The following is a 57671-nucleotide window of genomic DNA, read 5'->3' as shown; positions in this document are numbered from 1 at the left end:
TTGGAAGCGATTGATGCAGTGCGTGTCAGTACGCCAAAAATTGCAGAAGCATTTCAAGAGCGCTATGACTATCCGTATGTCTTTCCGATGTATGTGAACCATCAGCACGTGCAATTTCAAACGCAACCTGTCCACCAAACGCACAATTTATTAATGAAAGCCCGTTTTGAAGATGAAATTAAAGACATTTCGTATGTGTTAAAGTTGATGCGTTATTTTGTGTATACACAAGGCGAAACGCGCATTCATCTTTATTTACAAGGATATGGACCATCACTGGAACTGTACGAAAATCTTGTCGTTGCGTATCATTTAGAAGATTATGTCCATATTAACGGGTCAGAGCCGACAGATTATATTTACGTGTCCACGTCACCGTATGAAACGTTTGGTTATTCGATATTAGAAGCAATGGCACAAGGCAATCGTGTGTGTCTTTATCCAGGCGAGGATGGTGTGTTGAAAGATATTTATGCGCCGTTTCATGCAGTCACTTGGATTACAAAATCATTAGAAAGTGATGCTGCAAAAATTGTAGAGATGGTTAATGGTAAGTATACAGATACGGAACGTGAAGCGGATGTCGAGACTTTCCATACACAACTTGCGCAAGGTCACGATACAGAGGCATTGATTGCTCAAACAATGGCTATGGCAGCAGCGCATACGATTGATGTGTCACAAATTGCCAAACCAAAAATGAAAGCAAGTTACCAATATGTCCAAAACACGGCGAAACGTGTTGTAGTGAAAGTGAAAGAGACAGCAGAACAAGCACCGAAAAGTCCGTTCCGTAAAGGGTCGCGTTTGTATCAATTCACGCGTAAAGGGCTCTTTAACGTTGAAGCACAAGTGAAAAAGTTTCAAAATCAACGTCGTCACGTGTCTGGCCAGGCGGTGTTTATCGAATCGTTTCATGGTAAAAACTTTTCAGGTGATCCGAAAGCCATTGCATGTGCGATGAAGCGATTGTATCCGGAGCTTACGATTTATGTGAGCGCGGCAGATCCGTTAGTGGAAATGGAAGTTCGTAGCTATGATATGACACCTATACGCTTTGGCACACGTGCTTACATGCGTGCTTTTGAACGATGTCGTTATGCGGTCATTAACGGAAATTTGTGGGATAGACTGGTGAAACATCCTGACCAACAAGTGATTCAAACGTGGCACGGCTTTCCGCTTAAACGGATGGTGAATGATTTAGTGGATGCTGTTGAACGTCAAAAACAAGCGCAACAATTTGCACCACGTATGCAGAAATGGAATGTCTTGTTATCCACTTCAGAACGCTACGAAACTTATATTCGCTCGGCATTTCGACTTGATACTCATCCGAATTTAACGATTTTACGTCACGGTGCGCCACGGAACAGTTTGTTAATTCGCCATCAAAACGATGAAGCGAAATGGTTGGAAATTCAAGAAAAGTATTTCTTCCAACGAGATGCGACTAAAAAGTACATTTTATTCTGTCCGACTTGGCGTAAAAATGCGCGACAATCAGTGTCAGAATTAGATATTGTCGCATTGTTGGAACGTCTCCCGTCATCTTATGAAATGATTGTGAAATTGCATCCGAATGAAGGGCATTTGCGTGAACTTTATCAAAATTTGCATCCGCGTGTCCATTGCTTTTTTAATGAAATGGTAGACATCCAAGAGTTATATTTAATATCAGATGTACTGATTTCAGATTATTCGTCAGCAATGTTTGATTATGCGCATTTAAATCGTCCTATTTTAATTCTTGATGAAGATACAGTAGATTATCAACAAGATGTCGGCTTTTACTTTGATATGACGGAATTTCCAAGTATTCAAAAAGTCACACCAGATGTTGAAAAAATTCAGCAATACATTGAAACAACATCATCTGTTGATCATCAAAAAGTCATTGCACAATTAATGACATATGACCAAAGTGATTCAGATGAACAAGTTGTGCGGTCGATATTTGCGCGATAAATGATAGAAAGAAGGTAAGATCATGGCGAAACAAAAGAAAACAAATGCGATGCGTCAATTGGATAGAGCGAAAGTGAACTATGAGATTCGAACGTTTGAAGTGGGTGAGGGACATCTTGAAGGTCATGAAGTTGCGGCGCTGATTAACGCGAATAGTGCAGAAGTGTACAAAACGCTCGTTCTTGAAAATGCCAACCATGAGCATTTTGTCTTCGTTATTCCAGTGACAGCACATTTAGATATGAAAGCAGCAGCGGCGGCAGTTCATGAAAAGAAATTGCACTTGATGCCGCTCGACGATTTGAAAAAAGTGACAGGCTATATACGTGGAGGTTGCTCACCGATTGGAATGAAGACTCATTTTCCGACAGTCATTAATGGTACGATAGAGTTGCTCGACAGGGTCTTTGTGAGTGCGGGACAGCGCGGCGTACAAATGGGCTTAGCGCCGCATGATTTAATTGAGATGAGTCATGCTGAAGTGAAGCAGGTCATTCAGTAATTTGAAAAAGGCGTGATACTTTGGAACATTTGCCATATACAACAAATGTCTGACATTGATATAGGCCCCGGGACTCATGTATACAATGCGATTCATGAGCTATTATAAGGGGGTAGCGAAGTTAAAAAATGCCAAAAATGGAGTTGTATATGATGAAAGTCAGGGATTATTTTGAACGAGTTAAAGAGAATTTGTTAGATATGAAGATAGGTTCGAAAAGTTTTGTGATTATGATTGTGTCAATGGTGTTGTTGAGTACGATTTTCACACCATTTATCGGCATTCCAGCTGGTGCAGTCATTGGTTCTTACGCTTACGAACGTTACTAAATATTAATATAAAAAAGAAAGCGTGATGCGACGGGAAAAGTCGGTCACGCTTCTTTTTTGAGTTTGTATAGCACATAAATGTCAATGACAATAAAAGTCCAGAAAACGAGCAAACTACTAATACTTAATATGAGTGCAGTATTCGATTCTTTTGTCATGATATTAAAAATGTCTAGAACGACAAAAGCGATAGAAATGATTAAAGAAATGATTGCCGCCGTCAGTCGTTCTTTTCTATTTTTTAGCATCTTTCCATCCCCCTTACACCTCATATGTATTGACTACAAGTTTAACAAAAATTCGGAATCAAATCGATTGAATAACGAGGGACGATGATACTGTCCCCCAGCTAAACTATTCAATGGTGGTCACTGTTGAATCGCTTTTTAATCGTATAGAAAAGATATGCTGCACCTAGTGCACATAGTACGACAATGATGATATTGATAATCCATTGCCACCAATGTTCTAAAGGAAGATAAGAAAAGAGTGCGAAGAAAGGAACGACAAAAATCAAATCTAAAATGCTGATACCTGTCAGTGCTTCATCAAGGTGATTCTTTTTCAAATCTGTTACGCTCCTTTTTGAATCGTTCATTGACTAGATATTCTATTTAACTATATCATAGCACGACGACATAACGATTCATATTGATTTCCATGCGCTAAACGAAGACAAAAATGAAAAAAGTCAATGTGCTTTTGGTTGAATATGACTGATTTTTGTAATTATTCACGCGTATGTGACTTATTTTGAAAGATTGTGAATGAAAATGGTTGATTAATGAAAACGGATACACTATAATGTAACTGAATTGAGGTGATAAAGTTGTTAACGGAAAAAAGACATGAACTCATACTTACTGCATTAGACCAACATCAATTCTTATCATTACAACATTTAATGGAATTTACGGGCTCCAGTGCCTCCACAATTCGACGTGACTTATCGAAACTCCAAGACGATGGCAAGTTGACACGTGTGCACGGGGGTGCAAAGTTAATTAGCGAACAAAAGGAACCTGAACTTCATGAGAAACGCACTCAGCATATTGATGAAAAGGTGGAAATTGCGAAAAGAGCGGCACAACTGGTGAATGATGGTGATTGTGTGTATTTGGATGCCGGTTCTACAACTTTAGAAATGATTCCTTTTTTAACGGCGAAAGACATAACGGTGATTACAAACGGGTTACCACATGTTGAAGCGTTATTGAAAAAGGGAATTGCAACTAAAATTATCGGTGGCGATGTGAAGGCGAACACTTTGGCGGTAGTCGGTAGTCGTGCAGTCTCGTTCTTACAACATTATCGCTTTAACAAAGTATTTCTAGGTGTGAATGGTATCGACTGTGAAGCCGGGCTCACGACACCGGATGAGCGAGAGGCGATTGTGAAAGAGACAGCGATGCAACACGCACAACAAGTGTATATACTTGCGGATACGTCAAAGTTCAATCAGCAATATTTAGCCGCGATTCACGCGACAGAGCAACCGATTTTAATTACTTCAGAAAAAGCACGTCATATGCGTCATTTTGATATTTATGACAATCATTTTGAAATATTAGGAGGCAAATGATGATTTATACAGTGACATTCAATCCATCTATTGATTATGTCATGTTTGTAGATGATTTTGCTGCGGGTGCGTTGAATCGTACGACGGCCATTGCGAAATTTGCGGGGGGGAAAGGGATCAACGTTTCTCGCGTCTTACAAACATTACAAGTTCCTTCAACAGCTTTAGGATTTATCGGTGGCTTTCCAGGTCAATTTATCGAAAACACTTTAAAAGAAGAAGGAATTCATACGGCATTTACACAAGTTGATGAAGATACACGTATTAATGTGAAGTTGAAGAGTCAAACTGAGACAGAGATTAACGCGGCTGGACCGCACATTACCGAAACCCAAGTAGCGACTTTATTCGAACAACTTCATGTGACAACGGCTGAGGATATCGTTGTTGTCGCCGGAAGTGTGCCTGCAAGTCTGCCGGACACCATTTATATCGATATTGCAAAGATCGCACAACAAACAGGCGCAAAACTTGTCGTTGATGCTGAGAAATCTTTAATCGAAGGGATTTTACCGTATTATCCTTTATTTATTAAACCAAATCAGCACGAACTTGAAGCAATGTTTAACACGAAGATAGAGACAGACCAAGACGTGTTAACGTATGCCCGCCGTTTAGTTGATAAAGGGGCACAATCCGTCATCGTATCACTCGGTGGTGCTGGTGCGATTTATGCGGATCGAGAAGTGGCATACAAAATTCAAGCACCACAAGGTCAAGTTGTCAATACAGTCGGTGCTGGTGATAGTACAGTAGCCGGAATGGTGGCAGGAATTTCTCAAAACCTCGCTTTACCTGAGGCACTCAAATTAGCCGTTGCATCAGGTTCTGCGACAGCCTTTAACGATGATTTAGCACAATATGACATGATTCAAGAACTCCAAGCACATGTGACGATTCAACCACTTAATGAGGAGGGGTAACATGAGAATTACTGAGTTACTCACAAAAGAAACAATCGCAATGGATCTTTCAGCGACTACGAAAGATAGTGTCATTGACGAACTCGCACAACAATTAAATCAAGCAGGAAAATTAAATCAATTAGATGACTATATCGCAGCGATCCACAAACGAGAACAACAAAGTTCAACAGGTATTGGTGAGGGGATTGCGATTCCACATGCGAAAGTAGAAGCGGTCAAAACACCAGCGATCGCATTCGGTAAGTCTAAAGCAGGTGTTGACTATGACAGCTTAGACATGCAGCCGGCACATTTATTCTTTATGATTGCAGCACCGGCAACTGGGGCACAAACGCATTTAGATGCTTTAGCCAAATTATCGAGTGTTTTAATGGATGAAAATGTACGTCAAGCTTTATTAGAAGCAGATTCACCTGAAGCTGTGCTCGCAATTATTAATAAAGCAGATGATGAAGCGACAGATGATGACACTGAAGCAACCGCTGAACCTGCACCTGTAGATCATAATGAACCTTATATTCTTGCGGTGACAGCTTGCACAACAGGTATTGCACATACGTATATGGCACGGGATGCTTTGAAAAAACAAGCTGAAGAAATGGGTATTAACATTAAAGTCGAAACAAACGGCGCTAGTGGCATTAAAAATAGATTAACACAAGAAGATATCGAACGTGCGACAGGTGTGATTGTTGCGGCGGACGTTCACGTTGAAACCAATCGTTTTAATGGTAAAAACGTGGTTCAAGTACCTGTAGCTGATGGGATCAAACGCCCAGAATCATTAATTAACACAGCATTAGATACAACGCGTAAACCATTCGTAGCTGACAATCGTCAAAGCACAAATGACGAAGATGAAAAACTAAGTGTCGGTAAAGCGATTTACAAACACTTGATGAATGGTGTATCAAATATGTTGCCGCTTGTTATTGCGGGTGGTATTTTAATGGCGATTGTATTTATGATTGGGCCAAATGCGATGGATCCGAAAAGTTCTGAATACAATGCATTTGCTGAAACGTTATGGAACATCGGGAATAAGAGTGCATTTGCGTTAATTATTCCTATTTTAGCGGGTTACATTGCACGTAGTATTGCTGACAAACCAGGTTTTGCTGCCGGTCTTGTAGGCGGTATGCTTGCAGTCTCTGGTGACTCGGGATTTTTAGGTGGGATTATCGCTGGTTTCTTAGCAGGTTATTTAACACAAGGGATTAAGAAAGCAACGCAAAACTTCCCGCAAATGTTAGAAGGGCTTAAACCAACATTGATTTACCCGATCGTTTCTGTTACTGTCACAGGCTTATTGATGATTTACGTATTCAATACACCTGCTGCATGGTTAAATAATGCTTTAATTTCAGGATTGAATAACTTATCAGGTAGCAATGTGGTCATTCTCGGTATCATACTCGGTGCAATGATGGCGATTGACATGGGTGGTCCGTTCAATAAAGCAGCTTACGTTTTCAGTAATGCAGCGTTAACAGCAGGTAATGTAGCGCCAATTACAGCAGCAATGGTTGGTGGTATGGTGCCTCCAATTGCACTTGCGATAGCGATGATGATTTTCCGTTCTAAGTTTACTAAAGAACAACGCGGTTCAATCATTCCTAACTTTGTGATGGGCGCAAGCTTTATAACTGAAGGGGCTATTCCATTCGCGGCAGCAGACCCATTACGTGTCATTCCGTCAATGATGATTGGTTCTGGTGTTGCTGGTGGACTTGCGTTACTATTCGGTTCCAATATTAACGCGCCACACGGTGGTTTAGTCGTGATTATTGGTACAGATCCAAGTCACGCATTACTCACACTGCTTGCCATCTTAATTGGTGCGGTTGTCGGTGCAGTGATTTACGGTATGATTAAACAATCACCCAATAAAGCGTAGACATTTTTGAAGAGACACAGGCATGCTTTTAAATCATGCGTGTGTCTTTTTAAATGTTTGGGAAAAGTTTGAGAATTAAGATGTTAGAAATAGTCTATCCACTTTAAAATGCGTGCGATGTGCTATGTAGTCTCACGTGTTAAAATGTGGTGTGTACAATAAAAGAAGTCAATCAAAGTGAAATAACGGTAAATCGTAATCTGAACAAAATGGGTCTCAAGTCTCACACGTTCATAGTATAATTTCACTCAAAGATATGATATGATAAAATTAATATTTTTGTGTCTGGAGGTTGCTCAATGGGAAGGATTTAGGAAATGTGAATATGACTTGTCGCTATAGCCAAATCAATACAACGTTGCTTTCTATTGGGCGATGTCAATTAACGGAGGTGAATCCCTATCTAATAGGGAACTAATTGGATAGTACGACCATATTATACTTATTTATATTTTTTGCATTAATTGCTTTAACTACAGTCTTTGTAGGTTCTGAATTTGCATTAGTAAAGGTGAGAGCTTCACGTGTGGAACAACTCATTGCTGAGGGAAATGGGAATGCACGTGTCGTGAAAAAAATGATTTCAAATTTAGATTATTATTTATCAGCCTGTCAATTAGGAATTACAGTGACTTCACTTGGTTTAGGTTGGTTAGGTGAACCTTTATTTGAAAGGATTTTACACCCGGTCATCGAACTGCTGAATATCCCGGATGCGCTAGTGATGACGGTATCTATCGTCGTGGCGTTTACTGTCGTGACATACATTCATGTCGTGATAGGTGAGTTGGCGCCGAAAAGTTTAGCGATTCAATATACAGACCGTATCGCATTACTTTATGCAAGACCGCTGTACTATTTCGGATTGATTATGAAGCCGCTCATCTGGTTAATGAATGGTTCTGCGCGCTTTATTATTCGAATTTTTGGTGCAGATCCAAATGCAGGTAATGAAGCGATGTCAGAAGAAGAGCTCAAAATCATTATGAATAACAGCTATCATGGTGGTGAAATCAACCAAACTGAGCTCGCATATATGCAAAATATTTTTTCGTTTGACGAACGCCACGCGAAAGATATTATGGTGCCGCGTACGCAAATGATTACACTGAACGAACCTTTTAATGTTGATGAGTTGCTAGAGACGATTAAAGAACATCAATTTACACGTTATCCTATTACGGAAGACGGCGATAAAGACCACATTAAAGGTTTTATAAACGTAAAAGAATTTTTAACGGAATACGCATCAGGTGTACCGATTAAAATCAGTAACTATATTCACGAATTGCCAATGATTTCAGAAACGACACGTATTAGTGATGCGCTTGTACGTATGCAACGCGAACATGTACACATCAGTTTAATTATTGATGAATACGGTGGCACAGCTGGGATTTTAACGATGGAAGATATTTTAGAGGAAATCGTCGGTGAAATTCGAGATGAGTTTGACGATGATGAAGTGAACGATATCGTGAAGTTAGATGAGCAAACATACCAAATTAATGGACGTGTATTACTTAGTGATTTAGAAGAAATGTTCGGCATTGTCTTTGAAGATTCAGAAGACATTGATACGATTGGCGGTTGGCTTCAAGCGCAAAACACCGATCTTGAACAAGATGATTTTGTCGATACGGCACATGATCGTTGGGTGATTTCTGAAATTGAAAACCATCAAATTATCCATGTGCTATTGCGTTATGAATACAATGACTCACGCATAAAAAATGAAGATGACGAGGATGATTATTTAAAAGATGAATCCTAAATGAGGATGGGACATAAAAACTTTTAATGCGATTGATGCAATATTTTGTTAAACTTGCCCTCCCTACGATTTTCGGTTTTTGATTGCCTTCATGACTTCGCGTTCCTAGGGGCTGGCCCTTCAAATCAATTCGGCTTGATTGAAGTGTACACTAGATGGATGCCGAATTGGATTTTGAGAGCAGTACAGGAATCTCATGTGTAACAAAGATTTCGTCGTACTGCCCCCGCAAGGCTGACTAGACTTCTCAAAAGCATGTGCATTGAGAAGTCAGATAGCTACTGCGTTAAACGGTAGCCCCTTTTAAAGTTAAATGACGTTGTTTAGCCTTTAACTTATCCCTTAGGAGTCTCAGTATTCTGGGCAATCTTGCATCAAATACAGTCAATTAGGGCAAGTTTATGAAAAAAGATAATCTATAGCATTCAATTTTTACGTCTAATTTATCCTCATTTTGCGACGCTGTTATCATCAGTAATGGATATAAGTTCACCAATAGGATAGGAAATGGGAAAACTCAATGTCCGTCTCATTGCTTAAAGTGTAAAGGAAAGTTAGAGATGCATTGGAATACCATTCTAGCTATAATTAAATGAATCATCGCAAGTGTGTCAGAGCAATCGGAGACATGTGCACAAGTAACTGAACAGCATTGTATGAAATTGTTTCTATGTAGAGTGGACATACGAAATCTAATTTGAACGTTAGACTTCTATGCCGCTTTTTTATTTTGAAAGCAAAAGTTATATTTTTCCTGCAAAGGGGTAGAAACAAAGGATAGTAGATAGAAAAAAGCTAATGGAGTAGGTGCACAAAATGAAATTACGTGTGATTGTCCCGTGTTTTAATGAAACGGACGTCTTACATCAAACGATTCAAGAATTAACAGAAATTCTAGAAAAAGATAGCCTCGACCAATCTTATGATTACGACATGTTGTTTGTTGATGATGGGAGTCAAGATGATACAATGACGCTTCTCCAACAGGCAGCCGCACAGTCACCCCATGTGAAATTTATTTCATTTAGTCGAAATTTTGGGAAAGAGGCTGCGATGATTGCGGGTTTTGAACATAGTACGGATTGCGATGCGGTCGTGATGATTGACGCCGATTTACAACATCCGCCTGAGTTAATACCTGAAATGGTCCAAGCGTATCGTGAAGGTTATGATCAAATTATTGCCAAACGTAATCGCGCTGGTGAGCATGCATCGCGCAAATGGGTAACCCGTTTATATTACAAAATGATTAATTATTTCATTGAGGATATAGAGTTAGAAGATGGTGTCGGTGATTTTAGAATGTTAAGTCAGCGTGCCGTCTGTTCGCTTGTCAGCTTGAAAGAGTACAACCGTTTCTCAAAAGGACTCTTTTCATGGATCGGTTATAACAGTAAGGTCATTCATTATGAAAATGTCGAGCGTGAAGCGGGTGAGTCGAAATGGTCATTTAGAAGCTTGCTCAATTATGCGATAGACGGTTTAATTTCTTTTAATTATAAGCCACTTCGCACAATGATTTATTTAGGCTTACTCATTTTTGGCGTCAGTATGATTTATATTATTTATCTCTTTATTGATACACTCATTCACGGTGTTGATGTCCCAGGTTACTTTACGATGATTGCGGCTGTGTTATTTATCGGTGGCATCCAACTCGTTTCAATTGGTGTGATTGGTGAATATATAGGACGTATTTATTATGAAGTAAAACAACGGCCGAAGTATATTGTAGAAGCATCGAATGTAGGCATGCCAAAAAGTGATAATGAAACGAAACAAGACGTGTCGATTTAAGGAGAACGTGGTGAATGTAACAACGCTTTTTATTTAATGATGTCGTCTATTTGACTTCTATGTGCAATAAAAGCGATACAAAAAAGGTGTAGATGATTGAAGTCTTTGAAAGAAGATTTCATCATCTACACCTTTATATTGTATTTATCACAGTATGTTTAGACGGATGAGTCTATTTTTTACCACGCATTTTGCCTAAAATTAATGAAGCTAATGCGATTAAAATAATTGATCCGATTAATGCTGGTAAAATGTATACGCCACCGAATTCTGGACCCCAATGACCTAATAACCAGCTACCAATCGCAGAACCAACTAAACCTGCGATAATATTTCCGATAATACCACCTGGAATATCTTTACCTAAAATTGCACCAGCAGCCCAACCAATGAGACCGCCGACAATTAACATCACTATAAAACCCATAGTAAATGCCTCCTTTATTTTCTAAACTATATTAAGGCTCAATTAATACATACCACGTTCAACTTGTTTTTAATCATCTTTTTCTAAAATAAATATTTGTTCTAACAAAAAGATGAGGATGAGGCACGCGTAAATGATGAGATATAAGTACCAAAAAGGCGTCAATAGCATCATCAGTATCATGGACGCAACAATAAAGCAGGCACCTATGAATAATGGGTTTTCCATTTTCAAACGGCGATAAAAAGTTTCAAACCGTGGTGAATGTAACACGCTAGAAAATTGTAAGATGGCACCGAATAAAAAGATAGCAGGTGCTAAGTATGGCACAGACATATAAATTGTTTGATCTGCCGTTTGTGTCATCACAACGAATAAAATGCTAATAATCATAGCAGTAATACCAGCGAAAAATTTTTGGTTGTGAATTTTAAAAGTACGCACATGGCGATCTAAATAAATTTGTAAGATGAACCAAATGAAATACATTAAAAAGCTACTCATCGTAATAAAATTCAGCTGGTTTAATAAAATAGGATTTAGTAAACTATTCACTGTTATCGCAAATAAGAAAGCACTTAAACGCACATATTGGTATTGATGTCGATACATATCAATAAGAAATACGCCAACGACGATAATGATATTTAAGATGACAAATAAGGCCATGGTGTTCTCCTAACTTTTCGCAATTCATTATACTATTATATCAATATCACTGTGTATAAGCATTTAATAACACTTTTAACGAAATAACATTTTGAGGCGACCGCGTATCAATGATTGAATTCGTGACTTTCTTAATACGAGTGACAACTAAACGCCTTTTTGATTACTCCAAATTAATGTGTGCAATTGTGGTAAGACGAACACTTCATTCATCTCCGCATCCGCTGTAACACGGTCGATTAACTGTTCGTAACGATCGAGTAGTTTGGCTGTATGTTGTTCGACATGCTCCTCTAAATAAGGGTTGCCCACTTGTAAGTAGAACGGAATATCTGGATAACGTTGGTGAATCATTTTTGCAAAGTCATAATCTGCATCATCAAATACGACCACTTTTAAATTGATACGTGAGATGTCTAATTGTTCAATGACTTCATCTAAACGTGGTAAATTTTGTTGCATACCGGAACTTGGTGGCTTAGGTGAAAGGGTTAAGTCATTGATTTGACGCATCCAAGGCTTGAACTGTGATCCTTGTGTTTCAAGTGCTGTACGGATGTCATTGGCTTCACATAAATCTACAAATGACTGCAACCCTTTAATTAAAGCAGGATTCCCGCCAGAAATTGTGACGTGATTAAATCGATTGCCACCGATATTTCTCAGTTGCGCTAAAATCTCTTCTGCTTCCATCATTTCAATGTCATCTTTCATACTGCCATCCCAAGTGAACTTTGAATCGCACCAACTACAGCGAAAATCACAACCAGCTGTACGGACGAACATCGTTTTACGACCAATTACACGGCCTTCACCTTGAATGGTAGGACCGAAAATCTCGAGTACAGGTATTTTAGCCATGACGTTGCTCCTTCTTTTTAGGACGATAAATGACGTAACTTGTAGGTGTTTCACGTAAAAAAACTTGTAAACATTTCGGTGCGTTTGGCAATTCTGCTAACCGTGCGCTCACAATGTCATAAATCGTTTGTGCCACAATTTCAGTGGAAGGACTTTTCCCTTGAAATGGCACGAGATCGTTCAGTAAATAGTGGTCGAATTGATCATGAATTAAACTTTTCAATTCACTAAAATTAATTAAAAAGCCCATGCTGTCTAACTCATCTCCACCAATTGTTAAATTGACAAAGTACGTATGACCGTGCACACGTGTACATTTTCCTGCACGTTCGTCAGGAATGAAATGTGCCGCTGAAAAGTTAAAGTCTTTATTCAGTTCAAACATATAATCATGGTCGACCTGTGGATACATTTGTTGCATCATTATACTTCACGTCCTCTCTCTGCAAGATATTGGTTAAGCCCGCGCTGACGTAATTGACATGCCGGACATTCGCCACAACCTTCTGCGATAATGCCGTTATAACATGTTAATGTCCGATCGCGCACGTAATCGAGTACACCTAAGTCGTCACTTAATGCCCAAGTTTCTTTTTTGTTAAGCCACATGAGCGGTGTATGTATTACAAAATCACGGTCCATCGCTAAGTTCAATGTGACATTCATCGATTTGATAAAGCTGTCGCGGCAATCAGGATACCCAGAAAAGTCTGTCTCGCATACGCCTGTAATGAGATGTTTGGCACCGATTTGGTACGCTAATGCACCGGCAAATGAGAGGAAGAGTAAGTTTCGAGCAGGGACGAACGTATTCGGGACGTCATTATGGCTGTCTATCGTCATATCGTGTGATGTGAGTGCATTCGGTGTGAGTTGGGAAAGTAATGCCATATCTAATACATGATGTTTGAGCCCTTGATCTTCAGCGATTTCTTTTGCGACTTCGATTTCTTTCGCATGACGCTGACCGTATTCAAATGTAACTAGTTCCACTTCTTTAAAATGTTTTTTAGCATAAAACAGACAAGTCGTACTATCTTGTCCACCGCTAAATACAACGAGTGCTTTTTCGTTATTGAGCACTTCTGACATGGTTGATCGCTCCTTTAATAGAGAAGCTCCTAAAATAAGACATAAAAAAAGCCGTCACTATAAAAAATAGACGGTTACAAGTGTCTAGTTTTTTATAGAGGGTTGATAGCTAGGAACCTCTGCAATTCAATTCTGTTCCATACTGTAATACATTTAGTGTCATAAATCAAGTGGTGCTCTGCTCATTATCACTTCAATTTTGTCAATTAGGTCGACATTTGTGATAATAGAAGTATTAAAGAAAGAACGAGGCAAAAACTATGATAGTGATGATAGATAATAAAGATTCTTTTACGTATAATATTGTTGATTATGTCGAATATGAGCGTCAACAACCTGTCACGGTAATCGATGTCGAAGCCGTTTCTATTGAGAAATTAAAAGAGATGCAACCGACAGCGCTCATTATTTCTCCTGGACCTGGTGCACCAGAAGATTATCCTATCCTATTTGAAGTCGTGAAAGCCTTTGAACATACGACACCGATTTTAGGTGTTTGTTTAGGGTTTCAATTATTAGTAACGTATTACGGCGGAAAAATTATACACGCACCACGACCTGTCCATGGGCATACAACGCGCATCAGTCACGACCAATCACCGTTATTTCAAGGATTACCTGAGCAGTTTGAAGTGATGCGTTATCATTCGTTAATGGCTGACCCGATGACGATTGCGAAACCACTCGTAGTGTCAGCGCAAAACGAACAAGGAATCGTGATGGCGGTGCGTCACATGTCACGACCGATAGACGGGGTCCAATATCATCCCGAATCGATTTTGTCTGAATACGGTCACGAACAAATACGAAACTTTTTGAGAAAAGCGGAGGTCAGCTATGGTTGTGAAGTTTAATTATAAATATTATAACGATCCAAATACGACCACGACGTATCAATATCATTTTGATCAACCGCTTCATCAAGGTGTTGCACGAGAACTGAAAAAAGTCGGTCAAATTATTGAAGCGGCGACACAATATCAACAGCAAGGGTATTACGTCGCGCTTTATTTACCATACGAAGCGGCACCGTATTTTCATGAAGATTTTCAAACGTACACACCGGATAATGGCATTTATGCAGCGTATTATGCGTTTGATGCGCCTGTCGATGCGATACAAGCCACCACAGCTGAACGTTCGCAACGGCGTCAAGGTGGACAGTTTCAATTTATGGATGATAAGCATACCATTACAAAGCATATCCGTACGATACATGACGAAATTACAGCAGGGTGGACGTATCAAGTGAATTATACGACACGTCTCAAAAGTTTTGATCAAATGTCGATTTCTGCATTGTATGACCAGTTGACGCAACATACGAATGGTGATTATACAGTGCTCATCGATACAACAGAGGTAAAGCTCGCTTCTATTTCACCGGAGCTCTTTTTCCAAGTAGGTGACTTTGGTAATCAAGGTCGAACAGTCGTGAGCAAACCGATGAAAGGGACGATGCCACGAGGGACGACAGTTGAAGAAGATGAACGTCACGCCCAAGCATTGCGGCAGTCCGAAAAAGATCGTGCGGAAAATGTCATGATTGTCGATTTATTGCGTAACGATATAGCACGTGTGGCCAAACGAGGCAGTGTCAAAGTGTATCACCCTTTTGCGATTGAATGTTATCAAACGGTTTTCCAAATGACGACGATGGTCACGGGTCAGATTACAGACACGGCAACGTATGAAACGTTATTGCATGCACTTTTTCCGTGCGGTTCGATTACAGGAGCACCAAAAGTGAATACAATGCGTATTATTCATCGTCTTGAAACGACACCGCGTCATATTTATTGTGGGGCAATCGGTTTGCTTCATCCGAATGGGCGCGCGATTTTTAATGTACCGATACGAACAGTCGAACAAATCAATGACACGTTGTATTACGGTGTCGGGGCCGGAATTACGATAGATTCTGATCCGGAGCAAGAATATGCAGAATTTCATGCGAAAATGAAAATATTAGAGGGATTGCAATGAATTTATTTGAAACGATGCGATTGGACAATGGCGAAATACCGCGACTAGCTTATCATGCAGAACGACTACAACGTGCAAGTACGGCGCTCGGGTTACCATTTGACGACATAAAATGGCAACAAACCATCCAACAGTTATGCGAAACGTATGCGGTGGGACAGTATCGGGTAAAAGTCACGCTTGAACCATCAGGGGAATTGCGAACAGAAGTGGGGACACTCCAAAAAAAGACGACGATGACTGCACAGTTTGTTCCTATGAAAAACGATATCCCTGAATGGCAACGGGTATACAAAACGTCTGAACGTGAACATGTCGCGCATTCGCATACGACACAACTCGCTTTGTTTTACGATGAGACCACGAATAAAGTGCTTGAATTTGATATTGGGAATGTCGTGCTTACAGTAAACGGTATACATTATACACCAATTTTCGACCACGATTTTTTACAAGGGTGTATGCGCCGCGATTTGTTAGCTGAGGCACGTATTAAGGAAAAGTATTTGACGACAGTGATGGTGAAGGAAGCGTTGCAACACGGAGGACAATTGTGGATGATTAATAGTTTGCGTGAGTGGGTGCCCATTACGCTGGAATCCAAAAAGTAGGTGATTGTATGATCGGGCTCTATATTTTAGGTTTTCTCATTGTCATGTGGATCGGTCAAATCGTGTCACAACGGTTTGTTGCACGTCAACGTCGCTTATGGGTCTACTTATGGATGGGAGGTATCCTTATCATTCAGTGCATGCTTATCTATGGCTTTGTCGGTGAACTTGCACAGCATATGCGCGAAATTTTAAGTTTGTTTTATGATGAAAAATAGAGGTGAAAAAATGAAAGTTTATAGTCAAGGAGATCAGGCGATTGTCGTATCTTTACAAGGAGACGTGACACCAGTCGCTACTGAAAAGTTGCTATTGATACGTCATTGCTTAATCAATCAAAACTATCCATTTATTACGGAAATTGTGCCGACTGAAACGGATATGTTAATTTCTTATGATGCACGCATGATGATGAAACATTTGAATATTGATTCGCCATTTTTACATATGAAAGCAGTCATTGAAAATATTAATATAGAGGATATGACCTTAGACAAGGAAATTCGTTGTGTGAAAGTCCCGATTGTCTATGGTGGCACGAATGGACCGCATTTGGATATGATTTTAAAAGAGTTGCATATGGATCGCCAAACATTTATTGATATACATACAGGTGCAGACTATTTCGTTTCGATGATGGGGTACTCACCAGGTTTTCCTTATTTATCCGGTGTCGACGCACAAATTATTGTCAATCATACCGCAACTGAACCACGATTGATTCCAGCAGGGTCGGTCATTTTAGAAAACAATAAATGTGGCATTACAACGACCGAAACGTATAGCGACTGGCTTGTAATCGGTCATACGTCATTGCCATTATTCAACCCTAAAAAAGAGGATTTTGCGTTGATTTCATTAGGGGACCACGTGAAGTTTTTTGAAGTACAAGCAGGAGGGAACGACGCATGACAATCATCATAGAAGACAGCGGGTTATTTTCAAGTTTTCAAGATTTTGGACGCGAAGGCTATGAACATATGGGGGTTATTCGTAGTGGTGCTTTAGATGTGTTGGCGCACGAAATTGCGAACCGTTTAGTCGGCAATGACCGCAATGAAGCGACACTCGAAATGAGCAATCAAATGGCGCGTATTCGTTTTACAGAACCGACTTTAATCGCATTGTCTGGTGCACAAGGTGTCGCACATACAGATGACATGCGTGTACAAATGAATAAATTGTATTTAATGAACAAAGGAGACGTGTTAGCCGTCGATCATCTACGCCGTGGTTCGCGTTTGTATTTAGCAGTTGCGGGTGGTTTTGAACTCGACCAATGGCTCGGTTCGACGTCGACAGATACGATTGCAGGCATGGGCGGATTTAAAGGACGTCGTTTACAAGCAGGTGATACGATTGAACTAAAACGCGATTATAATGCGCGTCATCATCAGTTGTTTAAAAACTTGGCACAGCGTAAGACGGTCGATTGGGGTGTGGATGGTTATGCCTTGTCTTTCAACTATTTATCAGACGTCGTACATGTCATTCCGAATAAAGGGACAGAAGATTTTGAAGCGGAAGTGCTCCGTCAATTCGCAAATGGTGAGTATGAAGTGACGAGTAAAGCGAATCGTATGGGTGTTGTCTTAGAAGGCATGCCAATTAAAGCGCATTATGATGATATGCCACCGCACCAATCTGTGAAACGTGGGACAATTCAAGTGAAAAAAGAAGGTGCCCCAGTCATTTTATTAAATGACCATTATACATTAGGCAGTTACCCACAAATTGGTACGATTGCGTCTTATCATTTGTCTAAAATTGCGCAAAAACGTCAAGGTTCGAAAATTAAGTTTCAATTTATTGACGTGTTGCAAGCAGAACAAAACTTAGTGAAATATCACAAATGGCGTAAACAATTGTTCCAAGGTATCGAATTTAGAATGCAAAAAGAAATGTTGAAGTAACTCAATTTGACAGGAAACCAAGAAATACTACTTGAGTCCGAATACAATTTCAGCGCATTACATTACAGTATAATAAAATACATTCGACTTGCTGTGCACAGCGCTTGATGAAGATAATATGAAGCACTGATAAAGTTAATATGAAGTTGCAATGAATGTGATCCATACAAACAGTTTTGACTTGAAATTTTATGTCAACTCCTATATATTGATATATTGAAATTACTGTTGAATATTACAAATTGATTACAAATAACACAAAAGTAAAGTAGAACTTTTACAAACTTAGTATAAACGATAAATAATCAACTTTGAGGATTAGAATTAAATACGGGGGAACAATTATGGAAAAAGGAAAAAAGAAAATAGGTATTTTTACGTTTTTCCTACTGATGGTTTTAACAATCGCATTAAAAACGTATTTTGCTTATTATGTGGACTTATCACTTGGCGTGAAAGGTTTAACACAAAATTTAATTTTATTAATGAACCCATATAGTTTAGTTGCACTTATTTTAAGTGTATTCTTATTCTTTAAAGGACGTAAAGCGTTTTGGTTCATGTTTGTTGGCGGGTTTTTGCTCACCTTTTTATTATATGCCAATGTCGTGTATTTCCGCTTTTTCTCAGATTTCATCACATTTAGTACATTGAACCAAGTGAGCAATGTAGACTCCATGGGCGGTGCAGTGAGTGCATCATTCCAATGGTACGACTTTGTTTACTTCCTTGATCTGATTGTGTACTTATTTGTACTCGTGTTCAAACGTAAATGGTTGAGCCGCAATGTATTTCAGAAAAAGTTTGTACCCGTCGTCATGGCTACAGCAATCGCGTTATTCTTCTTGAACTTAGCGTTTGCAGAAACAGACCGACCTGAATTATTAACGCGTACATTTGACCATAAATATCTTGTGAAATACTTAGGACCTTACAACTTTACAGTATATGATGGTGTCAAAACAGTACAGAACAATCAACAAAAGGCACTCGCCTCTGAAGATGATTTAACAGAAGTATTGAATTATACAAAACAAAAACAAGCTACACCGAATATGGAATACTATGGAAAAGCTAAAGGTAAAAATGTCATTAAAATCCATTTAGAAAGCTTCCAAACATTCCTAATTAATAAAAAAATTCATGGTGAGGAAGTGACGCCGTTTTTAAATAAATTGTCGTCAGGTAATGAGGACTTTAGATATTACCCACATTTCTATCACCAAACTGGACAAGGTAAAACGTCAGACGCTGAGTTCACAATGGACAACAGTATGTATGGTTTACCTCAAGGTTCGGCCTTTTCATTAAAAGGTGACAATACTTTTCAATCTTTACCAGCTATTATGCATCAACAACAAGGCTATACAACAAATGTCATGCACGGTGACTATAAAACATTTTGGAACCGTGACCAAGTATACAGACATTTTGGTATCGATAAGTTTTATGATGCAACATATTTTGACATGTCTCCAGAAAACTTAGAAAACCTTGGATTAAAAGATAAAGAGTTTTTCAAAGAGGCGGCGGATTACTTATCTAAAGAAAAACAACCGTTCTATTCACATTTAATTACGTTGACGAACCATTATCCTTTTACATTAAGTGATGAGGACGCAACGATTGCAAAAGGTGACACAGGTAACTCAACGGTCGATGGTTACATTCAAACAGCACGTTACTTAGATGAGTCATTAGAACAGTTCATTAATGACTTGAAAGAGCGTGGCCTGTACGATGATTCAGTCATTATGATTTACGGTGACCATTATGGTATCTCAGAAAATCATAACAAAGCGATGTCACAATTATTAGGTGAAGAGATTACACCAGCGAAGTTTAATGACTTGAATGCAACGGGTTTCTGGTTAAAAGCACCAGGGGTTGAGCCTAAAGTGGACGACACGTATGCAGGTCAAGTTGATGTGATGCCAACATTACTTCACTTGTTAGGTATTGATACGAAAAATTATCTCATGTTTGGTACTGATATGTTATCCAAGGACCATAAAGAAATTGTACCATTCCGTAATGGTGATTTCGTGACGAGAAATTATAAATATGTCAACGGTAAAGCCTACAGTAACAGAGACAATCAACCGTTAGAAACACCACCAGCAGATCTTGATAAGGACAAAAAGCAGGTACAACATGACTTAGAAATGAGTGATAAAGTCTTGAATGGAGACTTATTCCGATTCTATAAAAATCCTGATTTCAACAAATTGAACCCAGCAGATTATAAATATCCGACAGGTCCAAAGGCAAATCAAAAATAAAATGTTATGATAGGGAAGTGTACAAATTAGTGCATTTCCCTGTTTTTTATTGATGGGATATAAAAATATTACTTATGTATCGATATATGTACACATCAAAAAACCGCTCAGTGTTTCATCACATTGAACGGTTTTTTGAATTTACCCTAAAGCAACATCTAGTATCATCATGATGGTAAAGCCAACCATCAAGCTTAGTGTCGCAAGATCTGTGTTTTTACCGGCTTGTGAATCAGGAATTAATTCTTCAACGACGACAAAAATCATCGCCCCTGCAGCAAAAGCGAGTGCGTATGGTAGTATCGGAGTAACGACCAATACAGCAGCTGCGCCCACTGTAGCAAAAACAGGTTCTACAAGTGCTGAAGCTTGTCCATAGTTGAAGGCTTTCCATTTGGACTGTCCTGAAGCATGTATCGGTAATGATAATGCAGCCCCTTCAGGAATGTTTTGAATCCCAATACCAATTGCAAGTCCGAGTGCCCCTAACAAAGTTGCGTGTTCATTTCCTGTCGCAATACCACCAAAGGCAACCCCGATTGCGAGCCCTTCAGGAATGTTATGCAATGTAATCGCAAGTAATAAAAGTGTGTTTTTATTTAGACTCGTCTCAACACCTTCTTGATGTTGTGATTCATCAGTTGCGTTTCGATGCATGTGTGGAATAACATAGTCTAAAGAACGGATGAATACCCCGCCGAGTAAAAAGCCAATTGCAGCAGGGAGCCACGGTACAGTACTGCCCGAACTGCTTTCAATGGCCGGTTGGAGTAATGACCAAAAACTTGCGGCGATCATAATACCAGCAGCAAAGCCTTGCATCGAATTCAACACTTTTTCGTTGACACTTTTAAATACAAATACGGTTGCAGCCCCTAATGCGGTTAATAACCACGTGATGACACCTGCAAGTAATGCTTGTAAAAAGGGTGGCATGTTTGAAATATAATCCAACATAGAAATAGCTCCTTGTATCATTTGTTCCAAAAAAAGTGTATAATATATAGAACTGATTTAAGGTTAACAGATAAATGCGAGTAAATCTATAAGAAAAAGGGTGTATGTGTTGTGGAAGCGTATAAAATTGAACGCCTCAACAAATCTTATGCGGATAAAGTCATTTTTGATGATTTACAGTTATCCATTTCCAATCAAGAGCGAATCGGATTAGTTGGTATTAATGGAACGGGGAAAAGTTCATTGCTCAAAGTCATCGCAGGCATGGATGAAGATTTTGATGCCGTTCAATCGCATCCGAAACAATATCGTATTCGTTATGCGGCACAAAATCATAATTTGGAGCCAACGTTAACGGTTTATGAAGCGGTTTATAGTGCAGATTCCAAAGAGTTGCAAGTCATTAAACGTTATGAAGAAGCTACTGCACAATACGCAGAACAACAGACTGACAAAGCGTTTGATGCAATGATGGCAGCTCAAGCTGATATGGATGCTTACAGTGCTTGGGATTATAGTGCTGAAATTAAAACGATTTTATCGAAACTTGGCATCCATGATACGACACGCCGAATGAGTGAACTCTCAGGTGGCCAACAAAAGCGTGTAGTGCTAGCGCGTACGTTGATTGAAAAACCAGATTTATTATTATTAGACGAACCGACGAACCATTTAGATTTCGAATCGATTCATTGGTTAATTCAATTTGTAAAGTCTTATCCGAAAACAGTCGTTTTTGTCACGCATGACCGTTACTTTTTAAATGAAGTGGCGACGCGTATTGTAGAATTGCGAAATGGCAAGCTAGATACATATCCAGGTAACTATGAAGCGTATATTGCAATGCGAGCAGAGCGGGAAGAAATCGAAGTGCGTCAACAAACGAAACAACGTGCACTTTTTAAACAAGAGTTAGCGTGGATGCGTGCCGGTGTCAAAGCGCGAACTACGAAGCAACAAGCAAGGCAAGATCGTTTTCATGACTTGAAAGAACAAGTACAATCGCATCAAGTGCAAGGGAAAGGGTCATTGAATCTGGCTTATTCGCGTTTAGGCAAACAAGTCTTTGAACTTGAAAATGTGACGAAACGTATTGATGGCCGTACATTATTTGAAAACGTGTCGACATTGATTCAAAAAGGTGTTCAAATCGGTATTGTGGGCCCAAACGGTGTCGGCAAAACGACGATGCTGAACATTTTAGCAGGTGAAGATCAGCATTTTGAAGGTGTATTAAAGATAGGTCAAACGGTAAAAGTGGCATATTTTAAACAAACGGATGAACGATTGAATCGTGATGTCCGTGTCATTGATTTCTTGCGTGAAGAAAGTGAGTTGGCGCGTCAAAAAGATGGGACGACCGTTTCGATTACGCAATTGTTGGAACGCTTTTTATTCCCCAGTGTGACGCATGGTAAGAAAGTGTATAAACTCTCGGGTGGCGAACAAAAGCGTTTGTATTTATTGAAGTTGTTAGTGCATCAGCCGAACGTGTTGTTGTTAGACGAACCAACAAATGATTTGGATACAGAAACGTTAACGATTTTAGAAGACTACATTCAAACATTTGGTGGTACCGTCATTACTGTGAGCCATGACCGTTACTTTTTAGATAAAGTCGTGGATTGTTATTGGTATATTCACGACGGTCAAATTGACATGATTTTAGGGCAGTTTGAAGATTATTTAGCATACCAAAAACAATTGGAACAAGCAGCAACTCAAGTAGCGTCCGTGAAACAACAACCGACATTACAACCAAAAAAGAAAAAAGGATTATCATACAACGAAAAACGAGAATATGACATGTTATTAGTGCGCATCGAGGAAACAGAGTCGCGTCTGGCTGAAATTGACGCCGAAATGATCGAAGCGAACGCAGATTATGCCAAAATCAAAGCATTAAATGAAGAAAAAGAAACGCTCGAAGCTCAATATGATACCGACATGACGCGGTGGAGTGAACTAGAAGAAATATTAGAACAATAGAGGGATAGCATGGAGCAAACATTGTCGCATTATTTTGGATACAAATCTTTTCGTCCTGGTCAAAAAGAAATTATTGAACGCGTATTGAATCATCATCATACGTTAGGGGTGTTACCCACAGGTGGGGGTAAATCGTTATGTTATCAAGTACCGGGATTGATGTTTAAAGGAACGACCATTGTCATTAGTCCTTTAATTTCGTTAATGAAAGACCAAGTGGACCAATTGACCGCAATGGGAATATCTGCGGCTTATTTGAATAGTAGTTTAAGTACGCAAGCACAAAAAGAGATAGAAACGCAATTGGTCAATGGTGAGTTGAAATTTTTATACATCGCACCGGAACGTTTTGAGCAAACTTATTTTGAAATGTTGTTGCGACGTGTCGATATTTCACTCGTCGCATTTGACGAAGCACACTGTATTTCAAAATGGGGACATGATTTTCGGCCGAGTTATCAAGCAGTCATACAACGCGTATTGACTATGCCGCAACAGTTTTCGATTGTCGCATTGACTGCAACAGCGACGACTGAAGTGCAACAAGATATTATGGAACGGTTAATGATTTCGCGACAACACTTAGTCAAAACTAGTATTCGTCGACGTAATTTGAAGTTCCAGGTGAATGGGACGTATCAACGTCAAAAGTTTGTATTGGATTATATTCAAAAACATAGTCAGAAAGCGGGGATTGTTTATTGTTCAACGCGTAAACAAGTAGAAGCCTTGTATGAAGCTTTAGAAGACGCAGATATCCCTGTATCCTACTATCATGCAGGAATGACAGCGAAACAAAGAGATGAAGCCCAGAATGACTTTTTATATGACCGTACTCGTGTAGTCGTTGCGACCAACGCATTCGGTATGGGAATTGATAAATCGAATGTCCGTTATGTCATTCATTACAATATGCCGGGTGATTTGGAATCGTATTATCAAGAAGCAGGACGTGCAGGTCGAGACGGATTAGATAGTGATTGTATTTTATTGTACAGTGATCGAGATATTGCTTTACATCAGTATTTTATCGGTGCCTCGAAAGCGGACGATGATTACAAGGAACGTATGGGCGAAAAATTGACGAAAATGATTCAATATACGAAAACGACGAAATGTCTAGAAGCAACATTAGTCCATTATTTTGAGCCGAATGAAAAACTTGAAGAATGTCACCAATGTAGTAATTGTATTGATAAAAATAAAACGTACAATATGACGAAAGAAGCGAAAATGATCATTAGCGGTGTCGCACGTTTACGTCAACAAGAAGGATATCAAACGGTCATTCAAGTTTTGCGTGGCGAGGTTTCGGACTACATTCGTCATCAAGGCTATGAAAATCTTTCGACGTATGGTTTGATGAAAGACTATACGACTGGCGAGTTACATCATTTAATCGATGAACTCCGCTTTAAAGGCTTTCTCAACGAACATGACGAAATACTCATGTGTGATGCCTCAGTAGAAAAGTTATTGAGTGAGGATACACAAGTGTTTACAAGGCCGTTCAAGCGTAAGTCGAAAGAAACAGTGCATATTAACACTGTAGAAGGGGTCGACCGCACGTTATTTGAAAAGCTTGTCGAAGTCAGACGTGAAATGAGCGAACGATTAAACATGCCACCGACGAATATTTTTACAGACTATACGTTAGAAGCTTTTGCGAAAAGAAAGCCTGTCACAAAGCAAGAAATGATTCAGATTGATGGTGTTGGTAGTTATAAGCTGAAGCACTATTGTCCTGAATTTTTAGAAGCGATTCAAGAATATAAAATGCATAGTTCGTAAAACATCAGATGGAGCTGGGGGAATTCCTGGCTCCTTTTTTACAAATAAACGATTTCTTATTGAGTGGTAAAGAATGGAAAAGTGAGACGTGTCGATAGTAGATGATTTAAATTTTTTAGATGCAAATTGTGTTATTTTTACAATGAATTATGTTTTAATGAATATTGTGTCTAGCCATTTGGGGAAATGAATTGTATATCAGTAAAATTAATTGAAAACAGAAAGATAGAGGGATTGTATGATAAAATTTAGCAATGTTTCTAAGTACTATGATGACCGAGTCGTTGTCAATCAAGTGGATATTGAGATTAACGAAGGTGAATTTTTCGTTTTGATTGGTCCATCTGGCTCAGGTAAAACAACCACAATGAAAATGATTAACCGATTAATACCATTATCTGAAGGTTATATTTATTTTAAAGACCGTCCAATTAGTGATTATTCTGTATACGAAATGCGCTGGGATATGGGGTATGTGTTACAACAAATCGCCTTATTTCCACATATGACTATCCGTGATAACATCGCACAAGTACCGCTGATGAAAGGCTGGACAAAAGAAAAGATTGATGCACGCGTCGATGAACTATTATCGATGGTTGGGCTCGATCCAGAACAGTTTAGAGACCGAAAACCTGAAGAACTCTCAGGTGGGCAACGACAACGTGTCGGAGTTGTCCGTGCGCTCGCAGTAGATCCACCGGTAATTTTAATGGACGAACCTTTTAGTGCGTTAGATCCAATTACCCGAGAGAAACTACAAGATGACTTATTAAAGTTACAAGATCAAATTAAGAAAACAATTGTATTCGTGACACATGATATAGAAGAAGCTTTTAAATTAGGAGATCGCATTTGCTTACTGAATCATGGGCACATAGAACAAATTGGCACACCTAACGATTTTATCAAAAAACCAAAAAATAATTTCGTTTGTCAATTTTTAGGTGACTTGACGAGTGTCGTACTGAATCATTTCTCACTCGGTAAAGTTGTAGAACTTGCAGGCGAAAAAGCGACAGAGGCACAATTGCGTCAATATCCAGTCGTCCATGCAGATCAAACAGTGAGTGATGTTTATGATGAACTGGTACAGTATGAAGCGGTCATTGTGCCAGTTGAAGGTGAGCAATGGTCTTTATCGCGCCAAGACATCTTTAGCTTCTTATCAAAAAATCAGGCAGGTGTCAGTAGATGAATATATTTTTAGAAACATTGAATAGTCGAAAAGGTGAGTTATTTGCTGCCTTACTCGAACATATTCAACTTTCGTTTGTCGCATTACTGATTGCTGTGTTAATCGGTGTACCGCTTGGTATCTTACTAACAAAAACTAAAAAATTATCTGAAATAGTGATTAACATTGCAGCAGTCTTACAAACCATTCCGTCGCTTGCTTTACTTGGCCTTATGATTCCATTGTTCGGTATTGGAACGGTACCAGCGGTGATTGCGCTTGTTGTTTACGCATTATTACCCATTCTACGTAATACGTATACGGGAATTACAGGTGTTGATTATTCGTTAATAGAAGCAGCAAAAGGCATTGGCATGAAACCTATTCGTCGTTTGACTAAAGTTGAGTTACCGATAGCCATGCCAGTCATTATGGCCGGTATTCGTACAGCAATGGTATTGATTATTGGTACAGCTACACTAGCGGCATTAATTGGTGCGGGAGGATTAGGTGACCTTATCTTATTAGGAATTGATCGTAATCACACTTCATTGATTTTAATTGGAGCGATTCCTGCAGCGATACTAGCAATTTTGTTTGATGTGATTTTAAGAATGTTAAGCCATACGTCTTACCGTAAAATGTTAGCGACACTTGGTGTGATATTACTGTTCATGTTGGCAGTTACTATCGCACCCATCTTCTCTAATCAAAATGAACGTATTACGATTGCTGGGAAGCTTGGTACAGAACCGTCAATCATCACAAATATGTACAAGATTTTAATTGAAGATGAAACAGATTATACTGTGTCAGTGAAAGACGGTATGGGTAAAACAACATTTTTATTCAATGCATTAAAATCAGGTGATATTGATGGTTATTTGGAGTTTACAGGTACCGTATTAGGTGAGTTGACTAAAGAATCACCGAAATCTAAAGACGAAAAAGAAGTATATGAACAAGCAAATGCAAGTTTGGAAAACAAATTTGATATGACGTTGTTGAGACCAATGCAATACAACAATACGTACGCATTAGCAGTCAAACGCGACTTTGCCGAAGAACACAACATTAAAACGATTAATGATTTGAAAAAAGTCGAAAGCGAGATTAAGCCAGGTTTCACACTTGAATTTAATGACCGTGAAGATGGTTATCATGCGATTCAAAAAGTGTATCACTTAAACTTCCAAAATGTGAAAAAGATGGAGCCTAAATTGCGTTATCAAGCTATTGAAAGTGGTGATATTAATTTAATTGATGCATATTCGACAGATGCAGAATTAAAACAATATGATATGGTCGTGCTTGATGATGACCGTAAAGTATTCCCACCGTATCAAGGTGCACCACTGTTTAAAAAATCATTTATTGAAGCGCACCCAGATATTGAAAAAGCTTTAAACCAACTTGAAGGTAAAATATCTGATGAAGAGATGCAAGAAATGAATTATCGTGTTGCTGAAAAAGATGAAGATCCTTATGATGTCGCGAAAGCGTATCTCAAGAAACAAGGCTTGATTGACAAATAGTGCTGTTGTTTGCGTCTCATTTGTTGATAGGTTGCCGAACAATTTGTTGACTTTATTAGAAATAGTATAAAAACGACTGGACTGTTGTTGTCTTTCAAAACTTTTGGAGAGGCGTCATGGTCCAGTTGTTCTATATCAATGGTATTTCCGGTTGTCATTATGATACACGTACGACATCGTCTTTTTACTTGTGCGTGATCAAAATTTTTATTTGAACCTTTGATAGACTACGAATAAATAGACGGATACTCTAGCATTTTAAAGCGTTAATGGTTATACTAGTAACTATATTTTAAAAATTCTGATTTATAGGAGGTTTAGAAATGAAATCACAAATTTCTAAATTACGTGCGTATCAACCTGGATTGTCACCGGAGAAATTAAAAGAAAAGTATGGGATTGAGGGTGAGCTTCACAAACATGCTTCTAATGAAAACTTATTTGGTCCATCTCCTAAAGCGAAACAAGCGATTAAAGATCATGTGGATGACCTCTTTTTATACCCTGAACCGAATGCACCATTGCTACAAGAAGCCATTGCAAATCATTATGGTGTAGACAAATCACAAGTTCTTTTTGGTGCCGGCCTTGATGAAATGATTGTGATTATTTCTAGAACGTTAGTCCGTGCAGGGGACAATATTGTGACGAGTGCGGGGACGTTCGGCCAATATCTTCACAATGCGGTCGTAGAAGATGCGGAGACCATTCAAGTCCCATTGGTGGAAGGGTCATTTGATTTGGACGGTATCGCAGCAGCAGTAAATGATAAAACAGCAGCGATATGGATTTGTAATCCGAACAATCCAACTGGAACATATCACACACATGACGATATTGTAGCATTTTTAGAAAAGGTACCTTCACACATTCCAGTATTTATGGATGAGGCTTATGCGGAATATGTCTCTGCAGAAGATTATCCAAAAACGTTAGAATTAATGAAGCAATATGATAATGTCGCGTTAATGCGTACGTTCTCTAAAGCGTATGGTTTAGCAGGTTTACGTATCGGTTATCTCATTTCTACGCCAGAATTAGCTGCACAACTCAATGTCATTCGTCCGCCATTTAATACGACACGTTTATCTGAACAAGCCGCATTGAAAGCGTTAGAAGACCAGGAATATCTACAACAAGTCGTGGAGACGAACCGCGTGGAACGTGAAAAGTTTATTGAGCTTGAAACAGCTTTGAAAATTTATCCGTCTCAAACAAACTTTGTCTTTGTAGAAACAGATCGTGCAGAAGAATTGGATGAGACCTTGTTACGCCACGGCATTATTGCGCGTCTTTTCCCTAATGGTGTCCGTATTTCATTAGGTTTTCCAGAACAAAATGAAGTGATTCGCCACGTGTTAAAATCATTTTAACCTAAACAATGACATTCGAGTTTGTGTGGGAATCATCAAACGCTGAGACAAAGTATGTTATGATAAAGCGGTGAGATGAATGTATACAAGGAGCGATAACATGAGAACTTCAATAGGGATCGATATGGATGAAGTACTGGCAGATACGATGGGGGCGATTTTAGATGAGTTGAATCGCCGTACACAATTAGGTGTGACAATCGATCAAATCGCTGGGAAACGTATTTACGAAATCATGCCAGAACATACGAAAGAAATCCGTAATATTTTGGCATCAGACGGCTTTTTTGGCCGTTTAAATGTGATGAAAGATGCGCAAGCGGTCGTTAAAAAATTAGCCGAGCACTATGACATTTATATTGTCACAGCTGCAATGGATGTGCCGACATCTTTCCATGACAAATACGAATGGTTATTGGAACATTTCCCATTTTTAGATTCACAACAATTTGTGTTCTGTGGCCGTAAAGACATTGTCGCGACGGATTATTTAATTGATGACAATCCGCGTCAACTAGGGGGACATACAGGGAAGCCGTTAATGTTTTCAGCGCCACATAATGAGGGGAATACCGATTTTGAACGTGTGAATAACTGGAAAGAAGTAGAAGAATACTTTTTCGGTAAGGAAGCATAGCGTTTAATAGGTTAGCATTTTTTAATCCACAGCAGCAAAAAGCAGTGACGCCATTGTAGTGCGTCACTGCTTTTTTTGCTTTTCGCTAGTTATCTTTTGCTTGACCTGGTTCTACCGTCAATAATTCAATCGCTTGCGGAATGATTTCAATATCAACCGGTGTATCTAAAGCAATTTCACCATCGATATCGACGCGCATTGGCGGCTCAGTTTTCACATGAATGTGACGACTTGGAATATGATCGATATTGTCGCTAATTTCACTCCACGTCATACTATCACGTAAGCTAAAAATATCTTTAAGAATACTCATACTGTAATTATTAAAAATAAACGTATTAAGCTCACCGTCAGAGGGCGACATTTCCATGAGCGGAATTTTGCCGCCACCGATAAAACGACCATTCGCAAATAACAACATGGACGTTTCACCTGTATACGTTCGACCGTCAATGTCTAATGTATAGTTGAAAGGCTTTGGGTTAGAAAGTGTTTTAAGTGTTGACATAATATAACTTAGTTTGCCGAACAAGTCTTTAGATTGACCTTGTACATTTTCAGCATTTTGTACCATCAAACCGATGCCCGCAAAGTTTAATACATATTGATCTTCAACTTTCATCACATCGTATTTTTGAGGTGATGCAAGTAACAAATCTTGACTCGCTGGGCCTGCTTTAGTAGATAAATTCAATGTTTTCGCAAAGTCATTAAACGTGCCACCTGGAATAATACCGACTGGGAGGTTTAAGTTATATTTTAAGACACCATTAATTAATTCATTGACTGTTCCATCGCCACCTAAAATGAAGAGGACATCGATGCCTTCGCGATTGTTTTGGTCTTGTATACGTTGACAATATTTTTCGATGTCACCTTCATTTTCACTTAATTGAATGGTAAATCTTTTGCAGAGTTGGGTCAGCGCGACAGTCACTTCACCCAAGCCTTCATGTATTTTGTTGAGTCCTGAATGTTGGTGATAAAAAAGAACGCCGTGTTCGTATTGTGGTGCCATAAGATTGCTCCTTTCAATTCACGTACACTTCATTGTATACCGCAATTGTGTTGATGTTAATCATGATAACTTCAAAGTAAAAAAGGGTGAGTACACGAGGGGTGTCCCAAACGTATACTCACCTTATTGTGATGTTAACGAATACCTTTCATAGCTCTTAAAATAAATGGTGAACCGATGACGGCTAAAAGCGCGACAACGATAGCGATGCCCCCAATAAGACCGAAATAGTTTTGATTCCCAATAATAGGTTGAAGTTTCACAAGTTGTGCATTAATCGCTTGTGCTGTTGCATTCGTTAATAACCATAAACTCATCATTTGAGAGTTGAAGTTTTCAGGTGCAAGTTTAACAGCTGAACTATTTCCTGTTGGTGAAATACAAAGCTCACCAATCACACAAATGATATATGACAAGATAATCCATACAAACCAAATGTTGGCGTCATTGTAAGCATAAATCACACCCATCATCAGTATGAACGAGCTACCTGCTAGAAATAAACCGATTGCAAACTTAATTGGTAAACTTGGCTCAAAACGTCCTAATCTTCTCCATAGCCAAGAAATCACTGGTGCGAAAACGACAATGAAAAATGGGTTAATCGATTGGAACCATGTCACAGGGAAAACACTTTCCCAGCCGAATAAGTTGAAAGCAAGATCTGCCTTTTCATCCGCGTATACGGCAAGGACGTTAGCCCCTTGTTCTTGAATCGACCAGAAAATAACACCGACAATAAATAAAGGAATAAACGCAATAACACGTGAACGTTCAACATCTGTTGTATCTTTACTTACAATCATAATCGTAAAATAAACAAATGGTAATGCAAATCCTAAAACTAATACGATTAAACTCACTAAATTAAAAGAAAGTGTTCCAGTCATAGATGCGATCGCAACAACTAAGACAATCACAGCGGTAATCAGACCGAAAATCATCCCATACTTTTTCTTTTCTGCAGGGCTTAACGGATTTGGTGGCGCGACGCCAATACGTCCTAGATTACGCTTATGAAATAAAAGGTAAAAAAGGAGTGACAGCCCCATACCAATCGCAGCAATTAAGAAGCCACCGTGGAAGTTACCGACATTTCTAAAGTGGTCTAACACAAGTGGTGAAACAAACGCCCCCATATTTACGGCCATATAGAAAATAACGAATCCTGAATCTACACGGCTATCGTCTTTAGGATAGAGACGCCCCACAATATTTGAAATGTTAGGTTTCATCAGACCTGACCCTACAATAATAAAGAACATTGATGACAGTAGTCCTGTTAAACCAAACGGTAAGCTTAAACAAATGTGACCGATAATAATTAACACAGCACCATAAAACATGGAGCGTCTTGTCCCCAGTATTCGGTCAGCTACCCAGCCCCCTAAAATAGATGTCATGAAGATTAACGAGCCATACACAGCTATCAACGATTGAGCGAATGTTTTCTCGAGCCCTAAGCCACCTTGACTGACATTGTAGTAAATGTAGTAAATCAATAGGGCACGCATACCGTAATAACTAAATCTCTCCCAGAATTCTACGGTATATAATACACCTAGACCACGAGGATGACCGAAGAATCCTTTTTGAGGAATCTCTTGTACAGCTTTTTCGTGTGATAATTCTGACATTTCAATCAATCCTTCCTATCTGAACAAAACATATAATAGAAAGTTTACGCCTGATGAAAATAAATAGCAATTAGTTTTTTAAAAATAATAAAATTTTAAAAATTCAGATAAAAATAAAGTGATAAATGGTTGAATTATGCACTATTTGTATAGTGGTTATTTGCTGCCGATAGATGGAAGTAACGTTTAAATAAAGAGGGAGAGGATGTATGTTTAAATCAACCCTACATGTTTGACGATGGAAGTAACGAATGAGGAGATAAAGTGTCACTAGAAAGTTTTTGAAAATAATATGAGAGGTCCGGTACATTCATGCCCAAACCTCTCATATGTATGAAAAAGTATTTAATTTATTTTACGCCTTGCATTAAGTTTTTAATCAATGGTGTAATTAAAATTAAAATTATACCGATAGCCACCGCGAAGAGTCCTGAATAAAGGAAGTACTCGTTTGTACTCATATGGACATAAATCTTCACCATTTGTGCGTTTAAACCTTGCGCCATAGCATTCGATAAAAACCATATACTCATCATTTGACCTGCAAACGCATCAGGTGCAAGTTTTGTTGTTGTTGATAAGCCAATAGGAGATAAACAAAGTTCACCAAACGTTACGAGTAAGAAGCTCGCGACTAACCAGAACGGATTGATCAAACTGTTACTGTCTGGAATAATCATAATTAAATATGAAAGACCAGCTAAAATAACACCGAGCGCAAATTTAATGACAGTCGGTGGATTATAACGACCGAGTTTCATCCATAAAATTGAGAATAAAGGTGCCAAAATAATAATGAAAAATGGATTTAAAGATTGAAACCATGCTGGTGGGATATGAAAATCAATCAATCCTCCTGTAACTTTAGATAATTCAAGTTGTGTTTTTGTGTCAGAAAACTGTGCTAAAACTGTTGACCCTTGCTCTTGAATCATCCAGAAGGCAACAGACGCAATAAACAACGGAATGTATGCAAAAACACGTTTACGTTCATGTTTTGCAGTCTTGTTACTTAGAATAATTTTTGTAAACAAGAAAACAGGCAAGAATACACCTAATATCGTGATGATATTAGAAAATAGTTCAATAGTTAAGTAGCCTGTTGTATACAATGCAATCCCAATAATCACTAGTATGATCGTCAGACTTCCGATGATTTTAATTAATTTTGAGCGTTCTGTTGGAGTCAATGGGTCTGGCACTTCAACACCTGCAAGACCGAGTGATTTTTTATTTGTGAATATATATGCCAATAAACCGAAAAACATCCCTACAGCTGCAATCGCAAAGCCGACATGGAAACCGACATTGACTTGTACCCATCCGATAATGAGTGGTGAGAGTAATGCTCCTAAATTAATACTCATATAAAAGATCGTAAATGCCGAATCCATGCGTGCGTCGTTCTTATCGTATAACAATCCAACCGTTGAGGAGATGTTTGGTTTCAACAAACCTGTCCCCATAATTAAAAAGAGTAATGCGATAAGTAATAAGACAAGGCTGTTTGGGAGTGACATTAAAATGTGGCCAATCATGATCAGCACAGCACCATAAAACAGTGCGTGACGTGTGCCTGTGATACGGTCTGCAATCCAACCTCCGATCACCCCACTCATATAAACTAAAGCGCCATAAATTGAAACGATTTGAAGTGCGACACCTTGGTCTAAACCAAACCCGCCTTTAGCCACTGAATAATAGATATAGAAAGCTAGTATTCCTTTCATCCCGTAATAGCTAAAACGCTCCCAAAATTCTGTGAACACTAGCGTACTGAGTCCTTTAGGATGCCCGAAGAATCCCGTACGTGGCGTACTATTTAGGATTTCTTCCTTTGTATAATGTGAACTCATTGATAATACCCCCTATGTAAGTCAAGTTAAACTTATTCTATAACTCATCGGTATCATACACAATATTTTTATACAAAGAACATTTTATAATATATTTTTATGGTATGTGAATATATATATAGTTTGCTTCTTGATGTATCGTTTATCTGTTTTTTGTACGTATATCCCGATAAAGTCACTAAACTTTATGAGTTATTATAGCACCTTTTTCTCGCTTAGCAATAAAATATTTAAAATTTTAAATATGATTTACGAAAAACTGCACGTTTTTATTGTTAGTATTTATTTTCCTCTTAGTTAAGGTGTATCAAGTAAAGTGGAGTATTATAAACAGTCAATATTGCTTTGTTAGAGATAAGAAAAGATTAGCCTGATTACGATAAAAAATCTTAATAGAAAAACTTTTCAGAAAGTATTTACTTTTCTGAAAAATAGTGTTAATTTACTATTAAAATAATATTTGGAGATGAACATTGTGTTTCAAAACAGAGATTTTGCAATTTTGTTTATGGGCAGGCTAATTTCGAATTTTGGTGATAGTCTTTACAGTATTGGGACAATGTTGCTTGTCTATAGTTTGAGTCATTCACCAATATATACAGGTTTTGCATTGTTTTTGACCTCATCAACAGCACTGATTCAAGTTTTTTTAAGTCCTTTATTAGATAGAATCAATCCTAAAAAATATTTAATATACTCACAAATGTTACAGGGTCTCTTATTATTAGGCATTCCATTGTTACATATTATCGATCATTTAACGTTGAGTCTATTATTATTGGTTATGTTTATAGCAAGTCTACTCAATCAAATGATATACCCAATACAATTGAGCTTATTACCTAAAATTTTAAATGAAAATCAATTAATTGATGGTAATGCCTATTTTAGTATTGCATATCAAGGTAGTGATGCGTTATTCAATGCGTTAGCAGGAATAGTGATTACTGCATTTGGATTGTTTTCTATTTATGTTATTGATAGTGTTACTTTTTTGATTAATGGTGTGATGTTTATATTTTTGAGCCGACAAATTTATTTAATAAATCGGCATAAGACTGTAGAAAAGAGTGGGTATTTGGAAATGCATTTTCAAACGCTTTGTTCTGGGTTAGCTTTATGGAAAGGAAAATTATTTTTCCCCTTACTAATAGGTGTCATTGTTATTAATTTTTCAGTAACTGGTATTTTTGCAAATTTACCGTTTTATGCATTAGGAGAACTGCATTATAGCCTTTTAATGTCTAGTTCTGGAATTGGGATTTTAGCGGGATCTCTGATTGTAAAAGGAAAGTGGATGAGGAGTGTTCCTTTAGGTGTGTTTTATATCCTAGGCATTGCACTTATCGGTGTTTCTTGGATTTTATTTTCGTTACTTAAGCATGAAAGCACTTTTATAATGATTGTCTCATTTGTTTTATTTTTAACGGGTTGGGTTGTTGTGGGTATGTTTAATATTATTTCTCAGACCATTATTCAATTATCTGTTAGTGAAGAACAACTAGGAATGGCGATGGGAACAATGATTGGGGTCTCCACATCAATAGCTCCTCTCGGTGCGTTATTAGGTGGGAGTTTAGGTGTTTTATTTGGGAGTCACACGGTAATGATATTGTTTGCAAGCTTATTAGTGTTTGTGTCGGTATTTTGGATGTCCCAATCTTCAATTAGAGAATTGACTGATTTCGAACATATAGAGTGGGGGAGACAAGACTAATGGAAAACTTAAAAATAGTTTTAGCAGATGAAGCGGATGTTGATTTTTTATTAGATATATATAACGACGATTTTGTAAATTTAGTAGCTTTACAAGGAGGAGAATCAAGTATTTTAAAAAATGATATCAAGAATACTTTGAAAATATTTAAAGAAAAGGGAGACGAAATTTTTATTATTAAACAAGGCGAGGAGAATGTTGGAATGGGAATGCTATATGACATTGATTATTATAATAAAAATTCTCGTATTGGTCTTGCGCTTCATAAAAACTACAGAGATATGGGGATAGGCGGAAAGGCACTTGAAATGATTTATAAACATGCTGCCAAAGAAATGAATATGATTAAAGTATATGGAGAAGTGTATGAAATGAATTCAAGATGTAAAAAAATGTTGGATAAGTGTGGATTTGTTTGTGAAGGAGAACTAAAAAAGCATAAAAGATTAAAAGATACTTTTATTAATGTAAGTATATACAGCAAATTTTTATGATTTTATTTGAAAGGAGGTAATTAATATGAAAAAAGTTGAGCATCTAGAACAATCTAGAGAAGTGATCATCATTATTAAACAATGATGAACGAGATTTGTTTCTTTGGATTTTGGAGCTTTTAAATAAACTGTGTAGTAAAGATTTGGTATTATGTATCTTTACTACACAGTTTATTTCTGTTTTTACTCATCTTATGTGTTAACTTTATACATCTCTATCGTTTTATTATACAAGGGGGAAATGCTAAATCCTAGATGTGCAAATCAAAAATTAGGCTTTCGCTCCTTGAGAGATTTTGTTTACTCTAATTGTATTAATTTTTATCGATTATCGATTTTTTCTGGATACATGTCATGATTCATGAGGCGATGTTCTGCCATTTTTTCGTATTTCGAATTTGGACGACCGTAGTTAGTGTATGGATCGATTGAAATGCCGCCACGTGGTGTGAACTTGCCCCATACTTCAATGTAGTGCGGATCCATTAACTCAATTAAGTCATTCATAATAATATTCATACAGTCTTCATGGAAATCACCATGGTTACGGAAACTGAATAAATAAAGTTTTAATGATTTAGATTCGACCATTTTAACATTTGGAATATATGAAATGTAAATGGTTGCAAAATCAGGTTGTCCTGTAATTGGGCATAAAGATGTGAACTCAGGACAGTTAAATTTAACAAAGTAATCGCGATTTTGGTGTTTATTATCAAATGTTTCTAAAACATCTGGTCGATAATCAAAGTTGTAAGTGTTGTTTTGGTTGCCGAGAAGTGTAATATCTTGTAATTCGTCTTTTGAACGTCCTTCTGTCATGAGGAAGGCCTCCTTTATATTATTTTGATGGTTGTTGACGATGCTTAGAACTTGTCGAGCGTCGTGCTTTTTCGAACATATAATAGCTTGCACTTAAAATAATGATATAACCGATAATGGCATAAAAGTCAGGTGATTCATTAAATAAGATAAAGCCGATAATTGCTGTAAATATAATAGACGCATAAGTAAATATCGAAATATCTTTGGCTGGTGCGTAACTATATGCGACTGTAATACCGATTTGGCCTACTGCAGCGGACAAACCTGCTAAAATCAAGTAAACGATTTGGATTAAGCTCATCGGTTCAAATGTAAATGCGACGAATGGTATCAGCACAATAACCGAAAAGAATGAGAAATAAAATACAATCGTGTATGGGGCTTCTCGTGTACTTAAAGCACGTACAGCGGTATATGCTGAAGCCGCGAAAACACCGGATAACAGTCCCACAATTGCCGGAATCACATCAGATGAAAATTCAGGTTTGACAACGAAAAGCATACCGATAATTGCGATAACCATTGAAGTAATTTGATATTTTTGAATAAATTCCTTTAAAAAGATGAGGCTTAACAATATCGTCCAAAAAGGATTCAACTTCATCAAAATATCGGCATCGCTTAATACCATGTGATCAATCGCATAGATGTTTAACAGGACGCCCATTAAACCTAAAACAGAACGTGTCACTAATAAAGGTTGACTACTGAGCTTACCGAAGAAGGGCTGTTTATATTTAAGAATAAAGAATAACGGAATAAACATGGCTACGAAATTTCGAGCGAGTGATTTTTGAAATACGGGTAAATCGCCGGATAGACGAAAAAAAACTGCCATAAAACTAAAACCAATAGCAGAAATTAAAATAGCGAGGATTCCTTTCACTTTAGTATTCATGATATCGCCTCTTATTGATAAAAATTTGACTTATACATAGTAGCACAAAATGAAACAACTTGCATTATATCTTGCAATTTTACTAAAAGGAGCTACAATAAAAGGGAACATACGTTCTGTTTAAGAGGTCTGTATAAACGTTTCGGTTAAGAAAGTCAAGTGAGAGATGCACTTCAATCAGAAAATAATTTTTTCAACTCTTCTAGTAGTTGATTTCATCGCTTTTGATGACAATGGGTGACAAAAGTTCCAATTTATCTCTTTAAATTGAGAATAGAGTTCTGTATAATGAGACACATAATATAGTATGGTCGAATGAAAATAAACACAATATATTGTGTTTGATGAGCGGATAACATCACGAGAATGGACAAAATCAATGGAGGTTTACACGATTTTGAACATTCTATTTCTTTGATAATCTACATATAGTAGTTGAAAAATATAAGTCATTATTGTACGGCGATAATGGTATATCATCAACTTTTTAACTTATTTTAAGAATAGAGATAAAGCAAATGTATGTTCGCATTTTATTCAATAACATTTATATTGTGGATGAGAGAAAAGTTACAATGAACGATACGTGAATCATTTATCTCGGAAGAAAGGTGGTTATTCAGGATGAAAGTAGTATTTTATTCTTTTACAGGTAATGTCAGACGATTCATCAAACGTACAGAACTTGATAACACACTAGAGATTAATGAGACGAATACTTTAGAAAAAGTGACTGAGCCATTCATTATCGTCACAGGGACCATTGGTTTTGGTGAGGTACCTCAACCAGTCCAGCAATTTTTAGAATGCAACCATGAAAATTTAAAGGGTGTCGCAGCAAGTGGTAACCGAAACTGGGGGACTAACTTTGCGAAGGCAGGTACACGGATTGCAGAAATGTATAACGTCCCTTTACTAATGAAATTTGAACTACATGGTAATGCACACGATACAATCGAATTTAAAGAGAAGGTGGTCAATTTTTATGAAAACTATGGAACAAAAACAATACAAGCACATTGAACTTAATAATCAAGTGACAAAAAGAAATGAAAATGGCTTTTTTCAACTTGAAAAAGATCAAGAAGCACTTGCAAGTTATTTAGAAGAGATTCAAGATAAAACTGTTCATTTTGATAGCGAACTTGAACGCCTTCACTTTTTAGTTGACAATCATTTTTATTACAATGTATTTGAAGAATACAGCGAAGCGCAACTTGTTGAATTAATTGCATTTGCAACAGAGATTCCATTTCGTTTTGCTAGTTATATGTCAGCAAGCAAATTTTTTAAAGACTATGCATTAAAAACGAATGATAAGTCACAATATCTGGAAGACTATCATCAACATGTAATGATAGTGTCATTTTATCTTGCAAAAGGTAATGTTGAACTTGCTAAAAAATTGATTCAAGCAATGGTAGAGCAACGTTACCAACCAGCAACCCCTACTTTCTTGAACGCAGGTCGTGCGCGTAGAGGTGAATTAGTTTCATGTTTCTTATTAGAAGTAGATGACAGTTTAAACTCTATTAATTTTATTGATTCAACTGCTAAACAATTGAGCAAAATTGGTGGCGGGGTAGCTATTAACCTTTCCAAATTGCGTGCAAGAGGTGAAGCGATTAAAGGCATAAAAGGTGTTGCGAAAGGGGTTTTACCTATTGCTAAAGCACTTGAAGGTGGTTTTAGCTATGCTGATCAATTAGGTCAACGTCCAGGTGCTGGGGCAGTGTATCTAAATATTTTCCACTACGATGTAGAAGAATTTTTAGATACGAAGAAAATTAACGCAGATGAGGATTTGCGTCTTTCAACGATTTCAACAGGTCTGATTGTACCGTCTAAGTTTTTCGAATTGGCGAAAGAAGGTAAAGATTTCTTTATGTTTGCCCCTCATACAGTAGAACAAGAATATGGCGTGACTTTAGACGATATTAATATTGACGAGTATTATGATCGTCTTGTCGAAAATCCAAATATCATGAAGAAAAGTAAAGATGCACGTGAAATGTTAAATATGATTGCACAAACGCAATTGCAATCTGGCTACCCTTATTTAATGTTTAAAGATAATGCTAACCGTGTGCATGCAAATTCTAATATTGGCCAAATTAAAATGAGTAACTTATGTACAGAAATTTTCCAACTTCAAGAAACATCTGTGATTCATGATTATGGCGTAGATGATGAAATCAAACGTGATATTTCTTGTAATCTAGGTTCATTAAATATTGTGAATGTCATGGAATCTAATCAGTTTAGAGATTCTGTTCATACAGGAATGGATGCATTAACAGTCGTAAGTGACGAAGCTAATATTCAAAATGCACCAGGCGTCAAAAAGGCGAACAGTGAACTGCACTCAGTTGGGCTTGGTGTGATGAATTTGCATGGTTATTTAGCTAAAAATCATATCAGTTACGAATCAGAAGAAGCGAAAGATTTTGCAGATGTATTTTTCATGATGATGAATTATTATTCAATTGAACGTTCGATGCAAATTGCTAAAGAACGTGGTGAAACATTCAAAGATTTTGATAAATCGGATTATGCGAGTGGACGCTATTTTGAACGCTATACGTCTGAGGACTTTTTACCAAAGTCTGAAAAGGTAAAAGCTCTGTTTGCAAATCACACTATTCCTACACGTGACGATTGGAAAGTATTGCAAGCTGAAGTTGAAAAATATGGCTTATATCATGCATACCGTTTAGCGATTGCACCAACACAAAGTATTTCGTATGTGCAAAATGCGACAAGTTCGGTCATGCCAATTGTCGACCAAATTGAGCGACGTACATATGGGAATTCAGAAACGTTTTACCCTATGCCGTTTTTATCACCGCAAACAATGTGGTATTACAAATCAGCTTTCAATATTGATCAAATGAAGCTGATCGATTTGATTGCAACGATCCAAACGCATATTGACCAAGGGATTTCAACAATTTTATATGTTAACTCAGAAATTTCAACGCGTGAATTGTCACGTTTATACGTTTATGCGCATCATAAAGGTTTGAAATCTTTATACTATACACGTAATAAATTATTGAGTGTCGAAGAATGTACGAGCTGTGCGATTTAATTTTTTAGATTTAAAGGCGGACCTATGATATCACGTAGGTCTAGCGATTGAAGTGATACTTGTGAGGATAGCGGTGAACAAATGGTTTTATAGTGCTGTTTACTCAACTTGGGCGAAAGTGTGCGACACAAACTTTTGCCCGACTCACAATGTTAAAATTTATGGAATGGGGCATTGGTTTGTCCCATTTGTCATACAATATATAAAAGATAGGAGCAAAGAAGTCAATGATAGCTGTAAATTGGAATACACAAGAAGATATGACAAATATGTTTTGGCGTCAAAACATCGCTCAAATGTGGGTGGAAACAGAATTTAAAGTTTCTAAAGATATTGCAAGTTGGAAATCATTAACTGAAGCAGAACAAGATACATTTAAAAAAGCGCTTGCAGGTTTAACTGGATTAGATACACACCAAGCAGACGATGGTATGCCTTTAATCATGTTACATACACAAGACTTGCGTAAAAAAGCAGTCTATTCATTCATGGGGATGATGGAACAAATCCATGCCAAAAGTTATTCGCACATTTTTACTACGTTACTTCCATCTAAAGAAACAGATGAATTATTAGATGTCTGGGTATTAGAAGAACCACATTTAAAGTATAAGTCTGAAAAGATTGTCGGCACTTATCATAAATTATGGGGAAAAGAAGCATCTATTTATGATCAATATATGGCACGTGTGGCGAGTGTTTTTTTAGAGACATTCCTCTTTTTCTCAGGTTTCTACTATCCTTTGTATTTGGCAGGACAAGGCCGTATGACAACATCAGGTGAAATCATCCGTAAAATCTTACTGGACGAGTCGATTCATGGTGTATTCACTGGTTTAGATGCACAAAGTTTGAGAAATGAATTGTCGGAAAGTGAGAAACAAAAAGCGGATAAAGAAATGTACCAATTATTAGAGGATTTATACGCGAATGAGGCATCATATACAAGAAGTTTATACGATCCGATTGGTTTAACTGATGATGTGATGAACTATGTTCGTTATAATGGTAACAAAGCGCTCTCCAATCTAGGTTTTGAACCGTATTTTGAAGAACGCGAGTTTAGTCCAATCATCGAGAATGCGTTAGACACTTCTACTAAAAATCACGACTTCTTCTCAGTTAAAGGTGATGGCTATGTACTTGCATTAAATGTTGAATCTTTACAAGATGAAGATTTTATTTTTTAACGATTAAAGTGTCAATGAAAGGCTCTATGTCAAATAGGACTGATGAGCATAATACAGAGGTTAAGCAAAATAGCGTTGCTTAACCTCTTTTTTAGATGGGCTATAAAAACAGGATTTCCGTGCGTTATCTTTACTCATAGGGTGTCAAAAAGGTAAGGCTTCTAGGAGAGAAATGAAAAGTAAAAAAAGCCTGTTCATTTTGACGAAGATCGCTTTGTTGCAATAGCTACCTGTCTTCTCAATGTAAGTTTTGAGAAAGCGAGGCAGCCGTGGGAGTGAGGACTTAAAGTTCTAGCACTACGAATATAGCATCAAAAGACGATTCAGAAGATAATATTTAAGATGTTTAAAGGTTGTTATATTACATTATAATGAAAAAATTAAATTTCGAAATAATGGTGATAATGAAACTTACACCGGTTGTTAAAATGCGCTTCACATTCAGGACAAGATTCGGTCATCATATACGTTTCAATCGGCATCTCATAACCACAAACACCACATAAAATAGCGCGCTCATCAAATTCATCCGAATGCCAACGTTTCGGACGATGTTTTTCAGATTCATTATGACATTTAAAGCAAGGATAATATTTATGACAACATTTAAACTTAATTGCGATGACATCAAATGGCGTATTGTAGTGAGTACAACGTGTTTCTTGGTCGACAGTCGCACCATAAACTTTCGGCATAGCATTCGCTCCTTAAACTTTTCTTTATTTCTCTAAATCTTCTCCAATAATCCGAACTTCTCTTTCTAACTCAATCCCAAATTTTTCTTTCACAACGTTTTGGACATGATGAATTAAGTTTTCGTAGTCTGTCGCTGTTCCGTGATCGACATTTACCATAAATCCAGCATGTTTACGAGAGACTTCGACGCCACCGATACGATGCCCTTGCAAGTCGGCATTTTGAATGAGTTGACCTGCAAAATGACCAGGCGGACGACGGAAAACACTACCGCATGATGGATATTCAAGTGGTTGCTTGGATTCGCGTCGTTCAGTGAGATCATCCATTTTCTCTTGAATGTCTTCTTGCTTCCCAGGTGTGAGTGTAAATGCAGCTTCCAACACGACATAATGCTGTTGTTGGATAATACTATTACGATAATCCAATTCAAGCTCATTATGTGTTAATTTAAGCAACTCGCCACGTTCATCGATGACAAGTGCGTAATCGATCACATCTTTTACTTCGCCCCCATAAGCACCTGCATTCATATAAACAGCGCCACCGATAGAACCAGGAATCCCACAGGCAAATTCAAGACCTGTTAATGAAACGTCGCGTGCTTTTCGAGACACATCGATTATAGCCGCACCACTGCCTGCAATAATTGTCGCATCAGAAGTAACGATGTGATTTAAAGATAGTAAGCTCAATACGATTCCTCGAATACCGCCGTCTCTAATAATAATATTTGAACCATTTCCTAAATAGGTTACAGGTATGTCATGTTCATACGCATATTTCACGACTTTTTGTACGTCTTCATAACGTTCAGGTGAAATATAAAAATCCGCATTCCCTCCAGTTTCAGTGTAAGTATAGCGTTTTAATGGTTCATCTACCTTAATAATACTTGCAGAAATCAGTTTTTCTAAATCCTGTAAGATGCTAGAATGATTCACAAATAACATCCTTTCTCTTCATTATAATCCATAGTGTTTTTGCCAATTATAAATCAATTTTTCATATTTGATGGTTTTTACAAAGTGTGTTTGGTATTTTTAGACTTAACTATATTTTAACTGTTTTAATAGAACACGTCATGTATGAACTTTTTATGTTGTGTATTGTTGAAGTTGTTTAAACCATTGCTTTTTTAAGTTTTCATAATCTCGGATTGGCATGAATGGTTGTTCGAGAGAGGCTTTTTGGGCTTTAAAAAATTGAATGGCTGCTGGATGATGCGTTAATAATTCATGAAATTGTTGGTATTGTTGGAAAGTAGGCGTGTGCATTTGAATAATATGTAAGCGGACTTCTTGCTTTAATTCATTCAGGTTATTAAATTTTGCCATCACGACTTTCTTTTCGTAAGCATGGTGTAAACGATAAAATCCAGCATAGTTTAGTCGCTTTTCATCTAATGACGTAATGTCGTGCAAATTTTCAACACCGACTAAAATATCTAAAATAGGTTCAGTCGGATAATTAAAATGAAAAGTACCGCCGATATGTTGTGTGAACTTCACCGGTGAGTCTAAGAGATCAAACAAAATGTGTTGGTATTTTTCGTATTGTGTCGCATAAAATGGCTGTTGATTTTCAGTCATAAAAGGTTGGACATGACGATACATATGGAGGCCTCCTTGAGTGTCCTTTTGCGTAATTCTGCATTACTATATCATATATTATTTTCAAGTTAAATACGTTTATGTATAATACGAATTGAATAAGAGGTGCAGCGATGAAAAAATGGATAAAAATAATCATTTTAAGTTTTCTGATGATTGGCAGTCTTACCGCATGTATGGCATCATCTCAAAAGCAGATGCACGCATTCGATCAACAAATGAAGACTGTTGCAGAAAAAGAACGCATTGTGAATCGAACATTAGAAGAAATGAATTTAAACCAACTGTATGATTTGAGTCAAACAAATACGACAGATGCGAACAAAAAAGCATTTGAACAATTTAAAAAGCAAATAGACGATAAATTAAAGCCAGCGATGAAAGTGTATCATCAAGAGGCGAAAGCACTTCCTGAACCAAATAAAGATTTGAAAGCGTTGAAGTCTACATATTTAGAGGGCATAAAGGGTAAAGAAGAGATAATTGAAAAATTAGATCAGTTTATCGTACTCTGCCAAAATTCAATTCGCGCGAATGAAAACATACTGGAGTTCACACAACAATTTGAAAAGCATCGCAGTCGTGTAGAGGCACAAATAAGTAGTGCGAAACAAACGTCACAAGGCATAGAAGATAGCACAAAATTAGAAGAGCGACTCGATGAAAATAATCACCATATCAAAGAGAAAGCAGAGACCTCTATTCGTGAAAAGGATGGAAAAGCACAAATGCAGGCGATTCAAGAGGAAGTGATTCCGTTAGTTCAAACACAAATTAAAGATTTAAATGAAATGCAACTCCGAGATGAGATGACGAACCACGCCCGACAAAATGCAGTGCAAATGTATTATAGTCTTGAGCGCTATTATCAAGAACGTCTCAAAACGATTGACTATAATCAAAAATTAGCTCAGGCGAATATTCGTAAACTCATTACAAAGGCAAAAGATTTGGACAGCTATAACGCACCATACGAAAATCAGCGTGATCAGTTGAATTCAAACTAATGGACGCGCGCTGTTTCAGATGGATTGTTTCGGTAGATGGGGAGCGGATTCAAAATTAAAGGTTAACAAGCCTATATTATGTGTGTATAATGGTAAACATTGAGAAAAGTACTTAATTAATTTAGATAAAAGACAAACAGAAAATCTACTTAGAGGTGAAGAGAATGGCGATTAAGCTAACTTCGATTGACCAATTCGAACAAGTGATTGAAGAGAATCCATATATCTTTATTTTAAAACATAGCAATACTTGTCCGATTTCGGAAAACGCGTTCGATCAATTTAATAAATTTTTATATGAGCGTGATATGGATGGTTACTATGTAGTAGTTCAAGAAGCACGTGAACTATCGGATTATATTGCTGAAAAGACAGGTGTCCAACATGAATCACCTCAAGCGCTTTATTTCGTAAACGGTGAGGTCAAGTGGCACGACAGTCATAAAAATGTGAATGTCTCTGAACTTGCGAAAGCTGAGGAATAGGCTGAGATTGTTTGGTAATGGTTGAATCGATGTGATGATATGTCATGATTGGTAGACCTGAAAAGCGTAACCAAGCAATATTTGAAAATATATGAAAGCAACACATGTGATAAACTAGGATGTGTTGCTTTTTATTTTGATCAATGATATAAGCGTGATGAGTGCATCGTATCATGGGAATTAAAGCGCTACGTTTAAATGAGTTGTTTAGTTCATTTGTACACTTTTGAAGGTCAAGGCTATAATATAGAATAATGAGATTAGAAGTTATTAACGGATATTAAATCAATAAAGTATATATTCAATTAGACGAGATGTTGAACATCAATATTTCAGAGATAAGAGGGGGACTATATGAAAATATTAATAGCTATGGATGAATTTAACCATATTATTTCGAGTTATGACGCAAATCGCTATGTAGAAGAAGGTGTGGCGAGTCAAATTGAGGATGCAGATATTGTACAAGTCCCACTATTTAATGGGAGAAGAGAGTTATTAAATGCCATCTTTTTGTGGAAATCTGGGACACAATATCAAATTCCCGTACACGATGCGGCGATGCAAGCTGTAGACGCCACGTACGGTCAGACAGATGATGGCATTACCGTTATAGAAGCGGGGCAATTTTTAAAAGGGACGTTACCACTTGTAGAACAGTCAAGCTATGGTGTAGGTGAAGTGATGCGTCATGCCTTGGATAAAAATGCGCAACATATGATTATTTCAGTAGGTGCTATCGATACATTTGATGGTGGCGCAGGGATGTTACAAGCTTTAGGTGCACAGTTTTATGACGATGAAGGGCGTACCGTCGACATGACAAAAGGTGGCGGCCAAATTAAACACGTGCGTCGTATTGATCTAGAAGATTTACATGAAGGTTTGAAACAGTGTCGAATTCAGATTGTGACAGATTTTGAGAGTAAGCTATACGGCAAACAGAGTGCAGTCATGAAGACTTATCCAAATCTTCAAATCGACCGAGAAGAGGCAGTGGTGATTGATAATTTGCTTTGGTATTGGAGTGAATTGTTTAAACATCAGCATCATATCGTGTTAGGTACGGTTGAAAGAGGTGGTGCAGGTGGCGGTATCGCAGCAACGTTACACGCATTATTTAAAGCTGAAATTCAAACGAGTCATGAATTAGTTGATCAAATTACAGGATTGAATGCATTAGTGAAACAAGCGGACTTAGTTGTATTTGGTGAAGGCATAGATGAACAAGACGAAATGATTGAAACGTCTTCACTAAGAATTGCTGAACTATGCCAACAATATGATAAGCCGGCTATTGCACTATGTGGTACAGCGGACAAATTCGAACGATTCGAAGCATTAGGCGTGACAGGGATGTTCAACACGTTTATTGATATGCCGAAAACATTAACTGACTTCAAAATGGGGATACAGTTAAGAAATTATGCCGTACAAGCCATTCGATTGTTACGGACATCGTTTAATTAACGAGAGGACATGAATTAAAAAGGACAGAGACTGGGAATGTTTGAAAAAGTTCCCAGTCTCTATTTTTGTGGGATTATATCCATTTATCGTTTAACAGACATTGATGATATCACCATCAAACACTTCTATTTCTTGCTCTTTTTACAAGGTTTACTTTTCTGCTACTTTTTGGACGATGCCTAAGATGACTTGTACGGCTTGTGCCATGACATCGATAGAAGCATATTCATAAGGGCCGTGGAAGTTATCACAGCCAGTAAATAAGTTCGGTGTCGGTAAGCCCATAAATGAAAGTTGTGAACCATCTGTGCCGCCACGAATCGGCTCAGTATTCGGTGTGATATTCAGGTCAGCATAAACCGCTTTTGGAATGTCGATAATATGTTGCAATGGCTTAATTTTTTCTGCCATGTTGCGATATTGATCATTGATTACGAGATGTACAGGATCATAATAATAACGTGCATTGATGTCTTTTTGAATTTCAATAAGTTGTTGTTTTCGGTTTTCAAAAGAAGTGCTGTCATGGTCACGAATGATGTATTGTGCAGTCGCTTTTTCAACGTTACCATTCAATTCCATGAGGTGGAAGAAGCCTTCGTAACCTTCCGTATGCTCTGGAACTTCATTGACAGGTAATGCTTGATGAAACGCATTGGCTAAATTCAGTGCATTAACCATTTTATCTTTAGCAGAACCTGGATGCACATTCACACCATCAAACGTAATTTTTGCTTCTGCGGCGTTAAAACTTTCAAATTGTAATTCACCTAATTGGCTACCATCCATTGTATACGCGAAATTTGCATCAAAACGTTCAACGTCGAATTTGTGAGGACCGCGACCGATTTCTTCATCAGGGGTAAAGCCAACACGAATACGGCCATGTTTAATTTCTGGATGTGCAATCAAATATTGGAGTGCTTCCATAATTTCGACAACACCTGCTTTATCATCGGCACCAAGTAAGGAAGTACCGTCTGTTGTCATTAATGTATGCCCTTTGACTTTGAGGATATCTGGAAAGACTTCGGGGTTAATTTCACGGCCAGAAGTACCTAAAGTGATGACGCCGCCGTCATAGTTGTCTATCATTTGTGGATTTACATTTGCGGCGTTGAAATCAGGTGATGTATCTACGTGCGCTAAAAAACCGATTGTAGGTGCCTCTGTTTCAATATTCGCTTCTAATGTGGCGAATAGGTAACCATGACGATCTAAATCGGTATCAAGCCCCATCGCTTTTAATTCGCTTTCTAAAAGATGAAGCAAATCCCATTGACGTTCAGTTGAAGGGGTTGTCTCGCTACTCGGATCAGATTGTGTATTAATTTTAACGTAACGTGAGAGTCTTTCGATAATTTGTTCTTTCATACTTAACACTCCTTTTTGTCTACTTAGATACGGTTATTCATATGGTATCCTTTACGATAATGCTTTCCTTTAAGTTTACCATAGGCATGTTTAAGTCGTGTATAGATGTAGTAGAAGATTTCGGCACAAAGAATTCCGAATGCGATGGCACCTGATGTTAAAGTGACCTCTAAAAATTGATTTACTGCAGGTGTATAAGCATTTGTTACGAGTAAACGGGTTGCTTCATATGCTGCACCCCCAGGCACTAATGGAATGATACCCGGTACAATGAAAATAATGACAGGTCGCTTGTAACGACGGCTCATCGTATGACTCATCATCGCAAGGATAAAACTTCCTAAAAAAGCAGCCATGACAATCCCATAGTTCATATCAACTGTAAATTTATAAATGGACCAACCCATGGCACCTACAAAGCCTGATGCGAGTAAAAGGCGTTTCGGCGCATTGAAAATGATTGAAAATAGCATCGTCGAAACAAAGCTGATTAAAAACTGCGCAATATAATAAAAAATATAAGTCAATGTCCTCACACCTTTCTAGAAAATAAGTAATACAATCGCAACGCCGGCCCCAATCGCAAATGCAGTGAGGGCAGCTTCTACACCCCGTGACATACCTGCTAAAAGTTCACCCGCCATTAAATCACGAATGGCATTGGTAATTAAAATTCCTGGTACAAGTGGCATGACGCCGGCAATGGTAATAATATCTTGATTGGTAGCCCAACCGTTTTTAGTGAAAAAGGCGGCCACTGTAATTACAACTGTAGCACTAATGAATTCTGAGAAAAATTTAATCTGAATAAAGCGCTGGACTAAGTCGAATGTTAAAAATGCAGCGCCACCAGCAATAACGGCATAAATAAAATCATGTCCAACGCCGCCGAACATAAATAAAAAGAAACCACATGCGATAGATGCAGCTAAAAACTTAATGATAAATGAATACTGTAATGAAGCGTGCTCTAGATGAATCAGTTCCGCTTTTGCTTCGTCTAACGTTAATGTATTACGCGAAATCTTCCTTGAAATATTGTTAGCGAGTGCAATCTTTTCTAGGTCCGTCGTCCGTTCACGCACCCGAACAAGACGAGTATTCGTTCGATCGTTCAGTGAAAAAATAATCGCTGTTGATGTGACAAAGGCGTATGTATCTTCTAGACCAAAACTCGCTGCAATACGGCCCATTGTATCTTCTACACGATAGGTTTCTGCGCCACTTTCTAATAAAACTTTACCAGCAAGTAGGACGACATCAATGACTTTGTTTTCATCAATAATCGTGAGTGCTTCTGCCATGGCTGTGTCTCCTTTCATCTCAATCAATAGTCAGTCTACATGGGAATAATACCACTTGCAATAGTTAATACTTAGTTTTAATGAAAGTTTTGAAAATGTGATTTGGCAAATGGCTGAAAATAAAGTGGGAAGGAGGAAATGCTATTTTATTTTAGGACAAAGAGGTCAGAAAGCTATTCCTATGTTAAGTCAATGTTGCTGAACGATTTCTCCCTTTCCCAAGAGACTTTCCTCAACTAAATCCGGCTTGATTGAAGTATGCGTTAGATGGAAGGCGAATTGGATTTTCGGCTGTGCCTTTATCTTTCGAGGGTCTAATGGTTTTTGCAAACTTTAAAAAATGGTGCTTCAATACATGGGTGTCACACGTTATTCATACATTAATGAGTGGGTGGTAGGAACGCTATCCTAGACCTTAAAACCAAGCAAATATTGAATCAAAGCATATAAAAAAGCCACCTCTCTGTTGTGTAAGTAAGGTGGCTTTAATGCGTTATTTTGGGTTAATAATAGGGCTGAACATCACTTGGTTACGCCCCTCGTTTTTCGCGACATGTAACATATCATCAGCATCTTTAAATAATTTGCGTTGTGATTTATGACTTTCACTCGTCATGTAACCGACGCCAATAGAAACGGAGAGTTTAATGACAATTTTGTCTGGCAAATGGAAGTTTGATTTTTCCACAGCTTTACGAATACTTTCAGCAAGTTTGACACATTCATCTAAAGAGCAATCACGCAAGACAATCGAAAATTCTTCGCCGCCGTTTCGGAAAATGCGTGTTTTTTTAGGCACGTAGTTTTGTAAAAGGTGAGACATTTGTTTTAATACGGCATCACCTGCATGATGTGTATAAGCATCGTTCACATCTTTAAAGCCATCAATATCAATTAATAGTAACGCTAAACTTTGTCGTTCATTTTCTGCAACACGTGCCATCTCGTTTAAATGACGGTCAAATTCTTTTACATTGCCTAAACCGGTTAAGTAATCAACAGTATCTTCATTCTCGTAACGTTCGATGAGTGAGAAGAATCTGAGCAAGTCGACGTAAAATACGGCTGTTACTAATGTTGCAACCATTGAAATAGGGATTAAATAGAGCACTTCTACGGTATCAAATGATGGCATAATCATTGCAATAATCGTTAAAATAATAATGCTTAAAATATTTAAAATTTGGATCGAAACGACATGATTTTGCTTGAGAAATGGTCCAATTGTACTTACAATAGCTGCAATGACTAACAACGAAACAGCATAAGTTAATGTCGTCGATAATACAAAGTAACCGACCAACGCAATAATGACTGCTGCGAAGACTGTGTAAAAAGAATTTGTATATCGGCCTAAAAAGAGTAAAGGGACAAAAGAAAGTTGAATCATATAGTTTTCGATTGGAATAGGTTGAAATGCAAGTAACAACCCAACGATAGTCATCAATACGGTAATATAACTTTTTGAAAATCTAAAGTCATGAGATTCAGCGTATTGAAGACGATGAAATAAATATATTCCAGCGATTGTTACTGAAATATTATAAATAATAGCTTCAATCATAATTAAGCGACTCCTTTTCTTTACCATTAGTTATTGTATGTGAAATGTTACAATTTGTCATTATTTTTTATAACGTGTAAAGATTTATGTGATTGAAAATGTTTTTATAGGAACTTGAGTCCTAAGATGTGATAAAATAAACGTGTATTTTAACCTTATCAGCGCTTTTATTTAATGAATTATACATACATCATTCAATTTAATTGATAGGTTTAATGTGCTTTTAATTTAATGTAAAATAAATATATTGGCAACACTGACATAATAAAAAATAATTAATGTATAATTGTGTTTTGTGTGTTGTCTTGTATTTAACTAATGTGCTGAAGTCGTTTGATTGCGAATGAATGAGACAGCAAATGTTTCGAATGATTTTTGCCGTTGTTGAACGACGAATGAAGAAAAATTCCGTGTAATGTAGGTGAACTGATGTATACTTTAACACTCATTGGCGTCTCGATGATAGTCAGTTTAATAATTACACCAATAGTAATAGCCGTTTCTAAAAAGCTAGATATTGTAGATAAACCCAACTTCCGTAAAATACATACTAAACCCATTTCGATGCTTGGGGGTACGGCAATATTATTATCTTTCTTAATAGGGATTTGGCTTGGACATCCGATTGAACGAGAAATCAAGCCGCTATTACTTGGTGCAATTGTTATGTATTTTGTTGGATTAATAGATGATTTATATGACTTAAAACCTATACTTAAATTAATAGGCCAAATTGCAGCGGCATTAGTCGTTGTGTCGTACGGCGTGACTATCGATTTTATTTCCATTCCAATTGGGCCAACGATTTACTTTGGATGGTTAAGTATTCCAATTACCATTTTTTGGATTGTAGCCATTACGAATGCGATTAACTTGATTGATGGCTTAGATGGACTTGCAGCAGGCGTCTCTGTCATTGCGCTTGTGACGATTGCATTTATTGCGATTTTACAAGGCAATATTTTTATTATTATGATTTGTAGTGTTCTGATTGGTTCGCTTTTTGGATTTCTTGCTTTTAACTTTCATCCAGCCAAAATCTTTTTGGGAGATAGTGGCGCGTTATGTATCGGCTTTATTATCGGTTTCGTGTCACTACTTGGTTTTAAAAATATTACGTTTATTTCCTTGTTTTTCCCGATCGTTATTTTAGCAGTGCCATTTATTGATACACTTTTTGCGATGATTCGCCGCGTTAAAAAAGGTCAACATATTATGCAAGCCGATAAATCTCACTTACATCACAAGTTATTAGAACTCGGTTATACGCATCGACAGACGGTGATTTTAATCTATTCTATCGCGTTTATGTTCAGTGTCGTGAGTATTATTTTATACCTCTCACAACCGTGGGGCGTCTTTTTAATGATCATCCTCATTGTCATTACGATTGAATTGATTGTTGAATTCACTGGTTTAATAGACGATGATTATCGTCCATTACTTGACCTCATAGCGAGACAAAAGCGATTAAGAAGTAAAAAATAAACATTGAAACATATATTACTTATCCCTCATCGTCATGATGGGGGATAAGTTTTTACAAGGTTGAAACTAGCGCTCCATACTTTTGTCATACAGCATACTGCCTTGAATGCCACATGGAAAGTACGCGAGAGAGGATATTGTACAAGGTTATAAGATTAATCAATATCAAACGGTAAGCGCATCACTGGGTCAGCTTCTAAAGTATATTTACCTTGTGTATGTTGATTGGCGAATTGAATGAATGTCTCATATTCTTCTTCAAGGACATCAATATGGTACGTCACTTGGTCTGTATATGCGGTATCACGAAGCATAAAAGTGGTTGATTGGAGTTCGTATTCAAATTTTCCAGTTAAATCATAAGCCATTGAAATACGGATAGGAATCGCCGGACGTAATGCGACACGACCGACATCTTGAATCACATCGCGTACAGCACCACCATATGCACGTATGAGGCCACCTGTGCCAAGTTTAATACCACCGAAGTAGCGTGTCACCACTACAGCGACATCATGGACATCTAACTTTTTTAACATTTCTAACATTGGCACACCCGCCGTGCCAGTCGGTTCGCCATCGTCATGTGCTTTTTGAATGAGCATCGTATCACCAATCGTGTAAGCCGAACAGTTATGCGTTGCTTCTCGATGTTCTTTTTTCTTCGCTTCAATAAATGCTTTTGCCTCATCTTCATCATGGACCGGTTTAATATGAGCAATGAAACGAGATTTACTAATGATGTTTTCTATAATATGTTCATCTTTAATTGTAATTACTGAATCTGTCATACAGGTCACCCTTTATTGTAATAATTGCTTAACTCATTATACTATATTTAGATTTAACTTAAAGATGCGAAAGTATGCTACATGACTTTACAAAATATAGTATGATAGTAACATATGTGGATATAAAGAATGTCACGATGATAAAGAAAATTTGAAAAAATAGCATTCCATGATGAAATTTGTTATATAATAAACTGTCGAGATACATTCATACCAAAATGAGCACTGTCTATAATGAATGTTTTTGCACATATGCGTGATGAAAATCAAGTGTTTGCTTTAGAGGAGGAAGAAAACATGAAAATAGCTGTCATGACTGATTCAACAAGCTATATCCCTCAACATATATTAGAAAAGAATAATATTCGTACTGTACCGTTAAGTATTACGTTAGAAAACGGTGAAAACTATAAAGAAAATATTTCAATCTTTGCAAACGAATTTCATGAAATATTAAGAACATCAAAATCTATCCCAACAACGAGTCAACCTGCCATTGGTGAAATGATCAGTGCGTACGAAGCCTATAGAGATGAAGGTTACACGGATGTTATTGTTATACATCTTTCAAGTGGTATCAGTGGGGCATATCAAACGGCGATGCAAGCTTCAACAATGGTCGAGGGGATTCGCGTGCATCCAGTCGATTCCAAAATTGCATGTTTACCTGAAGGATCACTTGTATTGCGTGCTCTAGACTTGATTGAACAAGGATTAGATGTCGAAGCAATATTGGCAGACTTAGACGATATGGTACAACATGTAGGGGCGTTTTTAGTTGTAGATGACTTGAAGAACTTGCATAAAAGTGGCCGTATTACAGGTGCTCAAGCGTGGATTGGAAATTTATTAAAAATGAAACCTGTATTGACATTTGAAGATGGTTTGATTGTCCCTTACGAAAAAGTGCGTACGAAAAAAAGAGCGCTAAAGTTAATTGAAGATAAAGCGGTTGAATTATCGAACCAGTATGAACAGTCGACGATTATGGTCATTGGTGGCGATGATAGAACAGAGTCTCAAGGCGTTTACAACGGTCTTAAAGAAAAGTATCCGAATAAAAATATCGTCTTTTCAGAGCTTGGACCTGTCATTACATCACATTTAGGATTAGGTGGATTTGGTATCGGTGTCGTCAATCGTTATATCGATGTTCCTGATTCGGTCAATGTTGAACGTTAACAATAAAATGAGTTTAAAGCAGCTCCCAAGATAGGGGGCTGTTTTTATTTTGGAGAGGTATCGTATTAAAAGTGGACCGGATCAGAAAAATTTTTCCGATAAAAAAAGTAAAATGAGGCGTTGGAACGTGTATGCTATTGAAAGGAGCTTCAAAATGTATTTTAATGGCCAACTTATAACAGACGCGACTTTATACGATGACAATCAAATTATACAAGTAGAAAAGGGGGTGACACGTACATCAACTGGATGGCGATGTACGCGATGTGCAACTGAGGAACGACATCACTTTTATCAATATGAAAGTGATGTAATAAATGACACAATCACCTATTGCCGTCATTGCATTCAAATGGGGCGGATGGATAGTGTGACAGATGTTTTTACATTGAGGAGTGTCACTTGTCGTTCGGAAGCGGCGTATCAGTTGCCTTTTCAGCTGTCGACACAACAGCAATATGCTTCTGAGCATATTGTTCAAGCTGTGCTGCGTCATGAATCATTATTACTTCATGCGGTGACAGGTGCAGGTAAGACTGAAATGATGTTTGAAGCGATTGCTCAAGCACGCCGTCAAGGATATAATGTCGCGGTCGTTTCACCACGGCTAGATGTGGTCATTGAAGTGAGTAGGCGTATTAAGCAAACATTTTTAAATGAAGCGATTGATATTTTACATCAAGCGAGTCGGCAGCAGTATGCAGCACATTTTGTCATTGCGACAGTGCACCAATTGTATCGATTCAAGCGGCATTTTCACGTTATATTTATTGATGAAGTTGATGCTTTTCCACTCGCAATGGACCCGTCTTTAATGCAAACGATTGAAAATGCAGCAAGAATGGAAAAAGCACTCATCTATATGACAGCAACCCCGCCGCCGCATTTAAAAGCGCAATTTGATGATGCACATACAATTACTTTACCTGCAAGATTTCATCAGCATCCTCTAGTGACCCCTAGGTTTAAATATTTTAAGGTTCGAGTGAACAAAGTGCAGTTTTATTTATTAACACGTATGAAAGCACAGCAAGAACAGCAACGGACAACTTTAATTTTTTTCAGTGACATATGTGAAATGAAGCGGTTTTTTAAAACGTATGCGCCCTTAGTGGTCCGTTTAGGATTGGTTTACAGTGAAGACCCTGAGCGGTTATATAAGGTTGAATCTTTACGAAAGGGTCTATACGACATCATGTTAACGACAACCATATTGGAAAGAGGGTTCACGATGCCTTATTTAGATGTATGGGTAGTGGATAGTCATCGCTATACTTCAACAGCCTTAATACAAATCGCTGGACGTGTAGGACGTAAAGCCGTTTGTCCAGATGGTGACGTGTTGTTTTTGCATGAAGGACGCACAAGGGCGATGTATGATGCTCATCGTCAAATTGTTGAAATGAATCAACTCGCAAAGAAACGAGGATGGATTAAATGAAACACTGTCTTTTTTGTATGAACACTATGCATGAAGCGATTTTAATGGCGAACCTCTTTTCGAAAACGCATACTTTATGCCCGAAATGTCATGAATTAATCGAAAATTGTCGTTTTAATGAGACGAATCGATGTGCCTATTGTAAAGGCAATTTAGATCTCTCAGGAGGATGCCGCAATTGTCAGAACCTAACCACTATGGGTGTTCGATTTGAGCGCATTGAACCACTTTTTCATTATGATCATTTTATGAAGACATTGTTACAGCAGTATAAATTTTTAAATGACGTCGCACTTGCGAAAGTTTTTGCATATTACATTCGGGTAAAACTTGTAAAAGATGAACTGATTGTACCGATGCCATCCAGTCAAGATCACGATTTACAACGCACTTTTAATCCAGTTCAAACGATATTACATCATTTGAAATTACCTTATGTCGCATGTTTAAAAATG

General features: G+C 37.7%; 54 protein-coding genes (2 of these 54 running past the window's edge). 33 read left to right on the top strand and 21 right to left on the bottom strand.

The features are described from left to right. The 3 genes from BJK46_RS02575 to BJK46_RS02565 form a co-directional block, all read left to right on the top strand. Nucleotides 1-1968, top strand: the 3' portion of a protein-coding gene (locus BJK46_RS02575) for a CDP-glycerol glycerophosphotransferase family protein (RefSeq protein ID WP_103263536.1). It extends 357 nt beyond the left edge of the window; 1968 of the gene's 2325 nt are visible here — the last part of the coding sequence; its start codon lies off the left edge, out of view; the stop codon is at nt 1966-1968. Nucleotides 1969-1990: 22 nt separating this feature from the next. Continuing rightward, a complete protein-coding gene (gene ybaK, locus BJK46_RS02570; protein ID WP_014614561.1) occupies nt 1991-2470 on the top strand; it encodes a Cys-tRNA(Pro) deacylase in 480 nt (159 codons plus the stop codon). A gap of 152 nt (nt 2471-2622) precedes the next feature. Continuing rightward, the gene (locus BJK46_RS02565) at nt 2623-2799 is read left to right on the top strand and encodes a VraH family peptide resistance protein (RefSeq protein WP_136084069.1); all 177 of its coding nucleotides are present in this window, start codon (nt 2623-2625) and stop codon (nt 2797-2799) included. Between the two features lie 44 nt (nt 2800-2843). Here the strand turns inward: BJK46_RS02565 and BJK46_RS02560 are convergent, their stop codons facing one another. Together BJK46_RS02560 and BJK46_RS02555 are read right to left on the bottom strand one after the other, a co-directional pair. Beyond that, on the bottom strand, nt 2844-3047 hold the full coding sequence (locus BJK46_RS02560; protein ID WP_014614559.1) for a hypothetical protein: 204 nt from the start codon (nt 3045-3047) through the stop codon (nt 2844-2846). A gap of 110 nt (nt 3048-3157) precedes the next feature. Beyond that, a complete protein-coding gene (locus BJK46_RS02555) occupies nt 3158-3367 on the bottom strand; it encodes a DUF6007 family protein (RefSeq protein ID WP_014614558.1) in 210 nt (69 codons plus the stop codon). A 261-nt stretch (nt 3368-3628) separates the two neighbouring features. Between BJK46_RS02555 and BJK46_RS02550 the strand changes: the two genes are divergently transcribed. The 5 genes from BJK46_RS02550 (at nt 3629) to BJK46_RS02530 (ending at nt 10775) form a co-directional block, all read left to right on the top strand. Then, nucleotides 3629-4381 (top strand): DeoR/GlpR family DNA-binding transcription regulator, encoded by a 753-nt coding sequence (locus BJK46_RS02550; RefSeq protein ID WP_014614557.1) that lies wholly within the window; start codon nt 3629-3631, stop codon nt 4379-4381. Continuing rightward, nucleotides 4381-5304, top strand: a complete 924-nt coding sequence (pfkB, locus tag BJK46_RS02545) for a 1-phosphofructokinase (protein ID WP_014614556.1) — start codon at nt 4381-4383, stop codon at nt 5302-5304. The genes BJK46_RS02550 and pfkB overlap by 1 nt, the downstream gene beginning before the upstream one ends. A 1-nt stretch (nt 5305) precedes the next feature. After that, nucleotides 5306-7204, top strand: coding sequence for a PTS fructose transporter subunit IIABC (locus BJK46_RS02540; RefSeq protein ID WP_014614555.1), 1899 nt, complete (start codon nt 5306-5308; stop codon nt 7202-7204). A 418-nt stretch (nt 7205-7622) separates the two neighbouring features. Further along, nucleotides 7623-8978: a hemolysin family protein gene (locus BJK46_RS02535; protein WP_014614554.1), complete on the top strand. Its 1356-nt coding sequence runs from the start codon at nt 7623-7625 to the stop codon at nt 8976-8978. Between the two features lie 816 nt (nt 8979-9794). Then, nucleotides 9795-10775 carry a glycosyltransferase family 2 protein gene (locus tag BJK46_RS02530; RefSeq protein ID WP_096535838.1) on the top strand — a complete coding sequence of 327 codons (981 nt, stop codon included), beginning with the start codon at nt 9795-9797 and terminating at the stop codon, nt 10773-10775. Between the two features lie 172 nt (nt 10776-10947). Here BJK46_RS02530 and BJK46_RS02525 read toward each other — a convergent pair whose 3' ends face one another. The 5 genes from BJK46_RS02525 to queC all read right to left on the bottom strand — a co-directional run bounded on the left by BJK46_RS02525 (nt 10948) and on the right by queC (nt 13824). Then, nucleotides 10948-11202, bottom strand: a complete 255-nt coding sequence (locus BJK46_RS02525) for a GlsB/YeaQ/YmgE family stress response membrane protein (RefSeq protein ID WP_014614552.1) — start codon at nt 11200-11202, stop codon at nt 10948-10950. Between the two features lie 69 nt (nt 11203-11271). Beyond that, on the bottom strand, nt 11272-11871 hold the full coding sequence (locus tag BJK46_RS02520) for a hypothetical protein (RefSeq protein ID WP_037543793.1): 600 nt from the start codon (nt 11869-11871) through the stop codon (nt 11272-11274). A gap of 147 nt (nt 11872-12018) precedes the next feature. After that, a complete protein-coding gene (gene queE, locus BJK46_RS02515; protein WP_014614550.1) occupies nt 12019-12732 on the bottom strand; it encodes a 7-carboxy-7-deazaguanine synthase QueE in 714 nt (237 codons plus the stop codon). Next, entirely contained in the window at nt 12725-13156 is a 432-nt protein-coding gene (gene queD, locus BJK46_RS02510) for a 6-carboxytetrahydropterin synthase QueD (RefSeq protein WP_014614549.1), read from the bottom strand. The genes queE and queD overlap by 8 nt, the downstream gene beginning before the upstream one ends. Further along, nucleotides 13156-13824 (bottom strand): 7-cyano-7-deazaguanine synthase QueC, encoded by a 669-nt coding sequence (gene queC / locus BJK46_RS02505; RefSeq protein ID WP_014614548.1) that lies wholly within the window; start codon nt 13822-13824, stop codon nt 13156-13158. The genes queD and queC overlap by 1 nt, the downstream gene beginning before the upstream one ends. A 260-nt stretch (nt 13825-14084) precedes the next feature. Between queC and BJK46_RS02500 the strand changes: the two genes are divergently transcribed. From BJK46_RS02500 to ltaS, 7 genes are all read left to right on the top strand, one after another. Continuing rightward, nucleotides 14085-14678: an anthranilate synthase component II gene (locus BJK46_RS02500; protein ID WP_063279015.1), complete on the top strand. Its 594-nt coding sequence runs from the start codon at nt 14085-14087 to the stop codon at nt 14676-14678. Continuing rightward, entirely contained in the window at nt 14662-15810 is a 1149-nt protein-coding gene (locus tag BJK46_RS02495; RefSeq protein WP_014614546.1) for a chorismate-binding protein, read from the top strand. The genes BJK46_RS02500 and BJK46_RS02495 overlap by 17 nt, the downstream gene beginning before the upstream one ends. Further along, the gene (locus BJK46_RS02490) at nt 15807-16421 is read left to right on the top strand and encodes an aminotransferase class IV (protein ID WP_063279016.1); all 615 of its coding nucleotides are present in this window, start codon (nt 15807-15809) and stop codon (nt 16419-16421) included. Before BJK46_RS02495 ends, BJK46_RS02490 begins: the two co-directional genes overlap by 4 nt. Before the next feature lie 8 nt (nt 16422-16429). Then, nucleotides 16430-16639 (top strand): hypothetical protein, encoded by a 210-nt coding sequence (locus BJK46_RS02485; protein WP_014614545.1) that lies wholly within the window; start codon nt 16430-16432, stop codon nt 16637-16639. A gap of 10 nt (nt 16640-16649) precedes the next feature. Continuing rightward, complete coding sequence (locus BJK46_RS02480; protein WP_037543786.1) at nt 16650-17333, top strand: 5-oxoprolinase subunit B family protein; 684 nt, start codon at nt 16650-16652, stop codon at nt 17331-17333. Further along, the gene (locus BJK46_RS02475; protein WP_014614543.1) at nt 17330-18334 is read left to right on the top strand and encodes a 5-oxoprolinase subunit C family protein; all 1005 of its coding nucleotides are present in this window, start codon (nt 17330-17332) and stop codon (nt 18332-18334) included. The genes BJK46_RS02480 and BJK46_RS02475 overlap by 4 nt, the downstream gene beginning before the upstream one ends. A 344-nt stretch (nt 18335-18678) precedes the next feature. Next, on the top strand, nt 18679-20616 hold the full coding sequence (gene ltaS / locus BJK46_RS02470; protein WP_037543783.1) for a polyglycerol-phosphate lipoteichoic acid synthase LtaS: 1938 nt from the start codon (nt 18679-18681) through the stop codon (nt 20614-20616). A 141-nt stretch (nt 20617-20757) separates the two neighbouring features. Here the strand turns inward: ltaS and BJK46_RS02465 are convergent, their stop codons facing one another. Further along, on the bottom strand, nt 20758-21573 hold the full coding sequence (locus BJK46_RS02465; RefSeq protein ID WP_015728742.1) for a ZIP family metal transporter: 816 nt from the start codon (nt 21571-21573) through the stop codon (nt 20758-20760). A gap of 111 nt (nt 21574-21684) precedes the next feature. Between BJK46_RS02465 and BJK46_RS02460 the strand changes: the two genes are divergently transcribed. The 6 genes from BJK46_RS02460 to BJK46_RS02435 all read left to right on the top strand — a co-directional run bounded on the left by BJK46_RS02460 (nt 21685) and on the right by BJK46_RS02435 (nt 30075). Continuing rightward, on the top strand, nt 21685-23562 hold the full coding sequence (locus BJK46_RS02460) for an ABC-F family ATP-binding cassette domain-containing protein (protein ID WP_015728743.1): 1878 nt from the start codon (nt 21685-21687) through the stop codon (nt 23560-23562). 9 nt (nt 23563-23571) lie between these two features. Next, a complete protein-coding gene (recQ, locus tag BJK46_RS02455; RefSeq protein ID WP_014614539.1) occupies nt 23572-25353 on the top strand; it encodes a DNA helicase RecQ in 1782 nt (593 codons plus the stop codon). A gap of 238 nt (nt 25354-25591) precedes the next feature. Further along, nucleotides 25592-26551 (top strand): ABC transporter ATP-binding protein, encoded by a 960-nt coding sequence (locus tag BJK46_RS02450; protein WP_103263535.1) that lies wholly within the window; start codon nt 25592-25594, stop codon nt 26549-26551. Next, nucleotides 26548-28065, top strand: a complete 1518-nt coding sequence (locus tag BJK46_RS02445) for an ABC transporter permease/substrate-binding protein (RefSeq protein ID WP_103263534.1) — start codon at nt 26548-26550, stop codon at nt 28063-28065. The genes BJK46_RS02450 and BJK46_RS02445 overlap by 4 nt, the downstream gene beginning before the upstream one ends. A 323-nt stretch (nt 28066-28388) precedes the next feature. Then, complete coding sequence (gene hisC / locus BJK46_RS02440) at nt 28389-29438, top strand: histidinol-phosphate transaminase (RefSeq protein ID WP_014614536.1); 1050 nt, start codon at nt 28389-28391, stop codon at nt 29436-29438. Between the two features lie 100 nt (nt 29439-29538). Continuing rightward, on the top strand, nt 29539-30075 hold the full coding sequence (locus BJK46_RS02435) for a 5' nucleotidase, NT5C type (RefSeq protein ID WP_014614535.1): 537 nt from the start codon (nt 29539-29541) through the stop codon (nt 30073-30075). Between the two features lie 85 nt (nt 30076-30160). On the opposite strand, the gene BJK46_RS02430 is transcribed toward BJK46_RS02435, so the two are convergent. From BJK46_RS02430 to BJK46_RS02420, 3 genes are all read right to left on the bottom strand, one after another. Next, nucleotides 30161-31093 (bottom strand): diacylglycerol/lipid kinase family protein, encoded by a 933-nt coding sequence (locus tag BJK46_RS02430; protein ID WP_103263533.1) that lies wholly within the window; start codon nt 31091-31093, stop codon nt 30161-30163. A gap of 134 nt (nt 31094-31227) precedes the next feature. Next, nucleotides 31228-32730, bottom strand: coding sequence for a peptide MFS transporter (locus BJK46_RS02425; protein WP_014614533.1), 1503 nt, complete (start codon nt 32728-32730; stop codon nt 31228-31230). A 350-nt stretch (nt 32731-33080) separates the two neighbouring features. Next, complete coding sequence (locus BJK46_RS02420; RefSeq protein ID WP_014614532.1) at nt 33081-34586, bottom strand: peptide MFS transporter; 1506 nt, start codon at nt 34584-34586, stop codon at nt 33081-33083. A 475-nt stretch (nt 34587-35061) separates the two neighbouring features. Between BJK46_RS02420 and BJK46_RS02415 the strand changes: the two genes are divergently transcribed. Then, nucleotides 35062-36303: an MFS transporter gene (locus BJK46_RS02415; RefSeq protein ID WP_165487066.1), complete on the top strand. Its 1242-nt coding sequence runs from the start codon at nt 35062-35064 to the stop codon at nt 36301-36303. Next, a complete protein-coding gene (locus tag BJK46_RS02410; RefSeq protein WP_103263677.1) occupies nt 36303-36797 on the top strand; it encodes a GNAT family N-acetyltransferase in 495 nt (164 codons plus the stop codon). Before BJK46_RS02415 ends, BJK46_RS02410 begins: the two co-directional genes overlap by 1 nt. 321 nt (nt 36798-37118) lie before the next feature. Here the strand turns inward: BJK46_RS02410 and queF are convergent, their stop codons facing one another. After that, a complete protein-coding gene (queF, locus tag BJK46_RS02405; RefSeq protein WP_015728751.1) occupies nt 37119-37619 on the bottom strand; it encodes a preQ(1) synthase in 501 nt (166 codons plus the stop codon). A 19-nt stretch (nt 37620-37638) separates the two neighbouring features. Then, nucleotides 37639-38520: a DMT family transporter gene (locus BJK46_RS02400; RefSeq protein ID WP_014614525.1), complete on the bottom strand. Its 882-nt coding sequence runs from the start codon at nt 38518-38520 to the stop codon at nt 37639-37641. Nucleotides 38521-39144: 624 nt separating this feature from the next. Between BJK46_RS02400 and nrdI the strand changes: the two genes are divergently transcribed. The 3 genes from nrdI (at nt 39145) to nrdF (ending at nt 42801) form a co-directional block, all read left to right on the top strand. Continuing rightward, a complete protein-coding gene (nrdI, locus tag BJK46_RS02395) occupies nt 39145-39543 on the top strand; it encodes a class Ib ribonucleoside-diphosphate reductase assembly flavoprotein NrdI (protein ID WP_014614524.1) in 399 nt (132 codons plus the stop codon). After that, nucleotides 39506-41611, top strand: coding sequence for a class 1b ribonucleoside-diphosphate reductase subunit alpha (gene nrdE, locus BJK46_RS02390; protein ID WP_014614523.1), 2106 nt, complete (start codon nt 39506-39508; stop codon nt 41609-41611). The genes nrdI and nrdE overlap by 38 nt, the downstream gene beginning before the upstream one ends. Before the next feature lie 227 nt (nt 41612-41838). Continuing rightward, a complete protein-coding gene (nrdF, locus tag BJK46_RS02385; protein WP_014614522.1) occupies nt 41839-42801 on the top strand; it encodes a class 1b ribonucleoside-diphosphate reductase subunit beta in 963 nt (320 codons plus the stop codon). Nucleotides 42802-43181: 380 nt separating this feature from the next. On the opposite strand, the gene BJK46_RS02380 is transcribed toward nrdF, so the two are convergent. The 3 genes from BJK46_RS02380 to BJK46_RS02370 form a co-directional block, all read right to left on the bottom strand. After that, the gene (locus BJK46_RS02380) at nt 43182-43496 is read right to left on the bottom strand and encodes a CHY zinc finger protein (RefSeq protein WP_014614521.1); all 315 of its coding nucleotides are present in this window, start codon (nt 43494-43496) and stop codon (nt 43182-43184) included. 24 nt (nt 43497-43520) lie between these two features. Further along, complete coding sequence (murB, locus tag BJK46_RS02375) at nt 43521-44450, bottom strand: UDP-N-acetylmuramate dehydrogenase (RefSeq protein WP_240621165.1); 930 nt, start codon at nt 44448-44450, stop codon at nt 43521-43523. Nucleotides 44451-44594: 144 nt separating this feature from the next. Continuing rightward, complete coding sequence (locus BJK46_RS02370; protein WP_014614519.1) at nt 44595-45113, bottom strand: GrpB family protein; 519 nt, start codon at nt 45111-45113, stop codon at nt 44595-44597. Between the two features lie 110 nt (nt 45114-45223). Here BJK46_RS02370 and BJK46_RS02365 point away from each other — a divergent pair, with 110 nt between their 5' ends. The 3 genes from BJK46_RS02365 to BJK46_RS02355 all read left to right on the top strand — a co-directional run bounded on the left by BJK46_RS02365 (nt 45224) and on the right by BJK46_RS02355 (nt 48072). Beyond that, nucleotides 45224-46117: an EMYY motif lipoprotein gene (locus tag BJK46_RS02365; protein WP_014614518.1), complete on the top strand. Its 894-nt coding sequence runs from the start codon at nt 45224-45226 to the stop codon at nt 46115-46117. 164 nt (nt 46118-46281) lie between these two features. Next, a complete protein-coding gene (gene ytxJ, locus BJK46_RS02360; RefSeq protein ID WP_014614517.1) occupies nt 46282-46602 on the top strand; it encodes a bacillithiol system redox-active protein YtxJ in 321 nt (106 codons plus the stop codon). A 354-nt stretch (nt 46603-46956) separates the two neighbouring features. Further along, nucleotides 46957-48072, top strand: a complete 1116-nt coding sequence (locus BJK46_RS02355; protein ID WP_103263634.1) for a glycerate kinase — start codon at nt 46957-46959, stop codon at nt 48070-48072. A 150-nt stretch (nt 48073-48222) separates the two neighbouring features. On the opposite strand, the gene pepT is transcribed toward BJK46_RS02355, so the two are convergent. The 4 genes from pepT to gdpS all read right to left on the bottom strand — a co-directional run bounded on the left by pepT (nt 48223) and on the right by gdpS (nt 52314). Beyond that, nucleotides 48223-49446 (bottom strand): peptidase T, encoded by a 1224-nt coding sequence (gene pepT, locus BJK46_RS02350; protein WP_103263635.1) that lies wholly within the window; start codon nt 49444-49446, stop codon nt 48223-48225. A gap of 23 nt (nt 49447-49469) precedes the next feature. Further along, the gene (locus BJK46_RS02345; protein ID WP_014614514.1) at nt 49470-49973 is read right to left on the bottom strand and encodes a threonine/serine exporter family protein; all 504 of its coding nucleotides are present in this window, start codon (nt 49971-49973) and stop codon (nt 49470-49472) included. Nucleotides 49974-49988: 15 nt separating this feature from the next. Then, entirely contained in the window at nt 49989-50750 is a 762-nt protein-coding gene (locus BJK46_RS02340; RefSeq protein ID WP_014614513.1) for a threonine/serine exporter family protein, read from the bottom strand. 493 nt (nt 50751-51243) lie between these two features. Then, nucleotides 51244-52314: a GGDEF domain-containing protein GdpS gene (gene gdpS, locus BJK46_RS02335; protein WP_014614512.1), complete on the bottom strand. Its 1071-nt coding sequence runs from the start codon at nt 52312-52314 to the stop codon at nt 51244-51246. Nucleotides 52315-52743: 429 nt separating this feature from the next. On the opposite strand from gdpS, the gene BJK46_RS02330 reads away from it, so the two are divergent. Then, nucleotides 52744-53802, top strand: coding sequence for a glycosyltransferase family 4 protein (locus BJK46_RS02330; RefSeq protein ID WP_037543770.1), 1059 nt, complete (start codon nt 52744-52746; stop codon nt 53800-53802). A 155-nt stretch (nt 53803-53957) separates the two neighbouring features. Here BJK46_RS02330 and BJK46_RS02325 read toward each other — a convergent pair whose 3' ends face one another. After that, a complete protein-coding gene (locus BJK46_RS02325; RefSeq protein WP_014614510.1) occupies nt 53958-54593 on the bottom strand; it encodes a YigZ family protein in 636 nt (211 codons plus the stop codon). A 297-nt stretch (nt 54594-54890) separates the two neighbouring features. Between BJK46_RS02325 and fakB1 the strand changes: the two genes are divergently transcribed. The 3 genes from fakB1 to BJK46_RS12390 all read left to right on the top strand — a co-directional run. Beyond that, a complete protein-coding gene (fakB1, locus tag BJK46_RS02320; RefSeq protein ID WP_041614914.1) occupies nt 54891-55775 on the top strand; it encodes a fatty acid kinase binding subunit FakB1 in 885 nt (294 codons plus the stop codon). A 154-nt stretch (nt 55776-55929) separates the two neighbouring features. Beyond that, a complete protein-coding gene (locus BJK46_RS02315) occupies nt 55930-57216 on the top strand; it encodes a DEAD/DEAH box helicase family protein (RefSeq protein ID WP_015728758.1) in 1287 nt (428 codons plus the stop codon). A 248-nt stretch (nt 57217-57464) separates the two neighbouring features. After that, nucleotides 57465-57671: the beginning of a ComF family protein gene (locus BJK46_RS12390; protein WP_225549922.1), read on the top strand. It continues 210 nt past the right edge of the window; only the first 207 of its 417 coding nucleotides appear in the window; its start codon is at nt 57465-57467; the stop codon falls past the right edge of the window.

This window comes from Staphylococcus pseudintermedius, from assembly GCF_001792775.2.
GTDB classification, from domain to species: domain Bacteria; phylum Bacillota; class Bacilli; order Staphylococcales; family Staphylococcaceae; genus Staphylococcus; species Staphylococcus pseudintermedius.
The sequence above is the reverse complement of the archived record's forward strand: the minus strand, read 5'-3'. Positions and strand labels throughout refer to the sequence as shown.

Excerpts from the sequence above, each read along its gene's own strand:
- ybaK (WP_014614561.1), top strand. The coding sequence starts at position 1,991 with ATGGCGAAACAAAAGAAAACAAATGCGATGCGTCAATTGGATAGAGCG.
- BJK46_RS02565 (WP_136084069.1), top strand. The coding sequence starts at position 2,623 with ATGAAAGTCAGGGATTATTTTGAACGAGTTAAAGAGAATTTGTTAGAT.
- BJK46_RS02560 (WP_014614559.1), bottom strand. The coding sequence starts at position 3,047 with ATGCTAAAAAATAGAAAAGAACGACTGACGGCGGCAATCATTTCTTTA.
- pfkB (WP_014614556.1), top strand. The coding sequence starts at position 4,381 with ATGATTTATACAGTGACATTCAATCCATCTATTGATTATGTCATGTTT.
- BJK46_RS02540 (WP_014614555.1), top strand. The coding sequence starts at position 5,306 with ATGAGAATTACTGAGTTACTCACAAAAGAAACAATCGCAATGGATCTT.
- BJK46_RS02530 (WP_096535838.1), top strand. The coding sequence starts at position 9,795 with ATGAAATTACGTGTGATTGTCCCGTGTTTTAATGAAACGGACGTCTTA.
- BJK46_RS02525 (WP_014614552.1), bottom strand. The coding sequence starts at position 11,202 with ATGGGTTTTATAGTGATGTTAATTGTCGGCGGTCTCATTGGTTGGGCT.
- BJK46_RS02520 (WP_037543793.1), bottom strand. The coding sequence starts at position 11,871 with ATGGCCTTATTTGTCATCTTAAATATCATTATCGTCGTTGGCGTATTT.
- queE (WP_014614550.1), bottom strand. The coding sequence starts at position 12,732 with ATGGCTAAAATACCTGTACTCGAGATTTTCGGTCCTACCATTCAAGGT.
- queD (WP_014614549.1), bottom strand. The coding sequence starts at position 13,156 with ATGATGCAACAAATGTATCCACAGGTCGACCATGATTATATGTTTGAA.
- queC (WP_014614548.1), bottom strand. The coding sequence starts at position 13,824 with ATGTCAGAAGTGCTCAATAACGAAAAAGCACTCGTTGTATTTAGCGGT.
- BJK46_RS02500 (WP_063279015.1), top strand. The coding sequence starts at position 14,085 with ATGATAGTGATGATAGATAATAAAGATTCTTTTACGTATAATATTGTT.
- BJK46_RS02495 (WP_014614546.1), top strand. The coding sequence starts at position 14,662 with ATGGTTGTGAAGTTTAATTATAAATATTATAACGATCCAAATACGACC.
- BJK46_RS02490 (WP_063279016.1), top strand. The coding sequence starts at position 15,807 with ATGAATTTATTTGAAACGATGCGATTGGACAATGGCGAAATACCGCGA.
- BJK46_RS02485 (WP_014614545.1), top strand. The coding sequence starts at position 16,430 with ATGATCGGGCTCTATATTTTAGGTTTTCTCATTGTCATGTGGATCGGT.
- BJK46_RS02480 (WP_037543786.1), top strand. The coding sequence starts at position 16,650 with ATGAAAGTTTATAGTCAAGGAGATCAGGCGATTGTCGTATCTTTACAA.
- BJK46_RS02475 (WP_014614543.1), top strand. The coding sequence starts at position 17,330 with ATGACAATCATCATAGAAGACAGCGGGTTATTTTCAAGTTTTCAAGAT.
- ltaS (WP_037543783.1), top strand. The coding sequence starts at position 18,679 with ATGGAAAAAGGAAAAAAGAAAATAGGTATTTTTACGTTTTTCCTACTG.
- BJK46_RS02465 (WP_015728742.1), bottom strand. The coding sequence starts at position 21,573 with ATGTTGGATTATATTTCAAACATGCCACCCTTTTTACAAGCATTACTT.
- recQ (WP_014614539.1), top strand. The coding sequence starts at position 23,572 with ATGGAGCAAACATTGTCGCATTATTTTGGATACAAATCTTTTCGTCCT.
- BJK46_RS02450 (WP_103263535.1), top strand. The coding sequence starts at position 25,592 with ATGATAAAATTTAGCAATGTTTCTAAGTACTATGATGACCGAGTCGTT.
- BJK46_RS02445 (WP_103263534.1), top strand. The coding sequence starts at position 26,548 with ATGAATATATTTTTAGAAACATTGAATAGTCGAAAAGGTGAGTTATTT.
- hisC (WP_014614536.1), top strand. The coding sequence starts at position 28,389 with ATGAAATCACAAATTTCTAAATTACGTGCGTATCAACCTGGATTGTCA.
- BJK46_RS02435 (WP_014614535.1), top strand. The coding sequence starts at position 29,539 with ATGAGAACTTCAATAGGGATCGATATGGATGAAGTACTGGCAGATACG.
- BJK46_RS02430 (WP_103263533.1), bottom strand. The coding sequence starts at position 31,093 with ATGGCACCACAATACGAACACGGCGTTCTTTTTTATCACCAACATTCA.
- BJK46_RS02425 (WP_014614533.1), bottom strand. The coding sequence starts at position 32,730 with ATGTCAGAATTATCACACGAAAAAGCTGTACAAGAGATTCCTCAAAAA.
- BJK46_RS02420 (WP_014614532.1), bottom strand. The coding sequence starts at position 34,586 with ATGAGTTCACATTATACAAAGGAAGAAATCCTAAATAGTACGCCACGT.
- BJK46_RS02410 (WP_103263677.1), top strand. The coding sequence starts at position 36,303 with ATGGAAAACTTAAAAATAGTTTTAGCAGATGAAGCGGATGTTGATTTT.
- queF (WP_015728751.1), bottom strand. The coding sequence starts at position 37,619 with ATGACAGAAGGACGTTCAAAAGACGAATTACAAGATATTACACTTCTC.
- BJK46_RS02400 (WP_014614525.1), bottom strand. The coding sequence starts at position 38,520 with ATGAATACTAAAGTGAAAGGAATCCTCGCTATTTTAATTTCTGCTATT.
- nrdI (WP_014614524.1), top strand. The coding sequence starts at position 39,145 with ATGAAAGTAGTATTTTATTCTTTTACAGGTAATGTCAGACGATTCATC.
- nrdE (WP_014614523.1), top strand. The coding sequence starts at position 39,506 with ATGAAAACTATGGAACAAAAACAATACAAGCACATTGAACTTAATAAT.
- nrdF (WP_014614522.1), top strand. The coding sequence starts at position 41,839 with ATGATAGCTGTAAATTGGAATACACAAGAAGATATGACAAATATGTTT.
- BJK46_RS02380 (WP_014614521.1), bottom strand. The coding sequence starts at position 43,496 with ATGCCGAAAGTTTATGGTGCGACTGTCGACCAAGAAACACGTTGTACT.
- murB (WP_240621165.1), bottom strand. The coding sequence starts at position 44,450 with ATGTTATTTGTGAATCATTCTAGCATCTTACAGGATTTAGAAAAACTG.
- BJK46_RS02370 (WP_014614519.1), bottom strand. The coding sequence starts at position 45,113 with ATGTATCGTCATGTCCAACCTTTTATGACTGAAAATCAACAGCCATTT.
- BJK46_RS02365 (WP_014614518.1), top strand. The coding sequence starts at position 45,224 with ATGAAAAAATGGATAAAAATAATCATTTTAAGTTTTCTGATGATTGGC.
- ytxJ (WP_014614517.1), top strand. The coding sequence starts at position 46,282 with ATGGCGATTAAGCTAACTTCGATTGACCAATTCGAACAAGTGATTGAA.
- BJK46_RS02355 (WP_103263634.1), top strand. The coding sequence starts at position 46,957 with ATGAAAATATTAATAGCTATGGATGAATTTAACCATATTATTTCGAGT.
- pepT (WP_103263635.1), bottom strand. The coding sequence starts at position 49,446 with ATGAAAGAACAAATTATCGAAAGACTCTCACGTTACGTTAAAATTAAT.
- BJK46_RS02340 (WP_014614513.1), bottom strand. The coding sequence starts at position 50,750 with ATGGCAGAAGCACTCACGATTATTGATGAAAACAAAGTCATTGATGTC.
- gdpS (WP_014614512.1), bottom strand. The coding sequence starts at position 52,314 with ATGATTGAAGCTATTATTTATAATATTTCAGTAACAATCGCTGGAATA.
- BJK46_RS02330 (WP_037543770.1), top strand. The coding sequence starts at position 52,744 with ATGTATACTTTAACACTCATTGGCGTCTCGATGATAGTCAGTTTAATA.
- BJK46_RS02325 (WP_014614510.1), bottom strand. The coding sequence starts at position 54,593 with ATGACAGATTCAGTAATTACAATTAAAGATGAACATATTATAGAAAAC.
- fakB1 (WP_041614914.1), top strand. The coding sequence starts at position 54,891 with ATGAAAATAGCTGTCATGACTGATTCAACAAGCTATATCCCTCAACAT.
- BJK46_RS02315 (WP_015728758.1), top strand. The coding sequence starts at position 55,930 with ATGTATTTTAATGGCCAACTTATAACAGACGCGACTTTATACGATGAC.